The organism is Mycobacterium sp. P4_H6 (assembly GCF_056400845.1).
Window position 1 is genome coordinate 1 of sequence record NZ_JBFUKN010000027.1, and the last position, 57671, is coordinate 57671.

Here is a 57671-nt window from a genome sequence, read left to right on the forward strand (position 1 = left end):
GAGCATCCGGGCGTCGACCATATCGGTTTTGTCGGATCGACGCGCATCGGATCGGTGGTAGCGCACGCCGCCGCGGACCGCGTGGCGCCTGTCATCTTGGAACTCGGTGGTAAGTCACCGCACATTGTGTTCCCCGATGCCGATCTGGGTACGGCAACCCAGTACATTGTCAAGGCAATTCTGCAGAACGCCGGCCAGACGTGCTCGGCCGGATCGCGCCTGTTGGTGCACGATGCTGTTCACGCTCAGGTGATCGAATCCCTGCTCGATCGATTCACCCACGTGTCCATCGGTCCCGGAGTCCAAGACAAGGATCTCGGGCCGCTGATCTCCCGCAAACAGCAGGAGCGGGTCCAGGCAATGATCTCCGATGTCACGGTCGGCCACATCCTGTGCGGCGGAGACACTCCGTCGGATGAAGCTCTGGGCGGTGGAGCATATTTCACTCCCACAATCATCGACGACGTCGACCCGGCGGCCACTATCGCGCAGGACGAGATTTTCGGGCCCGTGCTGACCGTCAACACTTTCACCGATGAGGACGAGGCGATCAGTTTGGCCAATGGCACCCAGTACGGGTTGCTGGGTGCGGTCTGGACATCTGACATCTCTCGGGGGCACCGGCTGGCTGCCGAGATCGAAGCCGGCCAGGTCTACGTCAATACGTACGGTGCCGGCGGTGGAGTCGAACTGCCGTTCGGCGGTGTCAAGAAGTCCGGCTACGGACGCGAGAAAGGTTACGAGGCACTCGAGGCGTTCACCGCCACCAAGACCGTCGTCGTCAGGCTGTGACCTGGCGATGCACTGCTGACATCCTCGGTAACCGCGTTCCGCATGAGTGAAGAAGGCATGTGATGTCCGTTCAGTTTTTCAGTATCACCGACGAATCGATAGAGCCGGTCACCGACATCAAGGCTGCCCGGCACCCGAGAAAGTATCGGCTCGCCGTCCTTGCCGACAGTGCGGCCGACGTCGCCTTCCACGCCGGAGGTCTGCTGTGCGATCTCACCCTCAGCGGCTGGGAGGTGACCGTGCTGGTCAGTGCGAATCAGGATCTGCGCGGTCTGCAGATCCTCGGAGTCCGAACTCTTGACCTCGAACACGCACTCAGCGTCTCTGCACGCGGTCCCCAGCCGATGGCCGTGGCCGTGGCGGGAGACCTCTACCGCCACGATCCTCGTGTGCGTCGCGGCGTGCTGAGGGCGCTCGAGCACGGCGCCGTAGACCTCATGATGTGGCAGGCCCCGCAGGAGCCCGAACTCGGCCACCTCGTCGACGCCACCGTGCAGCATCGGATTTCCTCCGCAGCAAGGGCATTCAAAACACAGGCGTTGATGGCGCTCGGCGCATCGGTCGCCGGTCACGCCGGTGCCGAGATGTTCTGCAGTACGGAACTCGTGGCGTGCCGTGCCGTGGTTATGGCGACGTAGCTCGTTCGGAACACCAAGAGAGAGGAAGTCGAGATCGACACATGTTGGGACACCACGGTAGTACCGGACCAGAGCGGTCGCGTCGCGATCATCACCGGAGCCAACAGCGGGATCGGGCTGGAGACCGCCAAGGTGCTGGCCGCCCGCGGAGCCCATGTGGTGCTGGCGGTGCGGGACCTGACCAAGGGTGCCGATGCCCGAGCACGGATTCTTGACGCCGATCCTCGCGCCGCGGTATCGCTGCAGAAGTTGGATCTTGCCTCGCTGAGTTCCGTGCGAGCAGCGGCCGACACTCTACGATCGGACCACCCGCGTATTGATCTGCTCATCAACAATGCCGGCCTGATGTTCCCCCCGAAGGGCGCCACCGCCGACGGGTTCGAACTGCAGTTCGGCACCAACCACCTAGGCCACTTCGCACTGACCGGTCTCCTCTTGGACCGGCTCTTGCCCGTGGCGGGCTCACGGGTGGTCACCTTGAGCAGCAACGGCCACAAGTACGGGGCCGCAATCCAGTTCGATGACTTACAGTTCGAGAACGGATACTCGGCCGGCAGGGCCTATGGCCAATCCAAACTAGCCAACCTGTTGTTCACATACGAGCTCGACCGTCGCCTTGCCGCCCACTCGACCACGGTAGCTGTTGCTGCACATCCCGGTGCCGCCAGGACCGAGTTGACCCGTCATACCCCGTCGCGATTCCGGTGGTTGCAAAGTCTGGCGACCAAGTATCTCTTCCAGAGCGCACCGATGGGCGCCCTACCGACACTGCGCGCCGCTACCGACCCTGGCGCGTGTGGCGGACAGTACTACGGGCCGTCAGGATTCCTGGGTCAGCGCGGGTACCCCGTGGTCACCCAGTCCAACTCCAACTCGCACGACGTTGTCGTGGCACGCAAGCTTTGGAAGGTATCGCAGGATCTCACCGGGGTCGTGTATCCGTTGTGAGCGCCCCGGCGCTGGTTCTCGTCCATGGTGGCATGCAGGCTTCCGACAGCTGGGACTTGACTGTTGCCGAGATCGCCCGCCTCGCACCCGATCTCCGTGTACTCGCCGTGGACCTTCCGGGGCGCCCACGTAACCCTGCTCCGCCGCCCTTAGTCAGCATCGCAAGCTGGGTGGCATCGGTGGTCGCCGATGTCGAGCAGGCCGGCTTCGACGAGATCGTCCTCGTCGGCCACTCTCTGGCCGGGGTCACCGTACCTGCAGTGGTGGCCGCGTTGGGGTGGCCGCGAGTCCGGGAAATGATCCTGGTGGCCGCCTTCGTTCCTCCAGCAGGACAGGCGGTGGTCGATGCAGTGCGCGGGCCGCTGGCACGCTACGCCCGCTGGGGTGCCCGACGAGACAAAGCCGGGGCGATCCCCTGGATGGCTGCCCGCTGGCTGCTGTGCAACGGGATGAGCCCGCTACAACGCAACTTCCTTTCCTCTCGACTATGTGCCGAATCGGTTCGGGTGATCGGCGAGACCATCGACCCCGTGGTGCTCCCCCCTGAACTCGTGCGGGCCTGGGTGATGACAACGCGAGATCGAATTCTTCCGCCGCGGGCACAGCGCCGCAGCATAATCGCACTCGGTGGCGTCCACAGCATCGAGTTGATCGATGCGTGCCATCAGGTGATGGTGAGCAACCCACGAGAATTGGCGCACATCCTCGTGCAACGCTGTGAACAGCACACTGGCGACGCCCGTCACTGATGGCCCCTACCACCCACCCTGCAAAGCGCTCAGCGGGGCCGGACGCCATTGAGAAACAACTGGGTACAGAACACAATTCGACGTTCGATCTCATCGTCGTCGAGCACCGCCCCCCACGCCGCACCCAAGGCGAGCCCGCCCACCACGAGACTCAGGAACGATTCGCCAAGCAGACGGGGATCCTCAACGAAGATTTCTCCGGTCGCAGCGTGGCGGCCGAACACCTCAGTCAGAAAGTCGATCGCGGGCAGGGTGCCCTGTTCGTACATCAGTCGGTGCACGTCCGGAAATCGATAGGACTCGGCGTTGAGGATCCGCTGCAGCCGCAAGCCTGCTGGGCTGGTCGCGTTGTTCAACCGAATCCGCGCGACAGCGGTCAAAGTGGCTTCCAGATCGTCTCTCTCGGCGGCGCGCAGTTCGTCGACGGGCACCACCCAACGATCGACAGCCCGCTGCACCACTGCCCGAAACAGCGCCGCCTTGTCGAGGTACCTGGTGTACACGGTCCGCTTGGTCATCCGCACCGAGGCTGCGATCGCCTCGATAGTCGCCAATTCGTAGCCTTTGTCCAAGAAGATCTCCAGCGCCTCGTCGAGGAGTTCTTCATGCCGCTGTTCGGCCTGGGCACGAGTGGGTCGACCAGCGCCGGGGGCCGAGGCAGAGCGCCGCGGCGCGTTCCCCTGCGCATCGTCGAGACCCATCCATGCACTCCTACTAGTAATGAAACGCTGAAGTTGCTATTGTCGCAATCACAGCATAATGAAACGATCCAGGTGTCAATATGGCGTAGCCAAGTTGACCGCACTGGACGGTGTCACGCAAAGGAGTACCCATGGGGTCCGCTATCGACGAGGTTCTGGCACTACGCACCGCAGGCGATCCATACGACGTTTCACCGGACGAAATCCTGCCGCTACAGCTGGACGCGATTCACGAACGGCTGGAGATGCGCGTCGACGACATACCCCTGCTGGCGCGTCGCGCGCAGGACGGCGGCATTACCAAGGTCGCCGAGCGTAGCGATCTCATTCCATTGCTCTTCGCCCACAGCGCATACAAGAGCTACTCCGAGTCGTGGCTGACCGAGGGGCGATGGGACCGGATGGCCAAATGGCTCAAAACCGTATCCACCAGTGCACTGGACGGCTTGGACCTTGACGGAGTCGCCGACATCGACCAGTTCGTCGACCGTCTGGAGTCAGTTGGAAGTTTCGTCACATGCACGAGTGGCACCAGCGGCAAGCCTGCCATGATCGCCTGCTCGGCCGAAGACCTCGACACCGCCTCACAGTCCAACGTGACCGGCCTGTCCTGGGCCACCGGCATCGCCCCGGCCGGCGACCGCAAGCTGTTCGGACTGGGACCGCGCACCAAGGTCGAGCGCAACGAGCGCACACGCTTGGCCCTGATCGAAGCCTTCTCCTCAGAAGCCGATTCCTACCAGTTACCGCTGGAACCCATCGGCATCGGATCGATCATGGGCATGATCGCCTTCCGCCGTCGCGTTGCCGAGGGCGACGCAAGTCCGTCCGAAGTGGCTGCTTTCGAAGAGCTCAGCACCTCCCGTCAAGCGTCGATGGACGCCGCGGTCGCAGCAGCCGTCGATGAGCTGATCGCCAGCCGCGACAAGAAGCTGCTCCTCACCGGAATGTTTGCCTCGCTCTACCAAATTGCGGAGGGAGTCCGCGCCAAGGGCTTCAGCGGCAAAGACTTTCAGGACGACACCGGACTGCTGGTCGGTGGTGGCCTCAAGGGTGCCGCGCTTCCGGAGAACTATCGTGAACACATCTTCGAGACCTTCAACATCCGAGAGGACAAGGTCTACCACTTCTACTCGATGCAGGAGATCAACTCTCCGTTCCCGAAGTGCGCCGCAGGTCGGTACCACGTCCCACCGTGGGTGATGACCCTGCCGCTCGACGAGCCTGGCGAGAAGCTGCTCGACGTTTCCGGTCCGGTCCAAGGCCGCGCGGCCTTTTTCGACATCTCACTCGATGGACGCTGGGGCGGAGTGATCTCCGGAGACCGTGTCGACGTCGATTTCGCGAGATGTCAGTGCGGACGTCACGGTCCCACCATCGGGCCTGACATCACCCGCTACGCCGACCTTGGCGGCGACAAGATCAGCTGCGCCGGCACCATCGACGCCTACGTGCGAGGAGAAGCATGACCGCCACCGAGACCCTCTTCGCGCCATTCTTCATTCGAGGCGCCCTTGTCGAGGGCACCACAAGCACTCACCGTTCGCGTGATCTGGGCGTCGACTTCTCCACGCCCGAAATCGATCTCGATGCGCTTGTCACCCCAAGGTCGGATCTGCCACCGCTGTTGGACGTGAAGCTCGATGAGATCATCGACTTTCTGGTCGAAACCGGGCGACGGCTGGCGCTCGACGACAACCCCCACATGCAACGCTGCCTGGATCTGGTGGCCGCGACCAACCCGTTGCCGCGGCGCGTTGTGGAGAACCTCTACCGCACCGCGCCAGCCATGCTCGAAGGCAATGCCCTTCGCAGCCAGGTCGAGGCGAACTTCGCCGACCCCAAGGTGCTCGACGGTTGGGTCAGCCGCACCGACGCCGCCGGCAATACCGGCGCCATCCGCGCGTTTCCACCTCGGATGGTGCACATGCTCGCCGGGAACGCCCCCGCCGGGTGCATCGCGTCCATCGCCCAAGGCGCTCTGGTCAAAGCGATCAACCTTTTCAAGATGCCCTCATCGGATCCGTTCACGACGGTTGCGGTACTGCGCACCATGGCCGAGATCGACCCGAGCCATCCCATCGTGCGGTCGATGTCTGCGGTGTACTGGCCCGGCGGCGATGAAACCGTCGAACGGACCATTTACCGCCCCCAGTTCTTCGACAAGATCGTCGCGTGGGGCGGCGGCCCTGCCATCCAGAACGTCATCAAGTATCTGGGCCCCGGCATCCAGCTGGTCTCCTTCGATCCCAAATCGTCGATCTCGATGGTCGGCCGGGAGGCCTTCGCCTCCGAGGAGACCTTGGCCGATGCGGCCGAACGCGTGGCGGCCGACACTGCCATCTTCAATCAGGAGGCGTGCTTGGCAAGCCGCTTCGTGTTCCTGGAAGCTGAGCCACCGCAGGCCGAGCGGTTCTGCAACGCACTGGTGGCGCGTCTCGGCGTCGACCGCCTGTTCGGGTCGGCCGTCGCTCCGCTACCGCCGTCGGAGATCCGTGACGAGATCGAGGTCATGCAAGCCATGGGCGACGAGGTCAAGATATTCGGGCGCCTCGACGGACACGGCATCGTGCTCCTATCGGATCGTCCCGTGGACTTTCATCCAGCCAACAAGACCTCGAACGTGGTCATCGTGAACTCACTCGACGACGCGGTGAAGTACGTCAATGTCGCCACCCAGACCATCGGCGTCTATCCCTACGAACGCAAGGCGCAGTTGCGCGACAAACTGGCAAGCGCCGGCGGACAACGAGTATGCCGAGTGGGCACCGCGAACGGTCACGTCGAGGGCAGCCCACACGACGCGATGTATCCGCTGTCCCGCTTCGTGCATTGGATGGGCGATGACGACATCATGACCTCGGACTCAAACATGGCGGTGGAAGAGGGTCTCGAAAGACCGAATGACGCCTGATGAATCGTCAAAGGCTCGGAAGAACATCCGGGCGGGTTGGAAGGCTGCAGGAGTTCCTGCAGATCAAGAACATCCGTATCGGTCTGAGCTGAGCCGTCGCGTCAGTATTGATCGATCGATCGATTGCACTGTTACAATTCGCCATGCTCTACACGCTGCACGGCGGGCGTCTGCGCAGCCGATCGTCGCGGGGCGACTGAGTGACGACCGCCCGCACACCCAAGACACCAGATACCGGCGCCCGGTTCAGGCTCATCGAGGCCACCGCGAAACTCATGCGAACCGAGGGTTACGCAGCCGCCACTTCTCGGCGGGTGGCTGCTGAAGCCGGCGTGAAACAGGCGCTGGTCTACTACTACTTCCCCACGATGGACGACCTGTTCGTCGAGGTACTCCGCGCTGGCGCCGACGCCTCGCTCGAACGGATGCGTGCCGCGCTGGCCGACGCGGATCCGTTGCGGACGCTGTGGGAGATGAACAGCGACTCCCGGCTGACCGGCCTCAATACCGAGTTCATGGCACTTGCCAACCATCGCAAAACAATCCGCACTGAGCTTCGTGCCTACGCGGAACGGGTCCGCGATATCGAGACCGCCGCCGTCACCGTCGCGCTGCGCGCCAGGGGCGTGGACCTCGACAGGTTTCCGCCGGTGGCCGTGTCGATGCTCATCGCCCAGACCGCACGCAGCCTGTGTAACGAGGACGCGGTCGGCGTCACACTCGGGCACGCTGAAATGCGTGCCTTCGTCGATGCCCAGCTTGCGATGTTCGCCGAGGCGTCGAAAGCCGCGCCATCCGACGGTGCGCCACACCCTGGCGGATAGCACTCGCGCTAGACCGCCAAGCGCTCACGCAACCAAATGCTTTGTGCGCGAACGAATTTCCGCGCAACCTCCGTCTGCGGCGCGATAGCGTCGAAGCCGTGGAAGGCCCCTGGCACGGTGCACAATTCGGTGTGCACGCCTGCGGCTTTCAGCCGATCGGCGTAGCGCACCGCCTCGTCGTGGAGCACATCGACAGTTCCCACCCCGATCCAGGACGGTGCAAGGCCGTGTAGATCTGTCTGCCGGGCCGGCGCGACCCCGTCCGGGTCTGCGTCGCCGAGATAGGCAGACCAGCCCAGCCGGTTGCTCGCCGCGTTCCACAGCCGACGGGTGCCGGGATCCGGATCTGGACGGCACCCAGTCCGGTCGTCGAGCATCGGGTAGATGAGAACTTGTGCAGCCAAGCTGATCTCACCGCGATCCCGGATACGAAGTGCCAATGCGGCGGCGAGTCCTCCGCCCGCGCTGGCGCCGGCCACGGCAATCCTCGCAGGATCCACATCGGCATGGTCTGCCAGCCAGGACAACGCCTCGTCACAGTCGTCCAGTGCCGCCGGATACCGGTGTGCCGGAGCCAGCCGGTAGTCCACCGCAGCCACCGTCGCCTCGGTGTCGGCGGCCAGACGTGCGCACAACGCGTCGTCCATCCGCGCGTCGCCGAGCATGAAGCCACCACCGTGAATCCACAGCACCGCGCTGCCGTTGTCGCCGTACGGCGGCCGGTGCACGCGCACCGCGACACCGGAATCCAAGGTGGCGGTGTGTAGCCCAGCGGGTGCACGACGCGCCCGGATCGCGGGAATGCGCCGGAACAGCGACAGTGTCCGTGGCGTCACCAGCGTCCGGGGCAGCACCCTGGCGTATCTCCGGAGTTCGGGGTGGAACACCGCCTCGGAGTTCCCGGGCATCAAAAGACCGCCCTACAGCTGGGTGTAGACGGCCTTGGTGTGCAGATAGCTCTCGATTCCTTCCCTGCCCCACTCGTAGCCCCACCCCGACTGCTTGTATCCGCCGAAGGGCATGGCCGGGTCAAAGACCATCTGGCAGTTCAGCGATACCGTGCCGGATTGCAGCCTCTTCGCCAGCCGGTGGGCCCGGCCGATCTCCCGGGTCCAGACGGTCGCCGCCAGCCCGTAGTCGGAGTTGTTTGCCAGCGCAACAGCTTCGTCGTCATCATCGAACGGCAGGACGGTGACGACCGGTCCGAAGATCTCTTCCTGGTAGAGCCGCATCTGCGGATCGACGTCGGCCAGGACGGTGGGGTGCACGAAGTATCCCCGCCGGTCCAGGCGGTGACCGCCAGTCACAACCTCGACGCCGTCCCGCTTGCCCTCGTCGATGAATCCCATCACCCGACTGAGCTGCTTGCTGCTGATCAGTGGGCCGATCAGGGCGTTGTCGTCGGTGGGACCACCGAGTTGCAGTGAATTGGCAATGCCCGCAATGCCTTCCACCACCTGCTCGTAGACACCTCGCTGGACGAACACGCGCGAGCCGGAGATGCAGCCCTGCCCGGAGTGGATGAAGATTCCCATCGCTGCCATGGTGATCGCCATGCTCAGATCGGCGTCGTCATAGATGAGCACCGGCGATTTGCCGCCCAGTTCCAAGGTGACGCGCTTGAGATTTCCCGTCGACGCGGCCACGATGCGCTTGCCGATCTCGGTCGAACCGGTGAAGGCGATCTTCTCGACGTCGGGGTGCTCGGTCAGCGCCGCCCCGGCGGTGTGGCCGTATCCTGTCACCAGGTTCACCACGCCCTCGGGCACTCCCGCTTCAGCGAGGATGCGCATCAGCAGCAGTGCCGACAGCGGCGTCTCCTCGGCCGGTTTGACAACGCTGCTGCATCCCGCCGCCAGGGCCGGCGCCAACTTGGTACAGGCATTGAAAACTGGCCCGTTCCAGGGAAATATCAGCCCGACGACGCCGTAGGGCTCCTTGAGGGTGTACCCGTGCATCGTCGAGTGGGCACCGGTGATGCCCCCGGTCATCTGGATGTCGTGCGCTATGCCGTTGACCTTGGTGCACCATCCGGCGTAGTACCGGAAGATATCGGCTCCCGTGGCCATGATCATGTGCGCCTGGTTGTACGGCATGCCGGTGTTGAGCGAGTCGATCTGTGCGAGATCCTCGGCATGTCTGTCGATCAGATCCGCGATCCGCCACATCACCTTGGCGCGCTCGTTGCCCGGTGTGCCCTTCCAGACCTCCGCATCGAAGGATGCCCGGGCGCGTGCGACTGCCTCGTCCACGGCCGCGGCGCCACCGTCGGTGAACTCGGCAATCTGCTCCTCGGTGGCCGGATCGATCACGGGTATCACGTCTCCCGCGCCCGGTCGCTCACGGAGCTCGTCGAGTACTGCCTGCAAGGTCATGCGTGTCCTCTCCTCGTGCGCGGCGTACTCATCCGGCCGACGGTGTGTACTCGATGCGCAACTGCGTCAGCCCGCGTAGCAGAAAGGTCGGTTCATAGGTGTAGTCGCGGCGGTCCGCCGGGCCATGTACCGACTCGTCGATTCGGATGTCGCTCATCCGATCCAACATCCGGCGCACAGTGATCTGCCCTTCGACCCGGGCGAGCGGAGCGCCGGCGCAGGTATGGATCCCTCTGCCGAATGCGATGTGTTCGCGCACGTTCTTGCGGTCGGGCCGGAACTCGTGCGGATCCTCGAACTTCCGTGGATCCCGGTTGGCCGCTCCCAGGCAGAGCATGACGATCGTGCCCGCCTTCAGATGCACGCCACCGAGCGTGGTGGTCCTGCGGACCAGCCGGAAGTCGATCTTCGTCGGGGCATGCATCCGCAGAGCTTCCTCGATGAATGTCGGGATTCCCCCCGGATTGTCACGAAGCGCCTGCTGGTACTCCGGTCGGTCGCCAAGGGTCTGCACCGCGGCGCTGAGCAGCTTGGTAACGGTTTCCTGGCCGGCGGCGAACAGGAACGTCGCCGGTTTGGCCACCTCGATCAGTTCCGGCGTCGATCCGTCCGGGTAGAGCGCGGTGGCCATTCCCGAAAGCACGTCATCCTGTGGCGCCCGGCGGCGTTCGGCGAGGTACCCGACGAACCTGTCATCGAGGTATTGCAGCGGGTCCAGCCCGACCGGCTCGCCGTCGAGCGCGCCCACCCGGTTGCCTTCGGGCCGTTCGGCACCGAGCGCTGCCAGGAACTCCGGGCGGTCCTCGGCTGGGACGCCGAGCAGGTCGATGATCGCCGACGTGGCGAACGGTTTGGCGTACTCGGTCAGGAACTCGCAACGCCCCTTGTCGATGATGGCGTCGATGGAGCTGTCCACCAACTTCCACATGTACTCTTCGTTCTCTTTGAGCCGCCGGGGTGTCAGCAGCTTGCTGAGCAACGACCGCGCCTTTTCGTGCGCCGGCGGGTCCATCACCACCATGTGCTCGTAGATCGGGAACAGGTGCCGGTGGGCCTCGATCTGTTCACTGATGTCGTCGCCCTCGGGCGTGAACGGCAATGGCGGGAACGGGCCGCCGATGGCGTTGACCGCCGAGAACGATTCGTGGTCCTTGAACGCCGCCATCACTTCCTGATAGCCCGTCACCGCGTAGACACCGAAGTGCGGCTCGCGGGTCACCGGGCCTTGCTCACGCAGGTAATCCCAATATTCGTATGGGTTCTGGCTGACGTCCGGGTCGGCGAAGAAGTTGACGGTTGCGAGATCGGTCATGGGACGGGTTGTCCTTTCGGGTCGTCGATGAGGCTGATCGCCCCACGTGGGCAGGCGTCGATGGCTGCGCGGACCTGCTCCCACAATTCGTCGGTGGGCTGCGTGACGCATTCGGCGACGTCGTCGTCCGAGAGATCGAAGACCTCGGGAGCTGATTCCACGCAGAGCGCATGCCCCTCGCACAGACGCGGGTCGACCCACAGTCGTTTCCGCACGGTCATGTCCTGCCACCTCGCAGCACCGGGATCCACCATCCTTGATCGATCGATCAGCTTCACTGAGTGCGCCATGCCTATCACGCTGTCCGGTTGGTGGTCAATCACCACCGATGTACGCCACGACGACGCTGGTTGACAGTCTCCCAGATCGATGCCACGCTTCCTGATCGATCGACAAAATTGGTCGATCGATCGACGCACAGAATCGAGGTGGCCACATGGGTACAGGCCGAGTCGAAGGCAAGGTCGCCTTCATCACCGGCGCCGCGCGCGGTCAGGGTCGCAGTCATGCGGTCCGACTGGCCGAGGAGGGCGCCGACATCATCGCGGTGGATGTCTGCGGTCCGATCAGTGCCGACAGCCAGATCGCACCGTCGAGCCCCGACGATCTGGCGCAGACCGCCGACCTCGTCAAGGGACTGAATCGCCGAATCGTCACCGCCCAGGTCGACGTACGCGACTTCGATGCCCTGCAGTCCGCGGTGGACAGTGGCGTGGAACAGTTGGGCCGTCTCGATATCATCGTTGCCAATGCCGGCATCGGCAACGGCGGTCAGACGCTGGACAAGACCAGCGAAGCCGACTGGGACGACATGATCGGCGTCAACCTCTCCGGCGTCTGGAAATCGGTCAAAGCCGCTGTACCGCATCTGATCTCCGGCGGCCACGGCGGATCGATCGTGCTGACCAGCTCGGTCGGCGGCCTCAAGGCCTACCCGAACACCGGTCACTACATCGCGGCCAAGCACGGTGTCATCGGCCTGATGCGCACCTTCGCCGTGGAGCTCGGCCAGCATTCCATCCGGGTCAACGCCGTCTGCCCTACCAATGTGAACACACCGATGTTCATGAACGAAGGGACGATGAAGCTGTTCCGCCCCGATCTGGAGAACCCGGGCCCCGACGATCTCGCCGTCGCGGCGCAGTTCATGCACGTTCTGCCGGTCGGCTGGGTGGAACCGGTCGACATCAGCAATGCCGTGCTGTTCTTGGCATCCGATGAATCACGTTACGTGACAGGACTTCCCGTGACGGTCGACGCAGGGAGCATGCTCAAGTAGAAGAGGGCAGCGCGGCGATCAGCGCAGCAGTCACCTCGGCGGTCGATGCCGTACCTCCGAGATCTGCTGTGCGCGTGCCTGGCTCAGCGAGGGTCGCGGCCATGGCGGTCATCACGTCATCGGCTGCGGTGGCGTGCCCGAGATGTTCGAGCATCAGCGCCGCCGACCAGACCGCACCGATGGGGTTGGCGATACCTTGTCCGGCGATGTCCGGTGCAGATCCGTGGACGGGTTCGAACATCGACGGGTTCTGCTTCGTCGGATCCAGGTTGGCCGACGGCGCAATGCCGATCGAACCTGCCACGGCGGCGGCCAGGTCGGAGAGGATGTCGCCGAACAGGTTTGACGCGACCACCACATCAAAACGCTGCGGCTGCAGGACGAACTTCGCCGCCAACGCGTCGATGTGCTCGCTGTCGAGCCGGACCTCCGGGTAGCGCGCCCCACGCTCGGCAACGACCTCATCCCAGAACGGCAGGGTGTGCACGATGCCGTTCGATTTCGTCGCCGACGTCACGTACTTACCGCGTGTCATCGCGAGCTCGAAGGCAAAGTCGGCGATCCGACTGACCCCGACCCGAGTGAAAACCGATTCCTGGACCGCCATCTCGTCGGGGAACCCGCGGTTCAGCCGACCACCGACCTCGCTGTACTCCCCCTCGACATTCTCGCGGACGACGACGAAGTCGACGTCGTCGGCGCCGCGCAGTGGGCTCTGCACACCGGTGAAGACCTTGATCGGCCGCAGGTTGACGTACTGCCGAAAGGCCCGGCGGATCGGGATCAGCAGCCCCCACAGCGAGACGTGGTCGGGTACCCCGGCCCAGCCGACCGCACCCAGGAAGATCGCGTCGAACTCGCGGAGTGTCTCGATGCCGTCGGCGGGCATCATCGATCCCTCGCGCTCGAACCGCCGGCAGGACCAGTCGAACTCGCGGTATTCCAACGAGATCCCATGCCGCGCGGTGACCACGTCCAGCACTTCTCGGGCGGCGTCGATCACTTCGCCACCGATGCCGTCGCCCGGGATGACGGCGATGCGCTGCGCGTTCACGCGCCGAGTCCCAGCACCGCGACCATCGCCGGCAGGAGCAGCACGATGAGGATGGCTCCGGCGATGTCGAAGGTCACCCCGGAACGGATCATGGTCGTGATCGGCACCGCGCCGGAGCCGTAGACGATGGCGTTCTGCGGCGTGGAGACCGGCAGCATGAACCCGAACGATGCTGCGAAGGTGGCGGCCAGGGCGGGCACGAAGGGGTTGACGCCGGCGGCCACCGCGATCGGGATGATGATCGGCACCACCACCGCGGCCGAGGCGGTGTTGCTGGTCGTCTCGGAGACCACGATGGCCAGCAAGACGGCGAAGATCGTGATGGCCACGACGCTCGTCAGGCCCAACGATTCTGCCACCGAGTCACCGATGGTCTCGGCGAGCCCGGTGTCGGCCAGCAGTGAACCGAAGATGATGCCGGTGCCGAACAGCACGATCGTGCCCCAGTCGATGGCTGCGGCATCCTTCCACCGAAGGGTGAACTCGCGCTGTTCCCAATCGGTGGGCAGCAGGAAGAGCAGTGCCGCGCCGAACACCGCGACCGTTCCTTCGTCCAAACGGTCGCTGACCGCCGTGTAGACGTCGGAATCGTTGCCGAAGATCAGTGCGATGATGCCGGGCAGGATCCACAGCGACACCGTGATGCCGAACGCGACCAGGGTGTTCTTCTCGGCGCGGGACAGATTGCCCATCTCGGCGCGTTGTTCGGCGATGTAGTCCGACACCCCTTCGATGCGTTTGAGCTCGGGCTTGTTCAACGTGATCAACACGACGGCCAGCACCACGAACATCGCCAGGCAGATGGGTGCCGCCATGACCATCCACTGACCGAAACTGATCTTCTCGCCGGTGGCCTCTTCGATGAGTCCACGCCCGATCAGGTTGGGCGGGCTGCCGACGGGAGTCAGCAGCCCACCGACACTGGCCGAGTAGGCGAGCATGAGCATCAGCGCGGCGCCGACCCTCAGGCGCAGCGGGTCAAAGTCGTCGGCGACCTTTCCCTGCACCTGAAGGATTTTCGCGATGACCCCGAGGATTCCGATGGCCGTGGGCAGCAGCATCGCGACCGTCGCGGTATTGGACACGAACGCCGACAACAGACATGTGATGGCGCCGAACGCGACGATCACACCGGTGGTGGACTGTCCGACGCGCGGCAGCGCGAGGATCTTGAACGCGAACCGACGAGCCAGGCCGTGCTTGAGCATCGCCTGGGCGAGGATGAACGCGCCGATGAAGGTGAAGACGGTCGAAGAGCCGAAGGGCCCGAGCACATCGTCGGCCGGTGCGACGCCCAGGAAGACGATGACGGCGACGCCCAACAGCCCGCCGATCGGGATGGGGACGGCTTCGGTCACCCACAGCACGATGACGCCCAGCAGCACGCCCGCAAGCGTCTGCTGCTGAGGCGGGATGTTCATGGGCAGCACCAGGAAAGCGACCGCCACCACCGGCGCGAGGAACAGGCCGACCGTGCGCCGCCCCTTCTCGAAGCGCTCCTCGCCCGGGCTGAGCCGCTGTTCACCGAGACTGCGGTAGGTGGATCCGCCCATCAGGGCAGCGTCGACGTCGGTCTTTTTCGCAGAGTGCTCTGTGGTCATGGCCTCTCCCCGCATCGAGCCCACGCCATGTGACGCAGGTCACCGAACCTGATTACTCAGTGGTGCCCGTTCTGGACGCGGGGTAATCGTGAAAGCGGGCCGCGTCTGCTCAGCGGTTCCGGGTATGGGCGCGCCGGCGCACGAGCTTGCCGAACTCGACAGTGGATTTGCGCACCGACTCGAACTCGAGCGAGACCAACAGGGTGTCCACCATGGCGAACGGCAGGGTGGTGGCGACCGCGCCGCGGCCGTACTCGATATGCCAGGAGCCAGGGTGGATCGTCAGGCCGCGGGCGTGGCCGCGCTCCAGGCAGGTGCCGTGGCCCGGCAGCAGGGGCGGCAGCGGTGCGGTGTCATCGGAGTCCAGGTCATAGGAGTCGATCTGGCCGGCGAGCAGGAACTTGTGGATGTCGACATGCTTGTATCGACCCGAAAAGCCCTGTGTGCCAGTGGGTGAACCGAAGATGACGACGTACTCGCGGGGACTGAAGTACAGGAAGCGGACCTTTCCGAGCACCCCGCCGGCCTTGCTGCCGACCCATCGGCCCGGCAGCGGGTCGATCAGATCCGGGTACGCCCGCGAAAGCTGCCGCAGGGCTTCGGGAATGAGATCCGCGCTGCCACTTCCGGCGACCTGTGCGGCGACGCCGGCCAGCACGGCGGGATCGATCTTGTACTTCATCACCCGGACTGTAGGCGCAGATGACCGGGTCAGGAACGGATATCCGAGACGATGCGTTCCAGGGTGCGCCGACACCCCGCGCTCATCGCCGGGCTGCTCTGCACGTAGTACCAGACCACCCCCATCGCCTGTTCGAAAGCCCAGGCCCGCCCGCGCTCCCACTCGGCGTCGTCACTGCCCAGACGATCCCGCAGGACTCGACGCGGCGCGGCATCGAAGAGGTGCCAGGCGCTCACCAGGTCGAGGGCCGGGTCGGCCGCCCCCAGACCGCCGACGTCCAGCACACCGACCAGACGTTCCTCCGCGAACAGCAGGTTGGGCGGGATGAGGTCGCAATGGCTCATCACATCGGGGGTGTCGCCGCGCGGCAGATCGCGCATCTCCGCCCAGACCGCGCGCAGCGTGGCGACATCGAGCAGCCCCTCACTGTGGGCCAGGCACTCCTGTATCCACTCGTCGTGGGACAGCAGATCGCCGCCGCGCCCGTCCCCGTTGTAGGTCCGCCCGCGAGCATCCAGGGTTCGGACGGCGGCGATGAAATCCCCGATATCCGTGGCGAACGCCGTCGAATCACGGTGGCTGTCCGCGGTGGCCGGCACACCCGGTACCCAGGTGTTGACCAGCCAGGGCAACGGATAGCCGGCTCCGGGGACACCGAGCGCGACCGGCCGCGGCGTGGCGAACCGGGTGCGGCCGGCCAGTTCTTCGGCCGCGGCCGCCTCGGCGTGCAGGTGCGCGTGCACCGCTTCGGCACCGTCGTCGGCCAGCAGCGGGAGGCGCGCGACGAAGTCGTCGCCGATCCGGAAGATGGCATTGACGGTGCCGGGACTCGGTACCGGCCGGACGGGCAGATGCTGCCACTGCGGGAACTGCTCGGCGACGAGACGCCGCACCGTGGCCGATGACACCGACAGCTGGCCCGGGTGCATGTCCACGGTCGCAGCGTCGCACGTCCGGCGGGTGCCGGCGAGCGATTTTCGGCCAGTGCGGTGCGCCGGCCCGGACTCCCAGACATCGTTTTGATGTCCGGACATTCCAGTGCTCGACTAGGCTGCGGACGGTGGGGATGAGCACGGAGGGGGCGGTGGGCGTTTCTGTGCCTGTTCCATGTCGGCCGTCCTCATGACGGCGCCCAGCTGGCAAGACCCCCGCCACCCCGATCACTACCACTGGATGACCTCGCGCCTCGACGCCCGCGGCGCCCGTGTGGCGACGTCCCGATTCATCGCCGCGTGGATGATGATCGGCGGCCTGGCCCCGGCTCTCATCCTGTTCGGCTCCACCAACTCCTCACAGTGGCCGCTGCGCGCAGCCGGTGCCGCGATCACCGTCGTCAGCATCCTGCTCGGCCTGTTCTGGTTGCGCGGCGTCTGGCCGACCAAACGCCAGTCGACGGCCTGCGTGATCGTCGGGACGGCGCTGGGGGTCGCCACGTGTCTGCTGATGCCGCACCCTCTGCTCGGGCTGATGGGCGCTGCGGTGTTCTCCGCCGTCGCGACGTACGCCACGGTGTTCCATACCGGGCAGTTCGTCGCCTACGTACTCGCCGCTGCAGGAACCGTCATCGGCGTCACCGGGTACTGGCTCGGGCGCACCGACCCGGCGGTGGCGCTCGGCCTGAGCCTCACCATCGCCCTGAGCATCGTGTTCATGACCTTCGTGGTGCGCGCCCTCATCGGCCTCATCGACGCGGATATGTTCACCGGCGCCATCGAACCCATCACCGGACTGCTCAGCCGGGAAGGCTTCGACGACGGCGTGGCCATCACCATCGCGGCGCGCGGCCGCACCGATGACCGCTATCTGGTGATCGTCGCGATCGAGCTGGACAGTTTCGGCGCCGTCACCGAGATGGCCGGCGACGGCAGGGCCCGGCAACTGCGGGTGCTGATCGCGCAGATGCTGCGGGAGACGGCGCGCCGCGACACCGTGCTGGCCCATACCGCCGATGCCGAATTCGTGCTGGCCGACGTCTTCAACACCCGCGCCCCCGATCCGTTGTGCGAACGGATCAATGCCGGCGTGCCCGCCACCGCCCGCGAGCTCACGGCGAGTGTGGGGGCCGTGGTCACGCCGCTGGGACCGCTGTCCGCGATGGCGCCCACCGACGTCACCGCCGCGCTGCTGAAGATCGCCGGCGAGGCCGTGCAGACAGCCCGGAAGAACGGCGGGAACCAGCACCGCATCGTCTACGTGCAGGAACTCTGTAGGTAGCCAACCTGGGTGGCGTTTGTCCGCGCATCGACCAGGCACAACCGTGGCATTGCCATCGAGATGTCGGCCGGGTTCTGCCATCTAGATGTCGAATCCTAGAACCAGACGGTTGGCCAGGGTTTGGGCGTAAACACCGTTGCGTTGCGCCCCATTCGCGATGTGTCGAGACTCTACAATCACAGCAAATTGGCGGGGGTCCACACATGACGGTGAAGATAGGTGCCGGTGATGAGAGCCGGTCAGCATCGAGTAACTCCTTGCGCCTGCAGATTCTGGGTCCGCTGCGGCTTTGGCGGGGCAACGACGAGCTTGATCCCGGACCGCGTCAGCAGGCCTACCTACTCGCGCTGCTCCTGGTCCGGCCACGCCGACCGACCAGTACCTCTGAGCTGATCGAACTGATGTGGGGAGACGCGGCCCCCGCCAGCGCAGTCAATGTCCTTCACAAATACATCGGTGCGCTGCGGCGGATCATGGAACCCGCGCTCCTGCCTCGCGACACCGGTTCACACCTGGTCCGGAGAGGAGACGGGTATCTGTTTGTCGTTGGCTCCGCCATGCTGGACGTGGTTACCTTCCACGACCTAGTCGAGGCCGCGAGGATCGCGCTTAGCGAGCAACGGCACGAGGCTGCACTCGACGCGTACGCCGAGGCACTCCGACTATGGAACGGACCCGCTGGTGACGGACTGGCATCGGCTTCGGCAGCACAGGCGATCTTCGCCGGGCTGGACATGGAATTCTTTGATGCCTGCGTGACAGCGGCCGACGCTGCCGTCTCGTTGGGCCGACCTGACTCTGTCCTGCCTGCGTTGCACCTGGCCACCAAAATGGCACCGTTACACGAGCCGGTACATGCGAGCCTCATCGCCGCCCTGGGTGCTGCCGGACGCCAAGGCGAAGCGTTGGCAGTGTTTCGGGCGATCCGCAACCGGCTTATTGAAGACCTGGACGTCAACCCCGGCGATGCCCTACAAGCCGCCCATCGACGAGTGCTCCATCAGACCTCACCGCCACCAGCCGGGCCTTCAAACGTCCGGCAACTCGCGGGGCAACCAGCGACACCACTACACACAGGACCGGAACTCAGCATGCCGCCCGTCCAGTGGCTGGTCGGCCGAGCCGAAGAACGCGCACTACTGCACGAGGCGCTTCAGCAGGTGATCGCGGGAGGCACCAGGCTGATGCTGGTGGAGGGCGAGCCAGGGGCAGGTAAAAGCCGCCTGCTCAAAGAGATTGCCATCGACGCCGACAAACAGAATGCACTGGTCATCTGGGGCCAATGCCTTCAAGGCGACGGAACACCTTCGATGTGGCCATGGGTGCGCGTGGTCGGCACAATTGTCGACGATATGGCCCCCGCTGCCCGGCAGAAATGGGTGTCGAGCGAAATCGCGCAACTCCTCGAAATTCGACCGACCGACCTCTCTGAACCGGTGGTTACCGACGGGAACGCCCAGTTCCGCCTCTTCGAGCACGTTGTGGGAATCATCGGCCAGGCCGCGTCCCAACGCCCCCTGGTACTCCTTATCGACGATCTGCACTGGGCTGACGTCGCCTCACTGCAATTGTTCGCCCACCTGTCAGACCGCCTGCCAATCAGCGCCTTGATGATCGGCGCGTTCCGCGACCGCGCCCCCACACCGGGCACCGAACTGGCTCACATGCTCGCCGTCGCCAGCCGAACACCCGCGCACCGCCGTATCCGGCTCGGCCCGCTCACGCCGGGCGAGGTCGCCGAGATTTTCCGCCGCGAAACAGGGCAGGGGATCGACTCTGGTGCCGCCCGCATCATCCACACGCGTACCGCAGGAAACCCGTTCTTCGCCCGAGAGCTGTCCCATCTACTGGCCAACGGTCGATTCCTCACCGAGGACGCGGCCGCGCTGGCGGGGGTCCCCTCCACTGTGCGCGATATCGTCCGCAGCCGCATCGCTGACCTTGCCGACGGTGTTAAAGGCCTGGTGCAGATCGCAGCACTCATCGGCCGAGATGTCGACGTGGGCCTATTGGCCCGCGCCGCCAACCTCGACATCCAAACCTGCTTTCAGTGGCTTGAGCCTCTGGAGGCGCTGGGCATTCTCAATCCGACACCTGGGGACCCGTATTCGATCCGCTTCGCCCACGACCTCGTCCGCGACTCGGTCGCCGCGATCACCCCACCCGGGCAGGTGCCGCGGCTTCACCTGCGCGTAGCAGACGAACTCGAACACCGCGACCGTGAAGGCGAATCCATCCCCGAACGCATCGCCTACCACCTGTGGGCCGCCGGCCCGCTTGCCGACGCTGCCCGTACCGCCTGCGCACTGGTACGCGCGGGTCGCCGCGCGGCCGCAAAATTCGCGTTGGAGGCTGCCGAACGACATTTGCACTCCGCCGTACAGGTCGCCCGCACGGCCGGCCTGGCCGAACTGGAACTGTCCGCTCTGTCAGAGCTGACCGCTGTCGTCGGGATGCGCTCGATGCACGGTGTATCAGCGGTCTCAGCGGCAGACCTCTTGGAACGCGCCGAACAGGTGGCCCACATGCTGGGCCGAGAACGGGAGGCCACCGGCTTCCTCTTCTCGCGCTGGGTCGCCGCTGTCCAGTACTTGGAGCTTGAGCGCGGCGAGCCGCTGGCACGCCGACTACTCGAGCAGGGCCGCGCATCCTCGGACCCTGTAGTGAGGGCGTACGGCTTGCAAGCATGGGGCAATCACCAATGGCAGGTCGGCAATATCGGCGAGGCGTTCCGCCACCTCAGCCAGTCCGAACCGGCCATGCTCGCCGCCCAAGGCGAGGACGACCCGGTCTGGCGGGACGTGCAGCAGCTCATGACTGGCATATTTGCAGAGATATCCGCGTTGCACGGTGGGGTCGACGCAGCGAGGGCGCTCCTCGACACGTTGGCGCCCAGAGTCGACGACACTCCCTACAAGATCACGGTCTGGGCCGCATTCGTCGCCAGAACGGCATCGGTTGTCGGAGACCACGCCTGGGCGTTGGACGCTACCGAGCAGGGGATCGCCGCAGACCCCGGATTCTCGTTCGAGTTCCTGGGTACGTACCAACGGCTGGCCCGGTGCTGGGCGCTCGCCATGACCGGCCAGGACCCAGCTGCAGCCGCTACGGAGGCCGAGCGGCTAATCACCGCAAACCTCCGAGACCCACCGCGTTCGTGCGTGGCCACCTGGTATGGACTACTTGCCGAAATGCGATTGGGGTTCGGCGCGCTGGACGACGCCGCCGCCGCCCTCGACCAGGCCGACTACTGTCTCACGTCATATGGCCAGCGCCAGACCGAAGGCCTGATACTGCTTCTGCGCGCGCAGCTCTTGCGCGCCCGCGGCCGTCCAATCGCTGAGATTAGGGCCGTCGCCGAAAGAGCGCGTGCACTGTCCACCGAACGCGAGGCTCACCTGTTCGCACAACGTGCCGCGCAGTTCCTTTCCGAACTCGAATAACGCTCCAGCACCGCGCTTAAGCGTGCTGACGCGGGGAACACGATTCTTGGCAGTCTCCGAACACCATTGCCCATTAGCGAAATCGCCACTTAGATTTGGTTCTGTCTCAAACCTGTAGTGAAGCAGCGTAACTGGAGACCATCACTAAGTGGCGACGTTCGACTCCGATAGAGTCGGAGGCGCGAACCGAGGTACTGTGGTAGCGAACAACGCCAGCGCCGCCACCGTGAGCAATACGCCTGCCCACGCGGTGGAAAGAGCTCCGAGTCCGGCAGCAAGAGCGATCGATCCCCCCACCGCGCCAAGGGCGTTCGCGAGGTTCAGGGATGCCAGGTTGAGGGCTCCCATAAGCGTTGGCGCTTCGGGGCCGTAGCTGGTGAGCAGAACTTGGATGGTCGGTATTGCGGCCATCGTTGTCGCGCCGACGCCGAAGAGGCAGATCAGTAGGATGGTCAGGTCGGCGCCTGCCAGGGCCACGCCGATGAGGAAGACAAGCGCACCGACATAGCCAATGACCAAGCCCCTGTACTTGTGGCGGTCGGCCATGGCGCCGCCGGCTTGATTGCCGACGGCCATGCCGATGCCGAACACGGCCAATGCCAGGGGAATGAGACTCTGCTCGGCACCCACCGCGTCAGTGATGATGGGCCCGATGAATGTGTAGACCGCGAAGATGCTTGCAATGCCCAATGCGGCGATGGCGGCCACGGTCCACACCATTGGTCGCCGAAGTGCGATCAGCTCCTGAGCGATGGGGTTACCGTCGAGCTCTCTCGTTCGGGGAACCCACGCCAAAAGCGCAGCGCCGGCGGCGAGACCGAGCACTGCCACCGCCATATAGAGCGCCTGCCAGCCGAATCGTTGACCGAGGAACGTTCCTGCTGGCGAACCAAAGATGGTGGCGATCGTCAGTCCCGTCATTACGGTAGCGAAGGCCTTGCCTCCTCTTCCCGGTCCGTACGCTTGTGCCGCTACGACTGCTCCCGCGCCGAAGTAGGCGCCTTGCACAGTGCCGGTGATGAATCGCGCGGCGATCAGCATTCCGATGTTCTGCGATAGCGCCGAAGCGAGGTTCCCGAAGACAAAGAGTCCAACCAGGGCCAGTAGCAGTGTCTTGCGATTGAGCCGAGCCGCCAAGAGGGTGATCGCCGGGGAACCGATCACGACCCCGATGGCGTATGCCGTCACCGCGTAGGTGCTCAGCGGCACAGACACATTGAGGTCTGCGGCCAACAGCTGGATGACTCCGTTGGTGCCGAATTCTCCTGTTCCGATCGCGAAGGTCCCGAGAGCCAGCGCGAAGAGGGTGCGCTTGACGTTCTGGTCGCTGTGCTGCTCGGTGTGACGGGTCTCCTCGGCAACACACTGGGCGGTGTAGGCGTGTTCGTGCACGGCTTATCTCCTGACGGTGCTTTGGGTTTCGCCGGTCGCCGGTTACGTGCGCTCGTAGATTCCGTGAATGATGGCGCGGGCGCTCGCTGCCTCGTAGAGCTGAAATCCCAAGTAGGCTGGACTCGCATCCTCGCGCAGGTCCAGCTCGTCCACGTTGACTGCGTGCACTGCGATGTAGTAGCGGTGTGGGCCGTGTCCTGGCGGTGGGGCCGCGCCGATGTAGCGTTTGTAGCCCGCGTCATTGGCTAAAGTGATTGCTGCACTCGGCAGCCCGCCGGGTTCGCCATCGCCGGCTCCGGCAGCCAACTCGGTGGTCGTCCGCGGCAGGTTGGCGACCGCCCAATGCCAGAAGCCCGATGCAGTGGGGGCGTCGGGGTCGAACACGCTGACGGTGAAGCTGCGCGTCTCCTCTGGGAAGCCGGACCAGCTCAGTTGTGGCGAAATGTCATGTCCGCCAGCACCCATGATGCCGCCGACCTGGTTGTTGTCCAGATATTCTCCGTCGGTGATGGATTCGGACTTCAGCGTGAAGGTGGGTAGCTCAGGTAGCGCGTCATACGGAGACTTCATGGGTGTCGTCTTTCTGCCGGAGTTGACGGGGTCAGGGGTGAGAGCTACGCCTTCCATACGGTCTTCTGGTTGCAGAACTCTCGTATTCCAGAGCTGGATAGTTCGCGACCGTATCCGGAATTCTTGATCCCCCCGAAAGGCAACTCCGGGTAGGACCGTGACATGCCGTTGAGGAACACCATGCCGGCATCGAGAGTGGTGATGAACCATTCCTGCTCGCTGCTGTCGTGCGTCCAGACAGCCGAACTCAGGCCGAACGTCGTTTGATTCGCCACGCGCGCGGCTTCCTCGCGGTCAGCGACGCGATACAGGGAGGCGACCGGCCCGAAGGTCTCTTCCTGCACAATGCGCATGTCGTCGGCGAGGTCGGCGAGCACGGTCGGCGGGAAGAACCAGCCGGGCCCGTCCGCAGCGGCCCCACCCAACAGCGTGGTGGCACCTTTGGCGACGGCGTCGGCGACCAGTGCGCTCAGGTCGTCGCGCCCTGCTGCCGTGGCCAGCGGGCCGACGTCTGTGGACTCATCCATCGGATCGCCGACGACCAGGCTGCGCATTTTGTCGACGAAGGAGCCGACGAATTCGTCGTAGACGTCTGTGTGGACGATGAACCGTTTCGCGGCGATGCAGGACTGCGCGTTGTTGGTCATCCGGGACCTCACCGCCGTGGTCGATGCGGCGTCGAGGTCAGCGCTGGGCATCACGATGAACGGATCGGAGCCGCCGAGTTCCAGTACAGCCTTTTTGACCTCGTTGGCTGCAGTGGAGGCGACCGACCGTCCGGCTGGCTCGGACCCGGTCAGCGTCACCGCCCTAACGCGGGGGTCGGTGATCACCGATGACACATGTGTCGATCCGATCAGCAGAGTGCGGAATGAACCAGCCGGAAAGCCGCCTTTGTCGAACAACTTATCGAGATACAGCGCCGACTGGGGCACGTTCGAGGCGTGTTTGAGCAGGCCGGTGTTGCCGGCCATGAGGGCGGGTGCAGCGAACCGAATCACCTGCCACAACGGCAGATTCCACGGCATGACGGCCAGCACCACGCCGAGCGGTTGCCACACCGTCCACGCCTGTGCGGCGCCCACGGGTTCGGCGTCGTCCAGTGATTCACCGGAAAGGAACGCTTCGGCGTGTTCGGCGTAGAAGTGCATGGCGTGCACACACTTGGACACCTCGTCACGGGCCTGTCGGATCGGCTTACCCATTTCGAGCGTCAAAGTTCGGGCGGCGGCTTCGGACTCGTCATCCAAAATGTCTGCACTGGCATGCATCCACTGCGCGCGCTGCTCGAAGGTCGTCGAGAAGCGCAGTATCTCGGCGGCCCAGGCGGCTTGGGCGATTCGGTTCTCGACCTCTCCAGGGTCGTGAGGAGCGAACTCCTCGATGGTGTCACCGGTGAAGGGGTTGATCGATGCGATGGGCATGGGGCCTCCTGAGCATGAAGCAGTCGTTTGAAGCGTTGGTCCTTTTCTCCAGTCCCGCGCGCGTCAGCCGGCCGCCTCGGGAAGTGCGCGCACGTTGCTGCTGACGAGGTGTGCATCGGCATAGTCACCTGGGGTGGAACCGAACCGAATGCGGAACTCCTTGATGAAATGCGAGACGCTGGTGTAGCCGACCGAGCGCGAAGCCTCCGCCACTCCACAGCGCCCCTCGTCGAACAGTTGCCGTGCCCGATCCAGCCGCGCCTCCTTGACGTACCGATAGGGCGGGCGCCCAGTCCTTTCCCGAAACATCCGCGAAAATGCTGACGGGCTCAGACAAGCCTGCGCTGCAAGAGTATCGACGGCCAGGGGCTCAGCCAGGTGGTCGCGAATGTAATCCAGCACTGCGGCAATAGGATTGCCGTTCAGCTCACCGGCGGCCAGGTGTATCAACCGCCCACGTTGCTCGCGCTGCAACATCCGATACACGACTTCCTGCAGGTGCAGGGGTGCCAGGACGCGACGATCGCAGGTGTCCGACAGCGAGTCGAGAAACCGGAGCACGGTGAGCGTCAATTCGTCGTCGAGCGCGGATACCGGACCCGTTGCGACGTCATCGAGATGGCCCACAGCCACGCCCAGGCCACGCATGTTCGTCCACAGTGACCGGACAAGCTGTGGGTCGATTGCCAAGACCAGGCACAGGACCGGTTGATCGGGCGACGCCGCCAGGATCCGGCAATCGAACTGATCACCTCCTCCGCCGAGCACCACGTAGCTCGTCCGGCTGTTGAGGAGCCACGGGCCGACGGCGATACGTGTGGTCGCCGCCGAAACGATGATTCCCACAGACAGGGCACCGAGGTCGTCCCACCGCGCCTGACCGGGCCGGGTGAACCGGTAGATCATCGAGTCCGGCCACGGAGTGGCATTTGCTCCATCCGCGTGCGCGTGCGTGCACAAGTGCTCAGACAGCCGCCGCTGGTGCTCATCGTCATCCCGCGAAGAAACCAGGCGAATTGGCGGTCGCAGATGCGCCAGATCATCTGTGAAACTGCGGAATCGGTGGGCACTGGTCATGTTTGGCTTTCTCCGCCGAAACCCCGGACTTCCAGCCAGGCCAGTGCGACGTCGGCAACCTCGTGCCAGCGGTGATCAATCGTCAAGGAGTGCCCAGCGCCGTCGAATCCGTGGAAGTCGGTGACCGCAGCGGATCGCTCGTACTGTTTGAACGTGGCCCTGGCACTAATGAAGGGCACGGTGTGGTCTTCAGTGCCGCCGGTGATCAACAGCGGCCCCCGCGCGGTGTTGGCGGTGTCGACCCTGGCAGGAGAATTCGGAGAAATGTTGGCCATCGCCGCCTCGAACAAGGGCCTACCCGGGGACGGGATGGACCACTGTTCCCACAGCGAGTCGGACTCCGCCTTGGACAGTGCATTGCCGAACCCGTAACGAAATTGTCTCTGCGTCAACGTTGTGGCACGACCATGATTCAGCGGATTGACCAACACCGGGAAGGCCGACCGCAGTTGTGCAAGCGGCAGCGGTGTGACGCCCTTGATGGGGGCGGGGTTGATGGCGACTGCCGCGGCAACCCTGTTCTGCCCGAGCAGCTTCTGCGCGATCAGGCCACCGAACGAGTGGCCGATGGCGATCGGTGGCGCATCGAACTGTTCGATGACGGCCGCGAAGTGTTCCGTCAACTGAAGGATCCCGAATCGTGCTTGAGCGTGCGGGTTTCCCCGTGCCGCGGCTGCGGTGTCGCCCTCACCCGGCCACCGCGGGGTGATCGCCCGGTAACCCCTCGCGGCGACATACTCCATCCACGGTTGCCATGCTGTGTAGGAGAGCCACAACCCATGGATGAAGATGATGTCAGGCATGTGTTCAGTCGAAGACGATCACGGCGCGGCCCACGATGTCACCGCGGCCCAGCGCTTCGAGGCTCTCGTTGACGTCGCCGAGTTTCACGGGGACGACGTTGTGCTTGATCAGTCCCTGGCCGGCCAGTGTCAAAACCTCTTTGAGATCGATGTAGTTGCCCCAGAACGACCCGAAATAAGACTTTTCACCGCTGACGAAGGGGAACAGCGGAAGTTCGACGCGATGACCCATCAAGCCCACTTGGCAGAGCGCGCCCTCGGTCGCCAGAATGGCGGCCGCCAGGCCCAATGACTCAGGGGATCCTGCGCAGTCCAGAACCGCATCGACCGTCCTGCCACCAGTCAGGTCTTCGAGTTCGTTCTGCACGTCGTCGACCGTTTTGTCGCGAACATTGACGGTGTGGTGTGCGCCGTTTTCCTTCGCCACGGAGAGCTTCTCGTCGCTACGCGCGAACCCGAGCACGGTCGCGCCCCCGCCTAGCAGCCGGGCGTACTGGACTCCATAGCTTCCAAGTCCGCCGATGCCGTTGACGACGACGGTCCGGCCGGGGCCGAGTTTTCCGGCGTCGCGTAGTTTCTTCATACCCCGGTACGGGGTGATCCCGGCGTCGGTCAGCGGCGCCAGGTATTCGGGTCGGGCGTTGGACTGGTCGGCGACGGAGATGACGTGGTCGTGGGGCGCCAGCATATACTCGGCGAATCCGCCGTTCGGTCCGAATCCTGCGAGTTGCCCACCGCTGCAGAGTTGTTGGTTCCCTTCGTGGCACTGGCGGCAGGTGCCGTCGCCCCATTGGGCGTCGACCACGACAAGGTCGCCCTCGGAGAGTCCGGCGGACTTCGGTACGTCGGCGCCCAGGGCGGCGATGTAGCCGGCGACCTCGTGTCCGGGGATGAAGGGCAACTCGACCGGTAGTCCCTCCCGGAAGTAGCCGTCGAGAAGCTGGTAGTCGCTACGACACATGCCTGCCGCAGCGACCTTGAGCAGAACCTGATTCGGCCCGGCCTCAGGGACCGGAATCTCGTCGATCTGCAAAGGCTCATTGAACGCATGAATGCGGGCCGCCTTCATCTGCATTACTTCTCCTCGGGATCCGTTCCTCTCTGGCGGCCAGCGCCCCAAAAGTTGCTGCGCGCGAGCCGTTTTCCGACAACACCGACGCTATTCGAGCCGTGTTGACAACCAGTGGATGCTTAGTTGATTCGGTGCTGGCCCCGGGACTCGATCAATTGAGTTCGGCCAGGAACTGTTCGGCACGGTGGACGAACAGGTGTGCCTCGTGCTCGCGCGAGAAACTGCGGGCAGCTTCGGCGGCCGCCCGGACCGCGGCGGCCGACTCCCCGCGGGCATGCAGAACCCGCGCCCGCAGGAGCAGGATCAAACCCTCGGGGTAGCGCTGGCCGTACGCTCTGCAATAGAACTCGGCCCGGTCCAGAGCCGCCGTCGCTTCCTCGAGCGACCCGGCCGCCAGGTACATCTCGCCAAGCAATGCGTACCAGGTTGCCACGCACGACCGCGGCGGGTCGAGGAGGTTCGCTGCGATGATCTGTTGCGCCTCAGTGATGGCACTCGTCGCCCCCGCCTGCTCACCGCCAGTGATGACAAGCGCCCAGCACCGGGCCAGTCGCTGATAGGTGCCCAGAAACACGAACGAAAATCCCGGGTCCACCGCGATGCCCCGTTCCGCCCCCCGCAATGCCCATTCCGGGTCGCCGACGATGGACGCGGTCCTCGCCACGATGGCGGACCAGACAATGATGCGATAGGGATCGTCCCCAGCCACCGCCTCCAGCGTGTCGAGCAGCATCCGCGCTGCTTCAACATCACCGTGTAGAGCAGTGATCTCGGCCAGCATCCCGACCATGAGCAACTCAAGACCGCCACGGACCGGATCTTCCTGGCGCCCTGCCAGTGCCCCGAGCAGTAGCGGCTCGCATTGGCTCAGATAGCGGTATGCCTCGCCGATGTTGCCGACATCCCACTGATGGAGACCCCAGGCTTGCAGGCCGTATGTGCGGACCATCGGATCGGCGGACGCATAACCCTGCTCCAGCAACCGCCGCGCCAACGGGCCGGCGCGGTTGAGCTCGATGGCTTGTTGGTGAGCGGCCCAGCGGGAGAAGAGGAAGCCGGCGGCTTCCAGCTCGCGGCCAAGTCCACGGGCCAGATATTCGGCGCGCTCCAACAGATCGAGTGCTGCGGTGCCGTACATCGATCGCATCCCGACGACCGCGGTCAGTTGTGACAGGGAGGAGAGCTCGAGCTCCGCCAGGCCTGCCTGGCGCGCCACGTGCACGGCCAACCGCAGCTGGCGCTCGGCAGCTTCGAGCGCCGACTTCGTCGCGGCACGGGCGCCGGCGCGGGCCAGCGCTCCAGCGGTTCTGGCCGCATCGGCGAGCGGACCGGCCGACCACAAGTGGTACGCGAGACGCTCGACGACGGTGTCGTCATCGGAATCGGTGCCTTCCAATGCGTCGGCGATGCCAATGTGCACCTGCGTCGCGCGCCCCGGTGGCGTGATCCCGGCGACCGACTCGCGGACCAGGTCGTGGGTGAAGCGGAACGAATAAGGGTCATGCGGCGTCGGTTCGAGCAGCCCCAGACCGTGCAAGGGCTCAAGCCGGTCAAGGCACTTCTGGATGTCGATACCGGAGACGCGGGCGAGCAGGCTCAGCGCGACGTCTCGACCGATGAGCGCGGCGATTTGCAATAGGCGGATGACACCGTCGTCGAGGTCGGCCACCCGGTCCCGGACCACATCACGCACAGTGGACGGCACCCCCGCCTGCGTTGCCACGGTCGCGGACAGCGTGCCGCCGGCGGCGAGGAATCGGGACAGTTCGCGGACGAAGAACGGATTGCCTGCGGTGCGGGCGAAGATGTCGCGGGCGACGCCGCTGGCAGGATCTTGGCCGGTCTCGCGCCGGATGAGCTCGGCCACCTCGGCGAGGGTGAGCGAGCCGAGCACGATGCGGCGGTGCCCGGAAACCCGGCTTGCTGTGGCGAGCATTCGAGCGAGCTCCGTGCCGGGCGATGGCGCGTGATCACGAAGGGCACCGATCATTAGGGTGCCGCCCGGCAACCGGGCTGTCAGGTGAGCGAACAGCTGCAGCGATGCGACGTCAGCCCAATGGAGGTCGTCGATCACAATCACCAGCGGCCGCTCGGAAGAGACTTCGGCCACGACGGCCACGACACGCTCGAACAGCCGGAATTGGACGCCGGTGTCCGTCAGCACCGACCCGCCCAGGAGCACGTCGCGCGGCTCGAGGAGGCGGCCAAGGTCGCCGTCAAGCCACTTCTGCTGCAGTGCGGCAGGCACCAGGTTCACGACAGCGCCGACTACCTGGACCCACGGCCACATCGACGGCGTTCCGTCACCGTCGAGGCAACTTCCCCAGACAACGAGCCCGTCGCGCCGACCGGCCGCCCCGACGACCTCCTGGAGCAAGCGAGTCTTGCCCACCCCCGGCTCGCCCTCCACGATGACCAACCCCGCGCCACCGGCGAAAGCCGCATCGACGGCCTCCCGCAGCACTGCGAGTTCCTCGCCTCGACCGACCAGTCCCTCGGCCGAAGGCTCCTCCGGTCGTAGCGCAAGTCGCGCCTCGGTCGACGATTGGCTCATTACTCGGCGGTGGGCGGCATCCAGGGCTTGCCCGGGATCGAGGCCGAGTTCGTCGGCGAGCCGGTTGCGGACTTGATTGAAGACCCACAACGCCTCCACCTGTCGCCCGGCGGCACCGAGAATCGTGATGAGGCACGCTTGCACCGGCTCGCGCAAAGGGGCAATGGCAGCCGCCAGTTGAAGGGGTACCAAGACGCGCTCCGGTTGACCGAGCGTCACCGCGAGTTCCGCTGCGGCCGTGCACGCATCGAAAAACTCATCGTCCAGTCCGGCGAAGATGGACATTGCCGCCGGTCCGTGGGCAAACCCGTCACCGGCGGGGCCGGCCCACAGTCCCAACGCAATCACATAGTCGTCGAGGGCCTCGCTGTGGCGGTGCTCCGACAGGGCCGACTCGGCGGCGGCGACGTATTCCCGGAAGCTGGCCAGGTCGAGTTCGCCCGGTCCCGCCGTGAACAGATAACCGGTGCCCCGCCGCAGCAGATACGAGCCGGGGCTTCGTGCCGGCAACATGGGTTCGACCAAGCGCCGCAGCGCACCAATGTACTTGTGTAGGACATTGAGCGCGGTCGCCGGCGCTCCTTCGCCCCAGATTACGTCGATGATCTGGGCAGTGCTGATCGGTCGCCCCTCCTGCGCGAGCAGCAAGGCAAGCAGACACGCCTGCTGCCGAGGACCGGGGTCCAACTCGATACCGTTGCGCCACAGTCGCATCGGGCCGAGAATCTGCAGCCGCAGCGAACTGGCGGAGGCCGACCGACCACCGCCGTCGGCGGGACCGTTAGGCGCAGCCACGTCCGTCACTCCCGGTTCGATTCAACAGAGTGCTGACCGCGCGACCAGGTTCACGGGCAACTGCACGAAGCTGGTCACTTGCCACGACCAGCTCGGATGGCTCGGCTAGCAAGCCTGAGCTTACTGTCAAGTCGGCGTCGTGGGGTTTGTATCGCGGCGGCGCCGACCGGCTTGGTGCGGCGGACGTGACGCATTCCCGCCGTGCCATGGCGTATACCGACCCGGTTAGCCGTTGCGCATGCCGGTTGGGCGGCGTCGCCCACAGAATTCGACGTAACCGCACACGACCATCGAACGGAGGCAGGCGGTGAGTGGAAACACCGACGCCACATTCAGCGGCGTCCATCATCTGTCGTTGACGGTCACCGACCTCGAGGCCAGTATCGCCTGGTATCAGCGCGTGTTCCAAACGCAGCGGTTGGACATCACGGTCCCGCACTACGGCCGAGAGGAGACCGGTTACAGCGTATTGCTGCCCGAGCCTCGGTCAGGGTTGATCTTCAGTCTCCACACCAACACTGGAAACTGCGGCCAGCGATTCGACGAAGCCCATACCGGGTTGGACCATGTGTCTTTCGGAGTTTCTGGACGCGATGCATTGGAGACCTGGACCGCCTGGTTGGATGAACTCGGAATCAGCCACACCGGCGTGGTCGACGAGATCGCGCCGATCAAGTACTCGGCGGTAGTCTTCCGCGATCCAGACAATATCCAGCTCGAACTCATCGCCATGGACTGATTAAGCATTAAAAGATCTCGGCTACAGTGCTTTTCGAGACACCGCGATCACTCGCCGCTTGGCTGCGGCTCGCAAGGGGGCTCCCGTGGCAGGCGCACGGTGAAACGCGTGTCACCGGGCTCGGACTGCACCGACAGGTTCCCGCCGTGCTTTTCCACAATCCGCCAAGCGAGGTCCAAACCAAGCCCGCTGCCCTCGCCGGCGGGCTTTGTGGTGAAGAAGGCGGTGAAGATGTGGTCGACGATGTCGTCGGCGATCCCGGGACCGTCATCGCAGATCTCGACGCAGATCATGTAGTCACCTTCGCGCATGGTCCGGACGGTTAACGTCCCCTCCCCCTTCATCGCCTCGACCGCGTTGTCGATGATGTTCGTCCAGACTTGGTTGAGATCACCTGCATAGCAGTTGATTTCAGGCAGTGTGTGATCCCAATCGGTGACGAGCCGAACATCGCTGCCCGTACCGACGCGGCCCTCGAACATCAACAGTGTGCGCGCAGCAGCGAGTGGACATCCACTGCCTGGTAGGCGTCACGATCCATCTGGGAGTAGTGCTTCGCCCCCGCAAGCAGAGTGGAGATGCGCTTGCTCGCCTCGACGATCTCCCGGACTCGCAACTCGCTGTCGATGGAATCCCGCAACCATCCGACGGCGCGCTGCAGCGCCCCGGTGCCGGGGTTACCGCCTGAACCGGTCGCGATCGACGATGACACCTGCTGCAGCCAATCGGTATCGAGTCCGGCCTCAGCGAAGGTCGGCGCCTGGTCCCACGCTTGGTCGATGCCGTGGCTGTCGAGCCAGTCGCCGATCCGCTCCTCGCGGTCTGCGGCTTCCAACGCGGTGGTGTCCCGGTTGCTGGCCGCGCCGACGTGTTCGGTAGCGGCACCCTGGATCGACGTCAGCGCCCGAACCGCCTCCGGCGGGAATCTGCCATCGGCCACCACCGACAGTTGTTGTCTCATTCTGCTGACGACCTCCCGCAGGTCGGTCGCTGCGCGGGCGATGGCAGCCGCGGGATTGTTCAAATGGTGCGTCAAACCGGCGGTTATCGTGCCCAGCGCGAGCAGTCTGGCGCGCTGACCGAGAAGCTGCTGCTGACGAATCGTCCCGAGGGTGTGGCCCGCCAACAGGTGCACGGCCATCGGGAACTGCGACTGCATGAAGCCGGCGAATCGCTCGGCGTCGAGTACATAGAAGCGTGATGTCCGGGTCAAACGGATGGACACCTCGTGGACCTGCGCTGCGGCGGGAATATAGGCCACCCACGCGCCGCAGTAGACGCCACGCTGAGACGTTCGAAGTGTCTGTACATCGACGCCGCCCATCCGGCCCGACATCAGGAGTTCGCCCTCGATCATGACGTAGAAGCGGGTCGCCGGTTCACCCTCCCGGATCAGGGGACCGGGCGGAAAGGTCTCGATTCGGCCAGCAGCACAGAGCAATTCGAGTTGGGCGTCCGAAAGGTGCTCGAACAGAAACAATGTCCGCAGTTCGTCGGCCCGGCATTGCTCGCTCATTGGCATCCTTGTTCCCGCAGAGTCGGCCGCTCGCTGTGCGGCCAAGAATAGTGGAGGTCCGCCGGCGCGGACTCTGGTGTAGCCGAAAGGGGCAACGGCGGAGCAGGAATCCGATATACGAACCATCGCACGGCAACCGATAGCGCATTCCTGCGCAGTTGTTGCCCGTTCCGCGCCGATACGACCTGTTCACCGCGGACTCGCGCCAACTCGTGTTGTCATTCATCACGATTCGCAAATCTGGCAGTGAGGGAGAGAGCCGTGAGCGTCCCCTACGTCCTGTTCGTCGTCACCAATGCCGCCTTCATCGGCCCGAATGATCGCCCCACCGGCTTCTTCTTTCCAGAGATCGCGCATCCGTTCGAGGCGCTGGACCGAGCAGGCGTCGCCGTCGAGTTCGCCTCCCCATTGGGCGGCAAGCCGCCAGAAGACGGGTTCGATCCCGAGGACCCGGCACAGGCCACTTTCCTAGATAGCAAGGCCTACCGCCGCCTGTCCCGCAGCCGAAAATTGTCCGAAGTCGACGTGCTCGACTACGACGCGGTCTTCATCCCAGGCGGACTCGGTCCGATGGTCGACATCACGGGGAATCCGGAGGTGCAGGACACCGTCAGCTGCGCCTGGAACGCAGGGATGATCGTCTCCGCCGTCTGCCATGGGCCGGCTGCATTCCTGGGCGTCACCCTCGACGACGGTGCTCCATTCGTGCGCGGCCGCAACCTCACGTCGTTTTCGACCGCCGAGGAAAATGGCTACGCCGACAAGGACGTGCCGTTCGACCTAGAAGGGGCACTGCGCGAGGAGGGCGCTGTCTACGAAGCGACCGACCCGTGGCAGCCTCAACTCGTCGTTGACGGCCGCCTGATCACCGGCCAGAACCCGCAATCGGGGTCGCTGGTCGGAGAGGCGCTGGTCGAAGCGCTCAAGCAAATCTGATGGAGCCCGTCGTTGTGGTCGCCCGATGGCAGACCACGGAGGCCGCGCTCGACACCGTGCTGGCACACGTCGCGGCACTGCGACCCCACGCCCTCGCCGAGCCAGGATGCTTGGGGTACGGGATCTTTCAGAGCGTGGACGACCCCACCACCCTCGTGCTTATCGAGCGCTATCGCGACAAGACAGCACTCGATGCACACGTGAACTCGCCCCACTACCAGGAGCTGGTGGTGGAGCGCATCCGTCCGCTGCTGACCGACCGGCAAGTGGAGATCCTCCGGCGCGACGCAAACTAGCAGGTACATTGCACGGTCGGAAAGTAGCGGTCGGCAGTGCCGTGCCGCCGTCTCTCAATCAGGCACCAGCACGGTCAAGCAACGGCCAGACTTTTGCCATCCGAGATGTCGAATTCGTGTTGATTGCCAAACTCCGTGACAGGTCGCAGTCTGCCCACCTGCGAGTCCGTGCCGTTGTCGCGTGAGATGGCGGGTGGAATTTGCCATCCAAACGGCGGACGCCCCGGACCGTCAGTTCGCGCGACCCAGAAAGCTGCGTTGTTGTGGAGGGTCCCCCGGCGCCGAAGGGAGCCGGGTCAGGTCGTGCGCCACGCCTGCTGATTGAACACGAACTCCTCACAATGGCCGGACAGACGCAGTAGGAGTCGCAGATGTGGGTGCGTCGCAGCCGGGTTAGCACGAACAACTGTCAGCTCGTAGTTTCCGCTAGCCAGCACTGAGTGCACGTAGTCCAGTAGAGGATCAGGCACAAACCCGAGGTGTTGATGGCCGTCGACGATACGGATTGCCCGGCCATTCACAGGGTTGTCGCTATCCGGTTCTAAGGTAAGCCGCGCGCCCGGGGCTAAGGCGCTGATGTGTTCACTCGCCTCCAGCGACCGATACCGCACACCGTGGGCGAGGAAACATGCCGACGTCTGACCGCTTCGCTCGTCGTAGGTGGGCAGCGAGATCAGCTCTATCGGGTCGCCCTCACGGTGCCCGCCGGAGGCGGTCAGAATCTCCCACGCGTCGGCATCGTCGCTGAGATCGAGCGCGGCGAGATATTGAGGGCGGTCCGGCCGCTTGGCGCTTATCACTCGATCGGCGAATGAGGGAAACAGCCGGGTCGACTGATAGTGGCGCTGCAAGTCCTTGAATCCGACGATGGGAACAAATGTCGGGTCGACGAGGGCAGTCGCCAAGTACTTAAATTCGTAGACCGCAGATCCCTCGGAGTCGGCTACGCGATCGAGGTATCCAATGGCGCGGTACGCTCCGTCGTCGGCACCGCGGCGAGTAACAATGAGCCGGGTCGCGGGTGCTTCCACTTCAGCGCCCACAGAGGTCGCAACAAGGTCAGTGGAGAGCATCGCAGAGTCGCTTTCGGTTGGTCGATACAGCTGTATGCAGGAATCTACGAGTCGAGTCCGACAAGTCAGGCGTTGCCTCAATAACATCGAAGCATACGCCGAGGTCAACGCCCGTCATTCGGTCGATCCAATACTGCCGCGCGTCGGGACTGGCCATACTGAGAGCACGTCGAGCTTGCTCAAGCAGGCTTTGCACCTCACCCCCGTCGAATCGCTTCGTCCTCCCGCGTTCGCACCATGACGCCACGGCCTTGCCGTCTACTCGTGCGGCACGATCGGGATCACCATTTCCGCTGGCCAGCGCGGAGCCGTGGTCGAAACTTGGGCTCAGGCACACATAGCCTGACCGAAGATTCTGCAGCACACCCCAGTTGTGGGCGTGCCTGTCGGTGTTCGCGATCCACGCATCAAGCATGAGGTAGCCCGTGAAAACGTCGAAGGCTGGCCAGTCGGCATACTCGCTTGCCACTGGCCCGTCCATGCCAGCGAGGACGTCGCGGATTGCCTCAAGCGTGTGACCGCGGCACGAATCCGTGTCGAACTCGTCGTCGTATTCGGCGAGCAGAGCCGCACCAGGAGCCCATGACCATGTACGCGGGCGCATATCGCGACTCATCGACCCGTAGACACGCGAGCCGCTCGTCAGTTCAATCACCGAGGCCAGATGGGTTTCGGCCGAGGGAACACCTAATAAGACGGCCAGTTCGTACGCGATCTTTTCGGCCCAGTTCTCACCCCGAATCAGCACATCGGGCTTATCGCCTCTTCGCTGTCGCTCTTTTGAGAGCGCTAGTTCCTTGACTCGGCGGGGCTTGAACAACCAGTGGCCGTCGTACGACTATTCCGGCGGGGCGATGAACCAACGCTTAGCTTCGTCGCCGCCTGGCTCCCGCTCACCGCGCGTCCAGCCCTCCAAGTCGACGACCGGGAACCGCTCCACCACGCCGGGCACTCTATCCTCGGTGCGAGCGTTTAGGCGCGCGCCGAGCCGCGCTAAGAAGCATTACGCAGCACTAGTCAACGTCATACGCTGTGCAGTTCGTCGGCTTCCGCTTTGAGCTTCTCCGGCCACCAACATCAGAACCGCGCACACAGCGCTGAAGCCAGAAGGGACTGCCCCCAGTTACCGCGCCAATCCAAACCGAAGCGCCTCCGCCAACGGCCAACCCGGGCGGACCGTTGGGATTGAAAAGCGCTTTACCGGTACCACACCTAAGCAACTCCACCCAGCTTGTGATGTCCTCTGAGCATGTGCCTGCCAAGGTCCAGAAGCAATAGCCGGCCGCGGAGATATCGATAGTCACTGCCGCGAAATCGCTCTGACGGCGTTCCTAACCATGCATACGAGGTCGTCCGCGCCGGATTGGCCCGGGCTCTACCAAGCAATGATCAGACTTTTTGCCATCCACAATGTCGAATTCGACATCATTCGACATTTCATATGGCAATCCGACACGGAGATTGGCAATCTACAAACTGCCCGAGACCGCGATGCCGGAATGAATGGCTCGCATTAATACGGCTAATGCTGGGTTAGAATCCTTAGCTGTACTTGATCTCGTCGGCGACCTACCGTCAATCGCATGGCTTCACCTGTCTTCATCGGTTTCCTCACCACCATGGCGTTGATCGCCGCGATCGGCGCGCAGAACGCGTTCGTGCTCCGTCAGGGCATCCGCGGCGAGCATGTGGTGCCGGTGATCGCGCTGTGCACAGTGTCAGACCTGATCCTGATCGCCGCCGGGATCGCCGGCGTGGGCGCATTGATCACCGCGCATCCGACCGCGATGACGATCGCCAAGATCGGTGGGGCCACCTTCCTGCTCGGCTACGGGGCGCTGGCCGCCCGTCGCGCACTCCGGCCGGGTGTGTTGAACCCATCCGACGAGACCCCGGCGCGGTTGGTGGAGGTGCTGCTCACCGCGGCCGCGCTGACCTGGCTGAACCCGCATGTCTACCTCGACACGGTCGTCCTGCTCGGGTCACTGGCCAACGAACATCAGGAGCAGCGTTGGCTTTTCGGTGCCGGAGCGGTCGCAGCCAGCGCGCTGTGGTTCACCGGTCTGGGTCTCGGTGCGCGCAAACTGGCCGGGCTGTTCGCGAATCCGTCCACCTGGCGTGTCCTGGACGGGATCATCGCGGTGGTGATGGTGGCACTCGGTGTGTGGATGGCGGTGGCTTGACCGCTGGACCTCGGCTACCGGATGCTGACCGCCTACCTCTGAGGTAATTGAACCGCGACGCGGCCCGCATGATCATGGGGACCATGACCAAGCCACCAGTTCTACTGCTGCACGGCGTGTTCGGAAGTCCCGGTCTACTCGAACCATGGGTGCGTTTCCTGGGCGATGCGGGCTACCACTGTCATGTCCCCACCTTCCCCGGCCGCGATCCTTCCGATGACCGGGTGCTGGCGAAAACCGGTGTCGCAGAGTGCGTGGACATCGCCCTGCGCGCCTACGACGCGATCGGGGAGCCGGCCGTCGTGATCGGGCACAGCTTCGGTGGTTTCGTGGCGCAGAAGGTGGCGGCGGCCCGCGACTGCGTCGCCCTGGTGATGCTCGCGTCGGTCCCGCCGGGTGTGCTGTGGCCGCAACTGCGCTCGCTACCCCACCTGATCCCGGTGCTTCCGGCGACCCTGGCGGGACGACCGTTTCGGCCCTCGACCGCCACCATGCATGCCGTCCCGCTCAACACCTTGCCGGCGGCGGAGCGAGACATGCTGATTCCCAGACTGGTCCGCGACTCCGGGCGGGTGTTCCGGACCATGTCGCTCGGATTGCCGATCATGCATGTCGATCCGGCGGACGTGACGTGTCCCGTGCTGTGCGCCAGTGCCGGCGCCGGCGCCGACCGCAACGTCGCCCCCAGGATGTCCCGCCGCCTCGCGGCACGCTACCGCGCCGAGCACCACGTGTATCCCGCTCTGCCGCACTGGATCATCGCCGAATCGGCACTTCCGGAGGTCGGACCGCCGACGGTGGCGTGGCTGGACCGGGTGGTGCCCACTCAGAGCAACAAGGCGTGACTGTCCAGGAGGCGCAGCGCCGCATCGTGGTCCGGTGTCGGCATCGCCGCGAGCAGTGTCCGTGAGACACCGGCTTCGGCATACTGGTCGAGTTGCGCAGCCGACGGGTCGTTGGTGAGGGCGACGACGGTGAGCGGGGACCGGCCGTTTTCGGCGGCAAGGTTCTGCAGCTCGCGGATGGCTCCGGCCAACCGGGTGGCCTGCACGTCTGGTGGTGCCAGCCACCCATCGGCTTCTGCGACCACCCGGGAAAAGGTGCTCGGCCCCCAACCGCCGAGCAGCAGCGGTGGCCGCGGCAGCTGAACCGGCTTCGGCCAGGACAGGATCTTGTCGAAATCGACGTGTTCGCCGTGAAACTCGGCTTCGTCGTTGTTCCAGATCTGCTGTGCCGCCCGTAGCCGTTCGGAGACCAGCCGTACCCGGATTCGCGGGTCGGTGCCGTGGTTGCGCATCTCCTCCCGCAGCCACCCCGCTCCGACGCCCAGTTCCACCCGGCCCGCGGACAGTACGTCCAGGCTGGCCACTTCCTTGGCGAACAGGATCGGATCACGTTGTGCCAGAAGGGTAACGGCCGTACCGAGTCGCAGCGACGAAGTGACCGCCGCGGAGGCAGCCAGCAGCACGAACGGATCGAAGTTTCGTGCATACTCCGCGGGCAGCGGGTCACCCGTCGGCGTCGGCGTCTCGAACTCGACCGGTATGTGCGTGTGTTCGGGCACGAACATCGACTCGAAACCGCGCTGTTCGATCTCGCGGGCCAGCGTCGTGGGAGCCAGACTGTCAGCATTGGCCGCGGTGAAGATTCCGATATCCATGGCACTATGGTCAACGTTGCCATCAGTGTGAAGGTCAAGAGCCTGTGGAGGATTCGACGTGCTGATCGGAGAACTCGCCGCGCTCACCGGCGCCAGCCGGCGCTCGTTGCGTCACTACGAGGATGAAGGCCTTCTGATATCGGCGCGCGCCGCGAACGGCTACCGCACCTACGATGCTGCCGCCGTCGCGACCGTGCACAAGATCAAGGCACTGCTGGGCGCCGGAATGACGCTGGACCTCGTCCGGCAGGTGCTGCCCTGCACCGTGGACGCCACCCCCCGGGTGGAGCCATGCGCTCGACTACTGACGGCGCTGCGCGGAGAAATGGCGCGTCTGGACGAGAGCGCCGCCGCTATTCAGTTGAGCCGCAACCAGATCGCCGCAATCGTGGAACGCAGCACCACCTCGGCTCCGAGCCGGTGAGAAGCCGAGTGACGGTGACCGTGTGCGTCTGAGCCCAGGTCACGCCGGTGCCGGGAACATCACCGTGATACAGAACGGGTGACCCGCCGGGTCGATCAGGACGCGCCAGTTGTCCGGATCGGGTTGGACGTCGGCCTTGGTGGCGCCCAACGCGATGATCCGGGCCTCCTCGGCGTCCAGGTCGTCGACCGCGAGATCGAGGTGCAGTTGCTTCGGCGTCCGCCCGCCCGGCCAGGTCGGGGGCAGGTGATTCTCGATCCGTTCGAAGGTCAACAGGATGCCCGGTGCGCGTAACACCGCCAGATCCGGTGTCGACCGCACCACCTCGGCTCCCAGGACATCACGGTAGAAGTCACCGAGTGCCGCTGGGTCCGGGCAGTCCACCGCGATCGCACCCAACCGAATTCCCATAACGCTTCCAACGGGGCTTTTCGCAGAGATGTTCCGGGGTTCGCGAATAGGATCGGGCCAAATGGCCCGCAGATCACCGCAAACCGAGCGTCTCGTGGAAATGGTCGAGTACCTGGCGGCGGATCCACATCGCGAGTACCAGCTCACGGAGTTGGCGCGCCTGGTCAACCTGGACGCCGCCACCTGTCATCCGATGCTCACCGAGCTCACTCGGGTGGGCTGGCTGGTCAAGGACCGCGTACGCAAGACCTACCGGCTGGGGCCGCGCCTCATTGCCGTCGGCGCGGCGGCGCAGGCGTCCCTGCCGATCGCGACCTACGCCCGACCCGAGATGCTCCGGTTGAGCGCGGACACCGGTGTGCCGGCCTGCCTGTTCATCCCGTCCTCGGACGACCTGGTGATTGCCGACCTGACGTACCCGGACGGCACCGACACCGGGCATCTCCCGTTGCAGGCCGGCGATCACATCGAATTCGGCCCGCCCCTCGGGGCGGTCCTGGCGGCGTGGGCGAGCCAGTTCACCGTCGACACCTGGCTGCGCCGCGTCGCACCCGGCCCCGACGACCCCGTGCGCACGTGGCGGATCCTGCAGATGATCCGGGAGCGCCGATTCTCGGTCGAACTGTCACCGGCACCGCAAGCCCAGATGCAGGAGATGACGGATTTCGCGATCGGAGAGGTGCACGGTTCCCGCCGGGCCGAACGCATGATCGGTGGGCAGCGACCCGTCATGACACCGGACCTGATGCTCGGGGGCATCGACGAGGCCGCGGTGTATGTGCCGCTGTCGGTCAGTGCGGCCTGCTTCGACCCCGGCGGCGCACCCGTGGCCGCCCTGTCGGTGCTGACGATGGCCGATCCCAAGACCGGCCGGGAACTGCTGACCCTCGGGGAGAACGTCAGCGCCGCGGCGGACACCATCACCGCACGCCTGCGCGACCATTGACACCTGCGCGTTTTGCACTATGCAAATGCTTGCCCGGGGCGTCTCGGCCGACTTACGGTGACCGGCACCACGGTGATCGAGGAGGCCTGCGTGAGCACCGAGCAGAAGGTGACCTACTGCCGCATCTGTGAGCCGCTGTGCGGGCTGATCGCCACCGTCGAGGACGGTCGCCTCCAGTCGCTGCGCCCCGACAAGGACCATCCGCTGTCCCAGGGCCGGGCGTGCCCCAAGGGCATCGCGTTCACCGATGTGCAGAACGACCCCGACCGGGTGCTCCACCCGTTGCGCCGCGAATCCGACGGCAGTTTTGCCGAGGTCAGCTGGGACACCGCGCTCAGCGATATCGCGCGCAGGCTGCAGGGGGTGCTCGACACCCACGGCGGCGACTCGGTCGGCGAGTACCTCGGAAACCCGTCGGCGTTCGGGTACGCCGCGAGTCTGTGGTCGGGCCTGTTCATGAAACGGATCGGGGCCGGGCACATGTACTCGGCCGGGTCCCAGGACATCAACAGTCGCTACGTGGCCAGCAAGCTGCTGTACGGGGCGGCAACCCAGATACCGTTCCCCGATCTGCCGCGCACCGACTTCCTGTTCATGCTCGGCGCCAATCCCCTGGTGTCGCATGGCAGTGCGTTGCGGGCGCCCCGGGTCAAGGACGATCTGTCGGCGATCGTCAAACGCGGCGGCCGCATCATCGTGGTCGATCCGCGTCGCACCGAAACGGCGGCGGCCTACGAACATGTGGCGGTGCGCCCGGATTCCGACTCCTGGCTCATGCTCTCGCTGCTGCATGTCGTGTTCGCCGACGGCCTGGAGAACCGCCCAGCCATCGCGACGCAGTCGACCGGTGTCGAGACCCTGCGCGCGTTGTGCGCGGACTTCCCGCCGGAGGACACCGCCATCCGCACTGGAGTGCCCGCCGAGACCGTGCGCGCGCTGGCGCACGACTTCGCCACTGCCAGAATGGCGGTCGCCTACGGACGCACCGGCGCCTGCCTCGGGCATCACGGCACCCTGGTCAGTTTCCTGATCGACGCGCTCAACCTGGTGACCGGCAATCTGGACCGGCCCGGCGGGGCGCTGATGTCGCATCAGGTGATCCCGGTCGAGGACATGGGCGAACGGTCGGGTGCCTTCGGATACAACAGCAAGCGTTCCCGGATCGGCGATTTCCCCGACGTCTTCGGCTCCTTCCCCGCCGCCCTGATCGCCGATGAGATCACCACGCCAGGCGTGGGTCAGCTGCGCGCGCTGTTCGTGTTCGCCGGCAACCCGGTGCTGTCCGTACCCAACAGCGCCGCCCTGGACGCCGCGCTACCACAGCTGGACCTGATGGTGTCGCTCGACCTCTACGTCAACGAGACCAACCGGCACGCCGACTACATCCTGCCGGGCACCACGTTCCTGGAACGCGACGATATGCCGATGGCCTACGCCGCCTGTTGCCCGACGGTGTTCCTGCAGGCCGCCGAGCCGGTGCTGGAACCGTACGGCCAGGCCCGGCCGGAGTGGGAAGTGTTCGAGGAGCTGGCCGCCCGGATGGACGTATCTCTGCTGGCCACCGGCCCGCTGGCCCCACTCAACCCGGTGCTGCGCTGGCTGGAGCGCCGCGGCCTGCGACTCACCCCGCAGAAGATGATGAACGCGCTGCTGCGTATCGGTCCATACGGGGATCGGTTCGGGCTGCGCCGGGGTGGGCTGAATCCGCAGAAACTCAGGGACAATCCGCATGGCATCGTGCTGGCCGAGCATGCGCCGCACGGCGTGCTCTCCGACGTGGTGGCTCACAAGGACGGCAATGTGTGCCTGAACCCCGCCGAGATCATCGGCGAGATCGCGCGACTGGGTACCGCGCCCAGCACGAGTCCGCAATTTCCGTTGTCGGCCATCGGCATTCGCGAGCTCAGGTCGCAGAACAGCTGGATGCACAACAGCCCGACCCTGATGAAGGGCAAACGCCGGCAGCGGGCCCGCATCAACATCGACGATGCCGAAGCCGCCGGTATCGCCGACGGTGACCCCGCGCGGGTGGTCTCCGCGACCGGCGCGATCGAACTGGAAATGACGATCACCGACGAGGTCGGCCCCGGCACCATCGCGATCCCGCAGGGCTGGGGTCACCGCGGCGGAGGCTGGCGGCTGGCCAACTCCAATCCCGGCGTCAACGTGAACGAACTGACCTCGAGCCGGCCCGAGGATCTCGAGGCACTCGCCGGTATGTCCGTGCTCAACGGGGTGGCGGTACGACTGGAAGCGGTTGTCGCGCCGACCACGCGCGATGCAGCCTCGGTGCTCACCGAGTCGCGCTGACCTTCTCGAGCACGGCGACCGTCACGATCTCGGCCGCAATCAATGTCAGCGCGCGGCGGGTCTCGTGCGGGTCGGTAGCGGTATCGCCTCGGGAGTACCGGGACACCGCGAACACATCGGCAAACGTGGACCTACCGCCGCCGTCGAGCTCGTCCTTTCCGACCACCGCGACAACGGGTTTCGGAGACGCGCGCCGTGCGACGACGGCGGGCAGCTTCCCCGACAGGGTCTGAGTGTCCAGCCGGCCTTCGCCGGTGATCACCAGATCCGCCTGTGCGCAGTGTCGGTCAAAGCCGAGCAGATCGAGGAAGAACCCCGCCCCGGAGACGATACGGGCACCCAGCAATGCCGCTGCGAAACCGCAGCCGCCGGCGGCACCTGCCCCCGACAGTTCGGCGACCGAAGCAGCATCGACCCATCCTGAACGCGCCAGCGCGACGATGAAGTTGTCGTACCCGTTCTCCAGGGTCTCGATATCGGCTGCGGTAGCGCCCTTCTGAGGTCCGTACACCGCTGCGGCTCCAGCAGGACCGCGCAGCGGATTGGTGACATCGCAGGCGACGATCAACTCCGCGCCCAGGCTGCCCGTGAATTCGATCCGGTGGATTACGCCGAGATTCCGAGCCATAGGTGGTAGTTCGGCACCCAGATGATCGAAGTATCGGAACCCCAGCGCCGCCAGCATCCCGATACCGGCGTCACTGCTCGCACTGCCACCGAGGGCCAGCACGATGCGCTGAGCGCCCGTGTCGACAGCATGTCGAATTGCCTGTCCGAAACCGTAACTCGAGGCGTCCAGTGCAGCCGACGCCATTCCCGGCAAGGTTCCCAGCCCGCAGGTGTTGGCGATCTCGACCACCGCGGTGTCACCGCGGATGGCGATGGCGGCGGTATGGTCCAGACCGGTCGCGCCCTGAACGCTGACCTGGTCCGCGGTGTAACCGGCGGCCAAGGCGGCGGCGACGCTACCGTCGCCGCCGTCCGCCAGGGGCAGGGTGCGTACGTCCAGGCCTGCTGCCGAGAGTTCCTGTGCGAGGGTGTCCGCCACCTCGGATGCGGACAGGCTGCCCTTGAACTTGTCCGGCGCAATCAGAACGGTCACCACTGCCCCACTCCTTTTTCTTCAGTGCCCGGCGACCGTGCCGGTGAGCACCGGCTGGCCATTGGCGGTGGGAGACGCGGTCTCAACTGTCGGCTCACTAGCCCCGGCCTGCAACGACGGAACCTTTTTGCCCGCGAATACCTTTCGGACCCGGTCGATATCGACCTCGCCGTTCCATTTCGCCACGAACAGCGTGGCCACCGCGTTACCGATGAAGTTCACCAGTGCGCGGCACTCCGACATGAACTTGTCGATACCGAACACCAGCATGATGCCGATCGCCGGAATGGTGCCCAGGGTGCTGAGCGTGGCGGTCAGCGCGATGAAGCCACCGCCGGCCACCCCCGCGGCGCCCTTGGAGGTCAACAACATCACCGCGAGCAGACCCACCTGCTGTCCGATCGACAGCTCGGTGTTGGTGGCCTGGGCGATGTACAGCGCCGCCAGCGAGAGGTAGATCGCTGCCCCGTCGAGGTTGAAGCTATACCCGGTAGGCACCACGAGCCCGACGGTGGGCTTGCTGACGCCTGCATGCTCGAGTTTGCGCATGAGCGCCGGCAGCGCCGGTTCGGCCGTCGACGTCCCAAGGATCAGCAACAGCTCTTCCTTGAGGTAGCGCAGCATGTGGAAGATGTTGAGCCGCAGGTAGGCCATGACCGAACCGAGCACGACGAACACGAAGAGCGCCGAGGTCACGTAGAACAGTAGGATCAGGCTGCCGAGGCTGGTCAGGGTGGACACCCCGTACTTGCCGATCGCGTAGGCCATCGCCCCGAACGCACCGAGCGGCGCCAGCTTCATGACGTAGCCCAGAACCTTGAACACGATCGCGGTCAGCCGGTTGACCGCGTCGAGCACAGGCCCGCCGATCTGGCCGACCGCGTTGAGTGCGACGCCGAAGATCACCGCCAGGAAGATGACCTGCAGGATGTCACCTTCGACGAAGGGGCCGAAGACACTGTCGGGCACCAGGTGGGTGATGAACTCCCACCACTGTTTCTCTTCGCCCGCGGTGATCAACTTCTGCGCCGAATCGCTGGCTTCGATGGAGTCGGGATTGGCGTTCACACCGTCGCCCAGGCGGAACAGGTTGATGGCGACCAGACCGGTGATCATCGCCAGAATGGTGCCGATCTGAAAGTAGGTCAGCGCCTTGATCCCGGTCATACCAACCTTTTTCAAGTCGGCGACGCTGGCGATGCCGCCGACGATCGTCAGGAAGACGATCGGGCAGATCAGCATCTTCATGGCGGTGATGAAGGTCGTACCGATCGGCTCCATGGCCTCACCGGTGGATGGCGACAGCCACCCCACAAGGACGCCGAGGACGATGGCGATCAGCACCCAGAAATACAACTGCTTGTACCACCGCTTCTTCTGCGGGGCCGGCGCATCCGCCGGGTCGATATCGATCATGTTGTCAGCCTTCGGATTCAGAGGAGTATCAGGCCGGCGTGAGGGCCGGGGTCAGAGCGTCGACGATGGCGTCGGTCATGGCGTCCGTGCCTGCGGATCCCCCGATGTCGCGGGTGCGGACCCCGCTGCCGGTGGCGGTTTCGATGGCGGCTTCGACGCGGCGGGCCTGCTCATGAAGGCCGAAGTGGTCGAGCATCAGCGCAGCGCTGGCGATTGCGCCGATCGGATTGCTGACACCTGCACCCGCGATATCGGGCGCGGAGCCGTGCACGGGTTCGAACATGCTGGGGAAGCGGCGTTCCGGGTTGAGGTTCGCACTCGCGGCGACGCCGAGGCTGCCGGCCAGCGCCGAACCCAGGTCGGACAGGATGTCGGCGTTGAGGTTGGAGGCCACGACGACCGACAGATCTTCCGGGTGCAGGATGAACTTGGCGCTCATCGCGTCCACCAATACGGATTCGGTCGTCACGTCCGGGTAGTCGAGGGCGACGCGGTTGAAGATCTCGTCCCACAGCACCATGCCGTACTGCTGGGCGTTGGACTTGGTGACGCTGGAGACCTTCTTGACCCGGCGAGTGCGGGCCAGGTCGAACGCGAACCGCATGATGCGTTCGCAGCCCTTCTCGGTGAACAGCGCGGTCTGCAGCGCCACCTCATTGCCCGGCCCACGGCCGCTGAGGTTGCGTCCGCCCAGACCCGCGTACTCGCCCTCGCTGTTCTCTCGGACGACGATCCAGTCGAGGTCGGTGTCGTCGGCCTTGCGCAGCGGAGAAACGACTCCGGGCAGGAACTTCACCGGGCGGATATTCGCCCACTGATCGAAGTTCTGGGTGATGTTCAGCCGCAGGCCCCACAGGCTGATGTGATCGGGAACGTTCTGCCAACCGACCGCGCCGAAGTAGATCGCGTCGAATGCCTGCAGGATGTCCAGTCCGTCGTCGGCCATCATCGTGCCGGTCTGCTCGTAGTATTCGCAGCCCCATGGAAACTCGGTCCAGTCGAAAGCGAACTCGCCGCCGGACTGAGCGGCCAGGGTGTCGAGCACCCGGCGCCCTGCGGCGACGACCTCTTTACCCACCCCGTCGGCGGGGATGGCGGCGATCTTGAATGTCTGTGTCATCGATACTCCTCGGGCGTTCTTTGTTGTGTGGGTCACAACGGCTTCTGGAGTCCATTAGGCGGGTCGCCGGCAATCGCGGTCCAAGACGAAGATGCGATTCGGCATATAGGATTTACCTATCAATCGAGATCCCAGGGGTGGGCATGGATGTTCGGCAGCTCAGGTTCTTCCTGGCGGTGGTCGACCACGGCGGTTTCAGCAAGGCCGCCGATCAGCTGATGATCGCCCAGCCGTCCCTGTCCCAGGCCATCGCGGCATTCGAGAAGGAACTCGGCATCCCGCTGTTCCATCGCGTGGGGCGCGGCGTGGTCCTCAGCGAAGCAGGCCATGTGCTCGTCGGATCCGCCCGTACGGTGCTGCGCGACGTCGACGAGGCGACGGCGGCGGTGCGGGCGCTCAAGGGTTTGCGCGGTGGCCGGGTGGACCTCATCACCATGCCGTCGCCGGGCATGGAGCCGCTGACCACCCTCCTGACGGCGTTCGCCTCGTCCTATCCCGAGGTGACGCTCAATGCCGAGGCGGGCTTCACCCCCGAGGAGATCCTCGACAGCGTCCGCAGCGGCGCGTGCGAGATCGGGATCCTGGGATCACCCGCACCCATCCGGGCCCCGGACCTCACCGTCGTGCCGCTGGAAGCCCAGGCGTTGGTGCTGATCTCCGGCCCCGACGACCATGTGACGGCGGAGCCCACCGTCCGTCGCGACGAACTCGACGGGTGCCGGCTCATCGTCTCTCAGCGCGGATCCCTGATGCGCGCGCTGGTCGACGAAGTCATCGCCGACGGCACGCAGATCATGATCGTCGCCGAGATCGCCCATCGGACCTCCATCCTGCCGATGGTGCTCAACGGGCTCGGCCGCGCGGTGATGCCGTCGGCGTGGACCGAATCTGCCCGCCGCGCCGGTGCCCATGTGCAACGCATCGTGCCCGAGTCCTATCTGCACGTCGCGGCGGTCAGCCGCACCCGGCATCTCACCGCGCCGGCCGCCGCGCTGATGGATGAGGCGCGCCGCTACGGCACCGGAGTGCGCCGGCGGCCCGGCAGGACGTGACCGACCTCGCAGCATACGATCGGCTCCGGCGGGGTACCCATACAACCCGCTGCTCAACGCCGAGCCGCGCATTTCAGAAGCACGCCGTTGAGCAGTGAGGACGTCCATGCCGGTATCCCCCACACCGTCGAACACCCAGGCAGTCGAGCAGGAGGTCTGGCCCGGGAAGGCCTATCCTCTCGGGGCGACCTACGACGGTTCCGGTACCAATTTCGCGCTCTTCAGTGAGGTCGCCGAACGGGTGGACCTGTGCCTCTTCGACGAGGACGGCACCGAGACCCGGTACCGATTGCCCGAGGTGGACGCATTCGTCTGGCACGGCTTCCTGCCGACCGTGGAGCCGGGTCAGCGGTACGGGTACCGGGTGCACGGACCTCATGACCCCGCCGCCGGTGATCGGTGCAATCCCAACAAGCTGCTGCTCGACCCGTACGCGAAGGCCATCGACGGGACCTTCCAATGGGACCAGTCGCTGTTCGGTTACGACTTCGGGGAACCCGACAGCCGCAACGATGACGACTCCGCGGCCAGCATGCCGAAGTCGGTGGTGATCAACCCGTTCTTCGACTGGGGCATCGACCGCCCGCCGCAGCGTGAATACGCCGACAGCTTCATCTACGAGGCGCACGTCAAGGGGCTGACGGAGACCCACCCGGACATCCCCGACGCCATCCGCGGGACGTACGCCGCGATCGGCCACCCGGCGATCATCGATCACCTCAAGGCGCTCGGGGTCACCGCCATCGAGCTGATGCCGGTGCACCATTTCGCCAACGACTCCACCCTGATCGACAAGGGCCTGTCCAACTACTGGGGTTACAACACCATCGGTTTCTTCGCCCCCGACTCCAAATACTCCAGCAGCGGGACCCCCGGCGGTCAGGTGCAGGAGTTCAAGGCCATGGTGCGCACCCTGCACGAAGCCGGCATCGAGGTGATCCTGGATGTGGTCTACAACCACACCGCCGAGGGCAACCACCTCGGTCCCACGGTGTCGATGCGTGGAATCGACAATGCCGCGTATTACCGGCTCGTCGAGGACGACAAGCGTTACTACATGGATTACACGGGAACCGGCAACAGCCTCAACGTCGGGCACCCGCATTCGCTGCAGCTGATCATGGACTCGTTGCGGTACTGGGTCACCGAGATGCACGTCGACGGTTTCCGTTTCGACCTGGCGTCGACGCTGGCCCGCGAGTTCTACGATGTCGACAAGTTGTCGACATTCTTCGAACTGGTGCAACAGGATCCGACGGTCAGCCAGGTGAAGCTCATCGCCGAGCCGTGGGATGTCGGGCCCGGCGGCTATCAGGTGGGTAACTTCCCGCCGCAGTGGACCGAATGGAACGGCAAGTACCGCGACACCGTGCGCGATTTCTGGCGCGGTGAGGCGGCAAGCCTCGGCGAGTTCGCGTCCCGTCTGACGGGTTCGGCAGATCTCTATGAGCAGAGCGCACGCCGCCCGGTCGCCTCGATCAACTTCGTCATCGCCCACGACGGTTTCACGTTGCGAGACCTGGTGTCTTACAACGAGAAACACAATGAGGCCAACGGCGAGGACAACAACGACGGCGAGAGCCACAACAGGTCGTGGAACTGCGGGGTGGAGGGTCCCACCGATGATCCGGAGATCACCGCCCTGCGGGCTCAGCAGGAGCGCAACTTCCTGACCACACTGCTGCTCTCCCAGGGTGTGCCGATGATCTGCCACGGCGACGAGCTCGGGCGTACCCAGGGCGGCAACAACAACGGCTACTGCCAGGACAACGAGATCACCTGGGTGGATTGGGAGAACGCCGATCAGGAACTGGTGGACTTCGCCGCCCGGGTCTCGGCGTTGCGCGCCGAACATCCGGTGTTTCGCAGGCGCCGGTTCTTCAACGGCCGGCCGGTGCGACAGCGCGGCTCTGCCGGCGTACCCGACATCTCCTGGTTCCGACCCGATGGGACGGAGATGAACGACGAGGACTGGGACACCGGATTCGGCAAATCGATCGCCGTCTACCTCAACGGCAACGGCATCCCCGACCTGGACGCCCGTGGCCAGCGGGTGACCGACGACTCGTTCGTGGTGTGCTTCAACGGTCACCACGAGCCCCTCGAGTTCACCCTGCCCTCCAAGGAGTTCGGGCCGGCGTGGCACACGGTCATCGACACCGCGATTCCGGTCGGCACCAGCGATGAGGTCATCCCCGCGGGTGAATCACGCAAGGTCGCCGCGCGCTCGGTCACGGTGTTCCAACAGGCGGAGTGACCGGCTGGTTCTATGCTGCTCCCCATGGGCGCAGTGGCCAGGAACAACATCAAGACAGTGGGCGTCGAAGGCGCTCCCGTCCTGCTGCTGGCCCATGGGTTCGGCTGCGACCAGAACTTGTGGCGGCCCGTGGTCGAACGTCTCCAATCCGATTTCCGGATCGTGCTGATGGACCACGTGGGGGCGGGCGCCTCCGACCCGACGGCGTGGGACGCCGAGAAGTACTCCACGCTGTCCGGGTACGCGGCCGATGTTCTGGAGATCCTGCGCGAGCTCGACCTGCACGACGTGGTGTTCGTCGGCCATTCGGTGGCGTCGATGATCGGCGCCTTGGCGGCCATCGCCGATCCGAGCCGATTCGCCAAACTCATCATGGTGACCCCGTCGCCGCGCTACATCGACGACGGCGAGTATCGCGGCGGGTTCTCCGAGGGCGATATCGAGGAACTCCTGGAGTCCATCGACGCGAACTACCTCGGGTGGTCGAAGACGATGGCGCCGGTCATCATGGGCAACCCCGACCGCCCCGATCTGCATGCCGAGCTGGAAGAGACGTTCTGCCGGACCGACCCGGCCTGCGCCAGGGTGTTCGCCCGCGCCACCTTCCTGTCGGACAATCGTTCTGACCTACCACACGTCCCGGTGCCGACGCTGATCGTCGAGTGCACCCAGGACGCCATCGCCCCGCGCACCGTCGGCGCCTTCGTGCAGCAGCAGATCCCCGGCAGCCGGTTGGTCACCCTCGACGCAATGGGCCACTGCCCGCACGTGAGCGATCCGGACGCGACCGCGTCGGCCATCGCCGCGTTCGCCACACCATGACCAGCCTGGATTTCGAGGACTTCTGGGATAAGTCGCCCTCCGGGCATCTGATCCTCACAACGGACGGTCGCATCGTCAGCGCGAATGCCACCATCGTCGGCTGGTTGCGTCACCCCAAGGGCGCGCTGCACGAGAAGGCGTTCGCCGATCTCCTGACCACCGGCGGAAGAATCCACTACGAAACACATTTCGTTCCGATGCTGCGGATGACCGGCACGCTCGAAGGTGTCACCGTCGACATGTTGGCCTCCGACGGGGAGCGGCTGCCGATGTTCCTGACCGCCAACGTCAAAACCGCGACCGCCGATTCGCCCGAGCTGTGGCGCGTCACCGCGGTGGACGCCACCGACCGACGGGCCTACGAACGCGAACTCCTTGCCGAACGCCGCCGCGCCGAGACCGAGCAGGAGCGTGCACGCGCGTTCGCCGCCACCCTGCGCCGCTCGCTGCACCCGCCGTTGTTGTCGCCACCACCGGGTCTGGAGGCCGCCGATCACTACCACACTGCATCGGCCGACGACGTGGGCGGCGATTTCTACGATCTGTTCCCGTTGTCGTCGAACACCTGGGGTTTCTTCCTCGGCGATGTCGCGGGCAAGGGTGTCGACGCCGCCGTTGTCACCACCCTTACCCGCTACGTCCTGCGTTCGGCCGCGGTCTTCGACGACGTCCCGGTGCAGGTGCTGCACAACCTCAATACGGTGCTGCATCAGCAGCTGGGCATCGAACGCCACCGGCTGTGCACCGTGGTCTACGGAAACCTGACACCGCGGGGCGACGGTTTCGACGTCGATCTGGCCAGCGCGGGTCACCTGCCCCCGTTGCTGCTCACCGGTGACGGGAACGCGTATTTCGCCGACACCATCGGCGGTCAGGCCGTCGGAATGATCCAAGACCCTCACTTCTTCAGCAGCCGAATGCATCTCGGATCCGGCGACACCCTGGTGCTCTACACCGATGGTGTGACCGAGGCGCGTGTCGGCCCCGGAGTCGAACGTTACGACGACGATGGCGAGCTCCTGCGGTTCGCCCGCCGGCACGCGCCGGCCAGTGCATCCGAGATCGTCGAGGCCGTGCGGGGTCTGCTCGGCGAGCTGGGCGCGGGAGTCGAGGACGATGCCGCGGTGCTCGCATTCGGGGTGCCGCGGGACGGCGACGCGTAGGCCGAGGCTGGTTTTTGAACCTCACGGTTGCATCCGACGCGCCACCTCAACTCCGGGTACAGAAGCAACCATTCACCCTCGGCACTTACGACGGTACGCCTCATCTATCAAGATTGGGACCCATCCTCGACCAGTAATGTGTTTGCAGCAGCGCCGATATGGCTACCGACCAGTCATGGCTGAATCTTCTGTTGACGGTCGCATCGATGCGGTGGCCCCCGGCGACATCGTCGCTCTCGATCGTGGCGCCGGCGAGCACGCGTACAAAGTGGTCCACAAGGAGGAGTCCGAATCGGGTTACCTGATCACCTTCGAGGGCGATGACGGCGAGACGTTCCAGCTTCAGATAGCGGCCGGTGAGCCGGTGAAGCGGTCACTCGAAGCGAAGTGGGAGTCGACGCAGAGCCCGACCCCGCATTCGCCGTGACCATGGTGGACACCGTCGAGTACGCCCCCGGGCGCTGGGCCGATCTGTTCGGAGAGCCATCACGGCCGTGCGTGCTGTTGTGGCACGGCACGCAGACCGACTCCCGCGCCGCGGTCCGGGTACTGGCCGAGGCCATCGCCGAGCTCGGAGTAGGGGTGATCGCCCCGGATTGGGATTCCCACGCCGCCGACGGCGGGCGTGCGGACCTACTGAATTCGGTGCGGTTCGCGCGCACCCGGTCCGCGGGCGCCGATCTCGTCCTCGTGGGCTGGTCGCTGGGCGGAGTCGCCGCGGCCGGGCTGACATTGCGCGCGCGGGAGTTCAATGTTCCTGTCGCGCATACCGTCTGCCTTGGTGGCGCGTTCATGGTGAATGATCCGATCTCCGGTGGCCCGGCCCTGCGCGAGGTCCCCGATACGGCGGTGCGCACGCCATTCAGCTTGCTCATCGGCGATGGTGACGATGTGGTGCCCGCCTCGGCTGCCACCGAGTTCGCCGCCGGTCTACGGGCCTTGGACTGGCCCGTCGAGATCGTCGAGGTGGCCGCCGACCACGGCTCGATAGCCGGGGCGCGCTACGACGCTGCCGCCGACCGCTACGAGCCCGACAGTGACCCCGCCACCGCGGTCGTCGCCCGTGCGGTCGCCACCCATATCGCCGCAGTGGCGCAGGCCGCGTAGCGCCGTCCGCGAGGCGATGGCGCCCCGGAAATACAGATTCGCGCTATCCCGGCGCACAATACACTTGTAATGTAAGTGCCACTAGATTGCTGCGATTCGCATGAAACTTGCCGGGGGGCTCCGATTCGAACGCCTTGCAGGGCTCTTAACTGGCTGAATACACCCGACCAGTTCGAGTCCATGACCACATTCCTGAAGCAGCGACGGTTGCTGCGGCCGGCGCAGCTGATCATGGCGCTGGTCGCCTCGTCGTCGTCGCTGGTTCCGATCTCCTATCTGGCCACCCGGGACGATCTGTCCATCCCCGCCATCGCCGTGAGCGCCGCCTCGGCGATGTTCACCCTCGCGATGACGGCATCCTGGCTCAACAGGTGGCCGACCCGGTGGCAGTCGGAGGCCACCGGCCTGGTCGGAGCCGTGTTCATCGTCGTGTGGAGCGCCATCCAACCCTCGGCGGGGGTCGCCGCACTGGCCGTTGCCACACTGGCCGTCACCGGCGGCTACTTCGCCTTCTTCCACAATCCGCGCAGCCTGCTGTTCAACGTGGTTCTTGCGGTGACCGGCGCGGCATTCGCTGCGTCGCGACTGGCCGACGAGACCGATCTGGCGACCGCCTTCGCCGCGTTCTGGATCGTCTGGTTCCTCAACCTCTGCGTGCCTGTCGCGATCCGCGGAATGTCGCTGGCCATGGGGACGTACGCGACCCGGGCGGAGACCGACGGCTTGACCGGACTGCTCAACCGCCGCAGCTTCTCGCACGCGCTACAGCGCATGCTCACCGAACCCGGCAGGGGCGCAACACAACTGGCGGTCATCCTGGCCGATATCGACGACTTCAAACGCATCAACGACACCTTCGGACATGCCGAAGGCGATCGCGTCATCCGGGCGGTCGCCGATCTGCTGCGGGAACGTTGCCCGGCCCCGGCCGCGCTGTGCCGCGCCGGCGGTGAGGAATTCCTGATCGCGCTCACCACGCCGGCCTCGGCCCTGCCGTTGGCGCAGGGATTGTGCGGCGCGATCGCCGATATGCCCGATGGCGTGACCGCCAGCATCGGCGTGGCGAGTGTCGACCTGGGATCCCAGCACAATCCCGACGGTGACGCACTGGTGGGACAACTTTTCGCGGACGCCGACACCGCCATGTACGCGGCCAAGAGGAGTGGCGGGAACACGGTGAGGCACGCCTAGTGGGTGCGGTTCGCGCCTACTGACGCAACTGCGGCAGCACATCACGCTGCCACGCGGCGAAGAACCCCGCCATATCCGGGCCGATCTGCGACACGTACACCTCGTCGACGTCGGCATCGAGATACTGGCGGACCTGGGCCGCGTGCTTGTCGGCGTCCGGACCGCATGCCACCGAATCCGCGATGTCCTGCTTGGGGACGAGTTGCTGGAGAGCGGCGAAATCCTTTGGCCGCGGCAATATCTGAGCGGACTGACCGGGAAGCGCTTGGTTACCCCAGATCCGGTGCGCGGTGTCGACCGCGGTGTCGGCATCGGTGTCCCAGCAGACCTTGGTGCCTGCCTGCACCGGCTTGTCGCCGCCACCGGATGACCGGAACGTCTTCACCAGGTCGGCTTCCGGGGTGACCAGTACATACCCGTCCCCGATGCGGCCGGCGAGCTCGGCGGCCTGCGGCCCGAATCCCGAGACATAGATCGGGACCGGCTTCTCGGGCCGGGTGTAGATGCGGGCCTCCTGCACGTCGTAGTGCACGCCGTGGTGGCTCACCTCGTCGCCGCCCAGCAGCAGCCTGATCACCTCGACGGATTCCTCCAGCATTTCCTGGCGGACACCCACCGACGGCCAGGGGTCACCGAGGATGTGTTCGTTGAGGGCCTCGCCGCTGCCCACTCCCAGCACGAACTTGCCATCCAGCTGCACCGCGGCCGTCGCAGCGGCCTGGGCGATGATCGCCGGATGGATGCGCACCGTCGGACAGGTCACGGCCGTCGACACCGGCAACGACGTGGCCTCCGAGAGCGCGCCGATCACGCCCCAAACGAATGGACTCTGGCCTTGTTCGTCGTTCCATGGATGGAAGTGATCCGAGATCCACAGCGCATCGAATCCCGCGTCCTCGGCGCGTTTGGCCTGGTCAACAAGTTCCTTGGGGGTGAACTGCTCACAAGAAAGGAAGTATCCGATTTGTGCCATGGCCTCGGACTACCCGGTATCTGCGCGTTTATTCGGAGCGAGTCGCCGGGTAATCGTGCCTCAACCAAGACGAGAGGTCATCGGACATGGGCACAGGACCCGGCAAACACGCACGCAGGACTCCGCACACCACTGCGATCAGCCTGTCGATCTCATTCACGGTCGCATTCGCCGCCCTCGTGACGGCACTGATCATGCATGTGGCGGACTCCGCTGTCGCGGCACCGCGTCCCGAACCCGCACCGGTGGCCGTTACTCAGCCCGTCACCCAGGAGGGGCGGCTGATCGCGATCTCACCGGATTCACTCACCGCGCAGGGCCCCGACGGTGTCGCGCGCACCTACCGCGTGGATGATCAGACGCACGGGATCACCGCCGCCGGGAGCCAAATGGGGGGCACCACAGAGAACTTCACCGTCAATGACGAAGTGTCCATCATCGGTGTGACGCGCGGCGGGGACAACGTCGCCACCACCGTGGTGCACCGCGATGTCGCCAATCTCAACGGCCCGCCGATGGACTACGCACTGCCCTGATCGGTCCGTTCAGTCGGCAGAATCTTCGACGGCCAGTCGCTCGACCAACAGCGACATCCCGTGGTGCGCCGGCATCTCCACCGCGAAGCTGTGCAGATCGTCGACGTGCGCGATCTCTTTGCCGCTGAACATGTCCGAGACGACCGCGTCGGGCGGCAGGAATTCGGAACGCACCGTGCCGGCGATGTCGGCGTTGGCAAAGTTGAGCACCGTCAGTTGCAGCTGGTGCGGGTCGGCCAGTTGGTGAACCATGACCAGCATGCCGCGGTGCGACACCTCCGGAATGTCCACCTGGGTACTGGTCGCGATGCCGTAATGCGTTCGCACGGCGAGAATCGCCTGAAGCTGACGCAGGAAGCTGGCCTCGTTGGCCAGCTGATCCGGGATCGACCCGTACAGACTCTTACCGCGCGGCATCCCGGCGCTGGAGTGGGAGGCCTCGGGGTTCACACCCATGAGATCGTGCGCGGCGCGGTGGATCCAGCGGGTGTCGCCGCCACGGAGCAGTTCACTGACGTCATCGGGCGGGAGTGTGAGCATGCCGCACAGGTCCCAACCGGACAGTGCGAACACGCCTGGCTGCAGCGCGTTGAACATCGCGAGCAGCAAATGTGCCCGCCGGATCGGGTCGATATCGGTGATCTGGTCGAGGTCGGAGATACCCAGCGTCGCGGCGATGACGGTCGCCGTCGTGCAGGCGATGCCGTTGGTGGTGAACACCAGGTTGTACGGGGCGCTGGGGCCGGTGAGCGCTTCGATCAGATCGGTGCGCACGCTGTGCCCGAGTTCCTCGCCGGTGACCTCGTGACCCTTGTACAGGTAGATGTCGTCGCGGTGACCGGCTGACCAGTGCACGAGCTCGTAGGTCAGCTCGTCGTGGTTCTGCATGGCGTGCACCAGCGAGGCCGGATCGATCTCCGTTTCCAGCGTGGTGCGCAGCGTCAGCCGGAGGAACTCGGTGTCGGCGGTGGCCAGCGCGTGCTGATAGGCGGGCCTGTTGATGAAGTCATAGGACAGGTCGGGGCCGGCGATGCTGTTCTCGCGGATGTCGTCGATGGTGAGGTTCAGTTCCTGGAAGGTGAACCCGCCCAACTTGCGCACCATGCTGCCGATGAATTGGTTGGCCGCTTGGGACAGCGGGTGGCCCTCCGACCAGCCGACGTCGTCCTCGGAGGACTTCTCGGCGCCCAGGAATCCGTTGGCGTCCAGGCGCAGCCCGCCCGTA

Annotated in this window: 51 protein-coding genes and 1 pseudogene (1 of these 52 running past the window's edge); 26 read left to right on the top strand and 26 right to left on the bottom strand. The window is 65.1% G+C overall.

Annotated elements, in window-relative coordinates:
• The 4 genes from AC1DTF_RS13470 to AC1DTF_RS13485 form a co-directional block, all read left to right on the top strand.
• Positions 1-792 (top strand): aldehyde dehydrogenase family protein (locus AC1DTF_RS13470; RefSeq protein WP_477474398.1); only part of this gene is annotated, 792 nt, incomplete at its 5' end.
• Between the two features lie 62 nt (positions 793-854).
• Positions 855-1430, top strand: coding sequence for a hypothetical protein (locus AC1DTF_RS13475; protein ID WP_477474455.1), 576 nt, complete (start codon positions 855-857; stop codon positions 1428-1430).
• A 33-nt stretch (positions 1431-1463) separates the two neighbouring features.
• Positions 1464-2378 (top strand): SDR family NAD(P)-dependent oxidoreductase, encoded by a 915-nt coding sequence (locus AC1DTF_RS13480; protein WP_477474456.1) that lies wholly within the window; start codon positions 1464-1466, stop codon positions 2376-2378.
• Complete coding sequence (locus tag AC1DTF_RS13485) at positions 2375-3127, top strand: alpha/beta fold hydrolase (RefSeq protein WP_477474399.1); 753 nt, start codon at positions 2375-2377, stop codon at positions 3125-3127. The genes AC1DTF_RS13480 and AC1DTF_RS13485 overlap by 4 nt, the downstream gene beginning before the upstream one ends.
• A 29-nt stretch (positions 3128-3156) precedes the next feature.
• Here the strand turns inward: AC1DTF_RS13485 and AC1DTF_RS13490 are convergent, their stop codons facing one another.
• A complete protein-coding gene (locus tag AC1DTF_RS13490; protein ID WP_477474400.1) occupies positions 3157-3828 on the bottom strand; it encodes a TetR/AcrR family transcriptional regulator in 672 nt (223 codons plus the stop codon).
• A 245-nt stretch (positions 3829-4073) separates the two neighbouring features.
• Here AC1DTF_RS13490 and AC1DTF_RS13495 point away from each other — a divergent pair, with 245 nt between their 5' ends.
• The 3 genes from AC1DTF_RS13495 to AC1DTF_RS13505 all read left to right on the top strand — a co-directional run bounded on the left by AC1DTF_RS13495 (position 4074) and on the right by AC1DTF_RS13505 (position 7566).
• Positions 4074-5297, top strand: a complete 1224-nt coding sequence (locus tag AC1DTF_RS13495; RefSeq protein WP_477474401.1) for a hypothetical protein — start codon at positions 4074-4076, stop codon at positions 5295-5297.
• On the top strand, positions 5294-6742 hold the full coding sequence (locus AC1DTF_RS13500) for an acyl-CoA reductase (protein ID WP_477474402.1): 1449 nt from the start codon (positions 5294-5296) through the stop codon (positions 6740-6742). Before AC1DTF_RS13495 ends, AC1DTF_RS13500 begins: the two co-directional genes overlap by 4 nt.
• Before the next feature lie 200 nt (positions 6743-6942).
• On the top strand, positions 6943-7566 hold the full coding sequence (locus AC1DTF_RS13505; protein WP_477474403.1) for a TetR/AcrR family transcriptional regulator: 624 nt from the start codon (positions 6943-6945) through the stop codon (positions 7564-7566).
• Between the two features lie 8 nt (positions 7567-7574).
• On the opposite strand, the gene AC1DTF_RS13510 is transcribed toward AC1DTF_RS13505, so the two are convergent.
• Genes AC1DTF_RS13510 through AC1DTF_RS13525 form a run of 4 tightly spaced genes read right to left on the bottom strand, consistent with a single transcriptional unit; the run spans position 7575 to position 11474 of the window.
• The gene (locus tag AC1DTF_RS13510) at positions 7575-8474 is read right to left on the bottom strand and encodes an alpha/beta hydrolase (protein ID WP_477474404.1); all 900 of its coding nucleotides are present in this window, start codon (positions 8472-8474) and stop codon (positions 7575-7577) included.
• A gap of 12 nt (positions 8475-8486) precedes the next feature.
• Complete coding sequence (locus AC1DTF_RS13515; protein ID WP_477474405.1) at positions 8487-9941, bottom strand: aldehyde dehydrogenase family protein; 1455 nt, start codon at positions 9939-9941, stop codon at positions 8487-8489.
• Positions 9942-9969: 28 nt separating this feature from the next.
• Positions 9970-11253 (bottom strand): cytochrome P450, encoded by a 1284-nt coding sequence (locus AC1DTF_RS13520; RefSeq protein WP_477474406.1) that lies wholly within the window; start codon positions 11251-11253, stop codon positions 9970-9972.
• A complete protein-coding gene (locus AC1DTF_RS13525) occupies positions 11250-11474 on the bottom strand; it encodes a ferredoxin (protein ID WP_477474407.1) in 225 nt (74 codons plus the stop codon). Before AC1DTF_RS13525 ends, AC1DTF_RS13520 begins: the two co-directional genes overlap by 4 nt.
• A gap of 215 nt (positions 11475-11689) precedes the next feature.
• Here AC1DTF_RS13525 and AC1DTF_RS13530 point away from each other — a divergent pair, with 215 nt between their 5' ends.
• Positions 11690-12532: a mycofactocin-coupled SDR family oxidoreductase gene (locus AC1DTF_RS13530; RefSeq protein WP_057170504.1), complete on the top strand. Its 843-nt coding sequence runs from the start codon at positions 11690-11692 to the stop codon at positions 12530-12532.
• Here the strand turns inward: AC1DTF_RS13530 and AC1DTF_RS13535 are convergent.
• The 4 genes from AC1DTF_RS13535 to AC1DTF_RS13550 form a co-directional block, all read right to left on the bottom strand.
• The gene (locus AC1DTF_RS13535; protein ID WP_477474408.1) at positions 12525-13586 is read right to left on the bottom strand and encodes a tartrate dehydrogenase; all 1062 of its coding nucleotides are present in this window, start codon (positions 13584-13586) and stop codon (positions 12525-12527) included. The two genes, AC1DTF_RS13530 and AC1DTF_RS13535, sit on opposite strands and share 8 nt — an antisense overlap.
• Positions 13583-15187: an SLC13 family permease gene (locus AC1DTF_RS13540; protein ID WP_477474409.1), complete on the bottom strand. Its 1605-nt coding sequence runs from the start codon at positions 15185-15187 to the stop codon at positions 13583-13585. Before AC1DTF_RS13540 ends, AC1DTF_RS13535 begins: the two co-directional genes overlap by 4 nt.
• Positions 15188-15296: 109 nt before the next feature.
• Entirely contained in the window at positions 15297-15869 is a 573-nt protein-coding gene (locus AC1DTF_RS13545) for an isomerase (RefSeq protein WP_477474410.1), read from the bottom strand.
• A 29-nt stretch (positions 15870-15898) separates the two neighbouring features.
• A complete protein-coding gene (locus tag AC1DTF_RS13550; RefSeq protein WP_477474457.1) occupies positions 15899-16798 on the bottom strand; it encodes an aminoglycoside phosphotransferase family protein in 900 nt (299 codons plus the stop codon).
• Between the two features lie 178 nt (positions 16799-16976).
• Between AC1DTF_RS13550 and AC1DTF_RS13555 the strand changes: the two genes are divergently transcribed.
• A complete protein-coding gene (locus AC1DTF_RS13555; protein WP_477474411.1) occupies positions 16977-18083 on the top strand; it encodes a diguanylate cyclase domain-containing protein in 1107 nt (368 codons plus the stop codon).
• 203 nt (positions 18084-18286) lie between these two features.
• Positions 18287-21526 (top strand): ATP-binding protein, encoded by a 3240-nt coding sequence (locus tag AC1DTF_RS13560; RefSeq protein WP_477474412.1) that lies wholly within the window; start codon positions 18287-18289, stop codon positions 21524-21526.
• A gap of 144 nt (positions 21527-21670) precedes the next feature.
• Here the strand turns inward: AC1DTF_RS13560 and AC1DTF_RS13565 are convergent, their stop codons facing one another.
• From AC1DTF_RS13565 to AC1DTF_RS13595, 7 genes are all read right to left on the bottom strand, one after another.
• Positions 21671-22918 carry an MFS transporter gene (locus tag AC1DTF_RS13565; RefSeq protein WP_477474413.1) on the bottom strand — a complete coding sequence of 416 codons (1248 nt, stop codon included), beginning with the start codon at positions 22916-22918 and terminating at the stop codon, positions 21671-21673.
• A 42-nt stretch (positions 22919-22960) separates the two neighbouring features.
• The gene (locus tag AC1DTF_RS13570) at positions 22961-23488 is read right to left on the bottom strand and encodes a YbhB/YbcL family Raf kinase inhibitor-like protein (protein WP_477474414.1); all 528 of its coding nucleotides are present in this window, start codon (positions 23486-23488) and stop codon (positions 22961-22963) included.
• A 44-nt stretch (positions 23489-23532) separates the two neighbouring features.
• A complete protein-coding gene (locus AC1DTF_RS13575; protein ID WP_477474415.1) occupies positions 23533-24912 on the bottom strand; it encodes an NADP-dependent succinic semialdehyde dehydrogenase in 1380 nt (459 codons plus the stop codon).
• A gap of 63 nt (positions 24913-24975) precedes the next feature.
• Positions 24976-25989 carry an AraC family transcriptional regulator gene (locus AC1DTF_RS13580; RefSeq protein WP_477474416.1) on the bottom strand — a complete coding sequence of 338 codons (1014 nt, stop codon included), beginning with the start codon at positions 25987-25989 and terminating at the stop codon, positions 24976-24978.
• Positions 25986-26792, bottom strand: a complete 807-nt coding sequence (locus AC1DTF_RS13585; protein ID WP_477474417.1) for an alpha/beta hydrolase — start codon at positions 26790-26792, stop codon at positions 25986-25988. The genes AC1DTF_RS13580 and AC1DTF_RS13585 overlap by 4 nt, the downstream gene beginning before the upstream one ends.
• Before the next feature lie 4 nt (positions 26793-26796).
• Entirely contained in the window at positions 26797-27867 is a 1071-nt protein-coding gene (locus tag AC1DTF_RS13590) for an NAD(P)-dependent alcohol dehydrogenase (RefSeq protein WP_477474418.1), read from the bottom strand.
• A 148-nt stretch (positions 27868-28015) separates the two neighbouring features.
• The gene (locus tag AC1DTF_RS13595; RefSeq protein WP_477474419.1) at positions 28016-31222 is read right to left on the bottom strand and encodes a BTAD domain-containing putative transcriptional regulator; all 3207 of its coding nucleotides are present in this window, start codon (positions 31220-31222) and stop codon (positions 28016-28018) included.
• A 298-nt stretch (positions 31223-31520) separates the two neighbouring features.
• On the opposite strand from AC1DTF_RS13595, the gene AC1DTF_RS13600 reads away from it, so the two are divergent.
• Positions 31521-31952 (top strand): VOC family protein, encoded by a 432-nt coding sequence (locus tag AC1DTF_RS13600; protein ID WP_477474420.1) that lies wholly within the window; start codon positions 31521-31523, stop codon positions 31950-31952.
• 47 nt (positions 31953-31999) lie between these two features.
• Here the strand turns inward: AC1DTF_RS13600 and AC1DTF_RS13605 are convergent.
• Positions 32000-33468 (bottom strand): annotated as a pseudogene (locus AC1DTF_RS13605) (ATP-binding protein).
• A gap of 261 nt (positions 33469-33729) precedes the next feature.
• Here AC1DTF_RS13605 and AC1DTF_RS13610 point away from each other — a divergent pair.
• Together AC1DTF_RS13610 and AC1DTF_RS13615 are read left to right on the top strand one after the other, a co-directional pair.
• Positions 33730-34404, top strand: a complete 675-nt coding sequence (locus AC1DTF_RS13610; protein ID WP_477474421.1) for a type 1 glutamine amidotransferase domain-containing protein — start codon at positions 33730-33732, stop codon at positions 34402-34404.
• Complete coding sequence (locus tag AC1DTF_RS13615) at positions 34404-34700, top strand: putative quinol monooxygenase (protein ID WP_477474422.1); 297 nt, start codon at positions 34404-34406, stop codon at positions 34698-34700. The genes AC1DTF_RS13610 and AC1DTF_RS13615 overlap by 1 nt, the downstream gene beginning before the upstream one ends.
• A gap of 296 nt (positions 34701-34996) precedes the next feature.
• Here the strand turns inward: AC1DTF_RS13615 and AC1DTF_RS13620 are convergent, their stop codons facing one another.
• Positions 34997-35773, bottom strand: a complete 777-nt coding sequence (locus AC1DTF_RS13620; RefSeq protein WP_477474423.1) for a hypothetical protein — start codon at positions 35771-35773, stop codon at positions 34997-34999.
• Positions 35760-36521: a HipA domain-containing protein gene (locus AC1DTF_RS13625; RefSeq protein ID WP_477474424.1), complete on the bottom strand. Its 762-nt coding sequence runs from the start codon at positions 36519-36521 to the stop codon at positions 35760-35762. Before AC1DTF_RS13625 ends, AC1DTF_RS13620 begins: the two co-directional genes overlap by 14 nt.
• An 835-nt stretch (positions 36522-37356) precedes the next feature.
• Here AC1DTF_RS13625 and lysE point away from each other — a divergent pair.
• Together lysE and AC1DTF_RS13635 are read left to right on the top strand one after the other, a co-directional pair.
• Positions 37357-37956: an L-lysine exporter gene (gene lysE / locus AC1DTF_RS13630; protein WP_477474425.1), complete on the top strand. Its 600-nt coding sequence runs from the start codon at positions 37357-37359 to the stop codon at positions 37954-37956.
• An 83-nt stretch (positions 37957-38039) separates the two neighbouring features.
• Positions 38040-38801 carry an alpha/beta hydrolase gene (locus tag AC1DTF_RS13635; RefSeq protein WP_477474426.1) on the top strand — a complete coding sequence of 254 codons (762 nt, stop codon included), beginning with the start codon at positions 38040-38042 and terminating at the stop codon, positions 38799-38801.
• Here AC1DTF_RS13635 and AC1DTF_RS13640 read toward each other — a convergent pair.
• Positions 38783-39616 (bottom strand): LLM class F420-dependent oxidoreductase, encoded by an 834-nt coding sequence (locus tag AC1DTF_RS13640; RefSeq protein WP_477474427.1) that lies wholly within the window; start codon positions 39614-39616, stop codon positions 38783-38785. The genes AC1DTF_RS13635 and AC1DTF_RS13640 overlap by 19 nt on opposite strands.
• Positions 39617-39674: 58 nt before the next feature.
• Between AC1DTF_RS13640 and AC1DTF_RS13645 the strand changes: the two genes are divergently transcribed.
• Positions 39675-40040 carry a MerR family transcriptional regulator gene (locus tag AC1DTF_RS13645; protein WP_477474428.1) on the top strand — a complete coding sequence of 122 codons (366 nt, stop codon included), beginning with the start codon at positions 39675-39677 and terminating at the stop codon, positions 40038-40040.
• Positions 40041-40079: 39 nt separating this feature from the next.
• Here the strand turns inward: AC1DTF_RS13645 and AC1DTF_RS13650 are convergent, their stop codons facing one another.
• On the bottom strand, positions 40080-40451 hold the full coding sequence (locus AC1DTF_RS13650; protein ID WP_477474429.1) for a VOC family protein: 372 nt from the start codon (positions 40449-40451) through the stop codon (positions 40080-40082).
• 61 nt (positions 40452-40512) lie between these two features.
• On the opposite strand from AC1DTF_RS13650, the gene AC1DTF_RS13655 reads away from it, so the two are divergent.
• A complete protein-coding gene (locus AC1DTF_RS13655) occupies positions 40513-41397 on the top strand; it encodes an IclR family transcriptional regulator (protein ID WP_477474430.1) in 885 nt (294 codons plus the stop codon).
• A 57-nt stretch (positions 41398-41454) separates the two neighbouring features.
• Positions 41455-43707: a molybdopterin-dependent oxidoreductase gene (locus AC1DTF_RS13660; protein WP_477474431.1), complete on the top strand. Its 2253-nt coding sequence runs from the start codon at positions 41455-41457 to the stop codon at positions 43705-43707.
• Here AC1DTF_RS13660 and AC1DTF_RS13665 read toward each other — a convergent pair.
• The 3 genes from AC1DTF_RS13665 to AC1DTF_RS13675 are packed head-to-tail and all read right to left on the bottom strand — an operon-like array spanning position 43691 to position 47345.
• Entirely contained in the window at positions 43691-44809 is a 1119-nt protein-coding gene (locus AC1DTF_RS13665; protein ID WP_477474432.1) for a glycerate kinase, read from the bottom strand. The genes AC1DTF_RS13660 and AC1DTF_RS13665 overlap by 17 nt on opposite strands.
• 21 nt (positions 44810-44830) lie before the next feature.
• A complete protein-coding gene (gene dctA, locus AC1DTF_RS13670) occupies positions 44831-46225 on the bottom strand; it encodes a C4-dicarboxylate transporter DctA (RefSeq protein ID WP_477474433.1) in 1395 nt (464 codons plus the stop codon).
• Positions 46226-46253: 28 nt separating this feature from the next.
• On the bottom strand, positions 46254-47345 hold the full coding sequence (locus AC1DTF_RS13675; RefSeq protein ID WP_477474434.1) for a tartrate dehydrogenase: 1092 nt from the start codon (positions 47343-47345) through the stop codon (positions 46254-46256).
• A 143-nt stretch (positions 47346-47488) separates the two neighbouring features.
• Here AC1DTF_RS13675 and AC1DTF_RS13680 point away from each other — a divergent pair, with 143 nt between their 5' ends.
• The 7 genes from AC1DTF_RS13680 (at position 47489) to AC1DTF_RS13710 (ending at position 54937) form a co-directional block, all read left to right on the top strand.
• Positions 47489-48397, top strand: a complete 909-nt coding sequence (locus tag AC1DTF_RS13680; RefSeq protein ID WP_477474435.1) for a LysR family transcriptional regulator — start codon at positions 47489-47491, stop codon at positions 48395-48397.
• 106 nt (positions 48398-48503) lie between these two features.
• Positions 48504-50654, top strand: a complete 2151-nt coding sequence (glgX, locus tag AC1DTF_RS13685) for a glycogen debranching protein GlgX (protein WP_477474436.1) — start codon at positions 48504-48506, stop codon at positions 50652-50654.
• A 24-nt stretch (positions 50655-50678) separates the two neighbouring features.
• On the top strand, positions 50679-51476 hold the full coding sequence (locus AC1DTF_RS13690) for an alpha/beta fold hydrolase (protein ID WP_057170519.1): 798 nt from the start codon (positions 50679-50681) through the stop codon (positions 51474-51476).
• Positions 51473-52639 (top strand): PP2C family protein-serine/threonine phosphatase, encoded by a 1167-nt coding sequence (locus AC1DTF_RS13695; RefSeq protein ID WP_477474437.1) that lies wholly within the window; start codon positions 51473-51475, stop codon positions 52637-52639. Before AC1DTF_RS13690 ends, AC1DTF_RS13695 begins: the two co-directional genes overlap by 4 nt.
• A 175-nt stretch (positions 52640-52814) precedes the next feature.
• Positions 52815-53066: a hypothetical protein gene (locus AC1DTF_RS13700; protein WP_477474438.1), complete on the top strand. Its 252-nt coding sequence runs from the start codon at positions 52815-52817 to the stop codon at positions 53064-53066.
• A 5-nt stretch (positions 53067-53071) separates the two neighbouring features.
• On the top strand, positions 53072-53746 hold the full coding sequence (locus AC1DTF_RS13705; protein ID WP_477474458.1) for an alpha/beta hydrolase: 675 nt from the start codon (positions 53072-53074) through the stop codon (positions 53744-53746).
• 180 nt (positions 53747-53926) lie between these two features.
• A complete protein-coding gene (locus AC1DTF_RS13710) occupies positions 53927-54937 on the top strand; it encodes a GGDEF domain-containing protein (RefSeq protein ID WP_477474439.1) in 1011 nt (336 codons plus the stop codon).
• A gap of 16 nt (positions 54938-54953) precedes the next feature.
• On the opposite strand, the gene AC1DTF_RS13715 is transcribed toward AC1DTF_RS13710, so the two are convergent.
• A complete protein-coding gene (locus tag AC1DTF_RS13715) occupies positions 54954-55910 on the bottom strand; it encodes a TIGR03557 family F420-dependent LLM class oxidoreductase (RefSeq protein WP_477474440.1) in 957 nt (318 codons plus the stop codon).
• Positions 55911-55996: 86 nt separating this feature from the next.
• Here AC1DTF_RS13715 and AC1DTF_RS13720 point away from each other — a divergent pair, with 86 nt between their 5' ends.
• Positions 55997-56446: a hypothetical protein gene (locus AC1DTF_RS13720; protein WP_477474441.1), complete on the top strand. Its 450-nt coding sequence runs from the start codon at positions 55997-55999 to the stop codon at positions 56444-56446.
• 9 nt (positions 56447-56455) lie between these two features.
• On the opposite strand, the gene treS is transcribed toward AC1DTF_RS13720, so the two are convergent.
• On the bottom strand, positions 56456-57671 hold the 3' portion of the coding sequence (gene treS, locus AC1DTF_RS13725) for a maltose alpha-D-glucosyltransferase (protein WP_477474442.1). The gene runs 1052 nt beyond the window's last position; the window shows 1216 of its 2268 coding nt (coding positions 1053-2268); its start codon lies off the right edge, out of view; the stop codon is at positions 56456-56458.

Bases quoted from the DNA above. Each gene is read 5' to 3' on its own strand.
- AC1DTF_RS13475 (WP_477474455.1), top strand. From the start codon at position 855: ATGTCCGTTCAGTTTTTCAGTATCACCGACGAATCGATAGAGCCGGTC.
- AC1DTF_RS13490 (WP_477474400.1), bottom strand. From the start codon at position 3,828: ATGGGTCTCGACGATGCGCAGGGGAACGCGCCGCGGCGCTCTGCCTCG.
- AC1DTF_RS13495 (WP_477474401.1), top strand. From the start codon at position 4,074: ATGCGCGTCGACGACATACCCCTGCTGGCGCGTCGCGCGCAGGACGGC.
- AC1DTF_RS13500 (WP_477474402.1), top strand. From the start codon at position 5,294: ATGACCGCCACCGAGACCCTCTTCGCGCCATTCTTCATTCGAGGCGCC.
- AC1DTF_RS13510 (WP_477474404.1), bottom strand. From the start codon at position 8,474: ATGCCCGGGAACTCCGAGGCGGTGTTCCACCCCGAACTCCGGAGATAC.
- AC1DTF_RS13515 (WP_477474405.1), bottom strand. From the start codon at position 9,941: ATGACCTTGCAGGCAGTACTCGACGAGCTCCGTGAGCGACCGGGCGCG.
- AC1DTF_RS13520 (WP_477474406.1), bottom strand. From the start codon at position 11,253: ATGACCGATCTCGCAACCGTCAACTTCTTCGCCGACCCGGACGTCAGC.
- AC1DTF_RS13525 (WP_477474407.1), bottom strand. From the start codon at position 11,474: ATGACCGTGCGGAAACGACTGTGGGTCGACCCGCGTCTGTGCGAGGGG.
- AC1DTF_RS13530 (WP_057170504.1), top strand. From the start codon at position 11,690: ATGGGTACAGGCCGAGTCGAAGGCAAGGTCGCCTTCATCACCGGCGCC.
- AC1DTF_RS13540 (WP_477474409.1), bottom strand. From the start codon at position 15,187: ATGACCACAGAGCACTCTGCGAAAAAGACCGACGTCGACGCTGCCCTG.
- AC1DTF_RS13545 (WP_477474410.1), bottom strand. From the start codon at position 15,869: ATGAAGTACAAGATCGATCCCGCCGTGCTGGCCGGCGTCGCCGCACAG.
- AC1DTF_RS13550 (WP_477474457.1), bottom strand. From the start codon at position 16,798: ATGCACCCGGGCCAGCTGTCGGTGTCATCGGCCACGGTGCGGCGTCTC.
- AC1DTF_RS13555 (WP_477474411.1), top strand. From the start codon at position 16,977: ATGTCGGCCGTCCTCATGACGGCGCCCAGCTGGCAAGACCCCCGCCAC.
- AC1DTF_RS13560 (WP_477474412.1), top strand. From the start codon at position 18,287: ATGACGGTGAAGATAGGTGCCGGTGATGAGAGCCGGTCAGCATCGAGT.
- AC1DTF_RS13570 (WP_477474414.1), bottom strand. From the start codon at position 23,488: ATGAAGTCTCCGTATGACGCGCTACCTGAGCTACCCACCTTCACGCTG.
- AC1DTF_RS13575 (WP_477474415.1), bottom strand. From the start codon at position 24,912: ATGCCCATCGCATCGATCAACCCCTTCACCGGTGACACCATCGAGGAG.
- AC1DTF_RS13580 (WP_477474416.1), bottom strand. From the start codon at position 25,989: ATGACCAGTGCCCACCGATTCCGCAGTTTCACAGATGATCTGGCGCAT.
- AC1DTF_RS13585 (WP_477474417.1), bottom strand. From the start codon at position 26,792: ATGCCTGACATCATCTTCATCCATGGGTTGTGGCTCTCCTACACAGCA.
- AC1DTF_RS13590 (WP_477474418.1), bottom strand. From the start codon at position 27,867: ATGCAGATGAAGGCGGCCCGCATTCATGCGTTCAATGAGCCTTTGCAG.
- AC1DTF_RS13615 (WP_477474422.1), top strand. From the start codon at position 34,404: ATGGAGCCCGTCGTTGTGGTCGCCCGATGGCAGACCACGGAGGCCGCG.
- AC1DTF_RS13620 (WP_477474423.1), bottom strand. From the start codon at position 35,773: ATGCTCTCCACTGACCTTGTTGCGACCTCTGTGGGCGCTGAAGTGGAA.
- lysE (WP_477474425.1), top strand. From the start codon at position 37,357: ATGGCTTCACCTGTCTTCATCGGTTTCCTCACCACCATGGCGTTGATC.
- AC1DTF_RS13635 (WP_477474426.1), top strand. From the start codon at position 38,040: ATGACCAAGCCACCAGTTCTACTGCTGCACGGCGTGTTCGGAAGTCCC.
- AC1DTF_RS13640 (WP_477474427.1), bottom strand. From the start codon at position 39,616: ATGGATATCGGAATCTTCACCGCGGCCAATGCTGACAGTCTGGCTCCC.
- AC1DTF_RS13650 (WP_477474429.1), bottom strand. From the start codon at position 40,451: ATGGGAATTCGGTTGGGTGCGATCGCGGTGGACTGCCCGGACCCAGCG.
- AC1DTF_RS13655 (WP_477474430.1), top strand. From the start codon at position 40,513: ATGGCCCGCAGATCACCGCAAACCGAGCGTCTCGTGGAAATGGTCGAG.
- dctA (WP_477474433.1), bottom strand. From the start codon at position 46,225: ATGATCGATATCGACCCGGCGGATGCGCCGGCCCCGCAGAAGAAGCGG.
- AC1DTF_RS13675 (WP_477474434.1), bottom strand. From the start codon at position 47,345: ATGACACAGACATTCAAGATCGCCGCCATCCCCGCCGACGGGGTGGGT.
- AC1DTF_RS13680 (WP_477474435.1), top strand. From the start codon at position 47,489: ATGGATGTTCGGCAGCTCAGGTTCTTCCTGGCGGTGGTCGACCACGGC.
- glgX (WP_477474436.1), top strand. From the start codon at position 48,504: ATGCCGGTATCCCCCACACCGTCGAACACCCAGGCAGTCGAGCAGGAG.
- AC1DTF_RS13690 (WP_057170519.1), top strand. From the start codon at position 50,679: ATGGGCGCAGTGGCCAGGAACAACATCAAGACAGTGGGCGTCGAAGGC.
- AC1DTF_RS13695 (WP_477474437.1), top strand. From the start codon at position 51,473: ATGACCAGCCTGGATTTCGAGGACTTCTGGGATAAGTCGCCCTCCGGG.
- AC1DTF_RS13700 (WP_477474438.1), top strand. From the start codon at position 52,815: ATGGCTGAATCTTCTGTTGACGGTCGCATCGATGCGGTGGCCCCCGGC.
- AC1DTF_RS13710 (WP_477474439.1), top strand. From the start codon at position 53,927: ATGACCACATTCCTGAAGCAGCGACGGTTGCTGCGGCCGGCGCAGCTG.
- AC1DTF_RS13715 (WP_477474440.1), bottom strand. From the start codon at position 55,910: ATGGCACAAATCGGATACTTCCTTTCTTGTGAGCAGTTCACCCCCAAG.
- AC1DTF_RS13720 (WP_477474441.1), top strand. From the start codon at position 55,997: ATGGGCACAGGACCCGGCAAACACGCACGCAGGACTCCGCACACCACT.